46 protein-coding genes (1 of these 46 cut by a window edge) are annotated in these 52,924 nt (G+C 64.1%); 27 read left to right on the forward strand and 19 right to left on the reverse strand.

All coding sequences use genetic code 11. The features are described from left to right. A protein-coding gene (locus IVA88_RS27650; RefSeq protein WP_247500300.1) for a VCBS domain-containing protein crosses the window boundary here: on the reverse strand, positions 1-3,140 show its start. Its footprint begins 5,857 nt before the window's first position; the window shows 3,140 of its 8,997 coding nt (coding positions 1-3,140); its start codon is at positions 3,138-3,140; the stop codon falls past the left edge of the window. Here IVA88_RS27650 and IVA88_RS32600 point away from each other — a divergent pair. The 3 genes from IVA88_RS32600 to IVA88_RS27665 all read left to right on the forward strand — a co-directional run bounded on the left by IVA88_RS32600 (position 3,105) and on the right by IVA88_RS27665 (position 5,898). Beyond that, positions 3,105-3,371 (forward strand): hypothetical protein, encoded by a 267-nt coding sequence (locus IVA88_RS32600; protein ID WP_247500301.1) that lies wholly within the window; start codon positions 3,105-3,107, stop codon positions 3,369-3,371. The two genes, IVA88_RS27650 and IVA88_RS32600, sit on opposite strands and share 36 nt — an antisense overlap. 584 nt (positions 3,372-3,955) lie before the next feature. Then, positions 3,956-4,687, forward strand: a complete 732-nt coding sequence (locus tag IVA88_RS27660; protein WP_247500302.1) for a transglutaminase-like cysteine peptidase — start codon at positions 3,956-3,958, stop codon at positions 4,685-4,687. Between the two features lie 95 nt (positions 4,688-4,782). After that, positions 4,783-5,898 (forward strand): hypothetical protein, encoded by a 1,116-nt coding sequence (locus IVA88_RS27665; RefSeq protein ID WP_247500303.1) that lies wholly within the window; start codon positions 4,783-4,785, stop codon positions 5,896-5,898. Positions 5,899-5,947: 49 nt separating this feature from the next. Here the strand turns inward: IVA88_RS27665 and IVA88_RS27670 are convergent, their stop codons facing one another. The 6 genes from IVA88_RS27670 to IVA88_RS27695 form a co-directional block, all read right to left on the reverse strand. Next, entirely contained in the window at positions 5,948-7,147 is a 1,200-nt protein-coding gene (locus IVA88_RS27670; RefSeq protein ID WP_247500304.1) for an ABC transporter substrate-binding protein, read from the reverse strand. Between the two features lie 77 nt (positions 7,148-7,224). Further along, complete coding sequence (locus tag IVA88_RS27675) at positions 7,225-9,063, reverse strand: AMP-dependent synthetase/ligase (RefSeq protein ID WP_247500305.1); 1,839 nt, start codon at positions 9,061-9,063, stop codon at positions 7,225-7,227. A gap of 90 nt (positions 9,064-9,153) precedes the next feature. Next, complete coding sequence (locus IVA88_RS27680; RefSeq protein WP_247500427.1) at positions 9,154-9,942, reverse strand: ABC transporter ATP-binding protein; 789 nt, start codon at positions 9,940-9,942, stop codon at positions 9,154-9,156. A gap of 4 nt (positions 9,943-9,946) precedes the next feature. After that, positions 9,947-10,705: an ABC transporter ATP-binding protein gene (locus IVA88_RS27685; protein WP_247500306.1), complete on the reverse strand. Its 759-nt coding sequence runs from the start codon at positions 10,703-10,705 to the stop codon at positions 9,947-9,949. Further along, entirely contained in the window at positions 10,702-11,853 is a 1,152-nt protein-coding gene (locus tag IVA88_RS27690) for a branched-chain amino acid ABC transporter permease (protein ID WP_247500307.1), read from the reverse strand. The genes IVA88_RS27685 and IVA88_RS27690 overlap by 4 nt, the downstream gene beginning before the upstream one ends. A 5-nt stretch (positions 11,854-11,858) precedes the next feature. Next, positions 11,859-12,734: a branched-chain amino acid ABC transporter permease gene (locus IVA88_RS27695; protein WP_247500428.1), complete on the reverse strand. Its 876-nt coding sequence runs from the start codon at positions 12,732-12,734 to the stop codon at positions 11,859-11,861. Between the two features lie 237 nt (positions 12,735-12,971). Between IVA88_RS27695 and IVA88_RS27700 the strand changes: the two genes are divergently transcribed. The 7 genes from IVA88_RS27700 to IVA88_RS27730 all read left to right on the forward strand — a co-directional run bounded on the left by IVA88_RS27700 (position 12,972) and on the right by IVA88_RS27730 (position 18,653). After that, positions 12,972-13,760 carry an ABC transporter ATP-binding protein gene (locus tag IVA88_RS27700; protein WP_247500429.1) on the forward strand — a complete coding sequence of 263 codons (789 nt, stop codon included), beginning with the start codon at positions 12,972-12,974 and terminating at the stop codon, positions 13,758-13,760. Beyond that, complete coding sequence (locus IVA88_RS27705; RefSeq protein WP_247500308.1) at positions 13,757-15,283, forward strand: permease; 1,527 nt, start codon at positions 13,757-13,759, stop codon at positions 15,281-15,283. The genes IVA88_RS27700 and IVA88_RS27705 overlap by 4 nt, the downstream gene beginning before the upstream one ends. Positions 15,284-15,368: 85 nt before the next feature. Then, positions 15,369-15,623 (forward strand): AbrB/MazE/SpoVT family DNA-binding domain-containing protein, encoded by a 255-nt coding sequence (locus IVA88_RS27710; RefSeq protein ID WP_247500309.1) that lies wholly within the window; start codon positions 15,369-15,371, stop codon positions 15,621-15,623. After that, complete coding sequence (locus IVA88_RS27715; RefSeq protein ID WP_247500310.1) at positions 15,620-16,015, forward strand: type II toxin-antitoxin system VapC family toxin; 396 nt, start codon at positions 15,620-15,622, stop codon at positions 16,013-16,015. Before IVA88_RS27710 ends, IVA88_RS27715 begins: the two co-directional genes overlap by 4 nt. Before the next feature lie 71 nt (positions 16,016-16,086). Then, positions 16,087-16,899, forward strand: a complete 813-nt coding sequence (locus tag IVA88_RS27720; protein ID WP_247500311.1) for an MBL fold metallo-hydrolase — start codon at positions 16,087-16,089, stop codon at positions 16,897-16,899. A 65-nt stretch (positions 16,900-16,964) separates the two neighbouring features. Then, entirely contained in the window at positions 16,965-17,486 is a 522-nt protein-coding gene (locus tag IVA88_RS27725) for a hypothetical protein (protein WP_247500312.1), read from the forward strand. Between the two features lie 117 nt (positions 17,487-17,603). Continuing rightward, complete coding sequence (locus tag IVA88_RS27730; protein WP_247500313.1) at positions 17,604-18,653, forward strand: amidohydrolase family protein; 1,050 nt, start codon at positions 17,604-17,606, stop codon at positions 18,651-18,653. Between the two features lie 98 nt (positions 18,654-18,751). Here the strand turns inward: IVA88_RS27730 and IVA88_RS27735 are convergent, their stop codons facing one another. Beyond that, a complete protein-coding gene (locus IVA88_RS27735; protein ID WP_211394399.1) occupies positions 18,752-19,207 on the reverse strand; it encodes a cupin domain-containing protein in 456 nt (151 codons plus the stop codon). A 237-nt stretch (positions 19,208-19,444) separates the two neighbouring features. Between IVA88_RS27735 and IVA88_RS27740 the strand changes: the two genes are divergently transcribed. Continuing rightward, positions 19,445-19,999 (forward strand): hypothetical protein, encoded by a 555-nt coding sequence (locus tag IVA88_RS27740; RefSeq protein WP_247500314.1) that lies wholly within the window; start codon positions 19,445-19,447, stop codon positions 19,997-19,999. Between the two features lie 67 nt (positions 20,000-20,066). On the opposite strand, the gene IVA88_RS27745 is transcribed toward IVA88_RS27740, so the two are convergent. Together IVA88_RS27745 and pcaB are read right to left on the reverse strand one after the other, a co-directional pair. Beyond that, on the reverse strand, positions 20,067-21,323 hold the full coding sequence (locus tag IVA88_RS27745) for an aminopeptidase (protein WP_247500315.1): 1,257 nt from the start codon (positions 21,321-21,323) through the stop codon (positions 20,067-20,069). Positions 21,324-21,436: 113 nt separating this feature from the next. Next, positions 21,437-22,798: a 3-carboxy-cis,cis-muconate cycloisomerase gene (pcaB, locus tag IVA88_RS27750; RefSeq protein WP_247500316.1), complete on the reverse strand. Its 1,362-nt coding sequence runs from the start codon at positions 22,796-22,798 to the stop codon at positions 21,437-21,439. Between the two features lie 330 nt (positions 22,799-23,128). On the opposite strand from pcaB, the gene IVA88_RS27755 reads away from it, so the two are divergent. Next, entirely contained in the window at positions 23,129-24,688 is a 1,560-nt protein-coding gene (locus tag IVA88_RS27755) for a winged helix-turn-helix domain-containing protein (protein ID WP_247500317.1), read from the forward strand. A gap of 45 nt (positions 24,689-24,733) precedes the next feature. Here the strand turns inward: IVA88_RS27755 and IVA88_RS27760 are convergent, their stop codons facing one another. Continuing rightward, entirely contained in the window at positions 24,734-25,156 is a 423-nt protein-coding gene (locus IVA88_RS27760; RefSeq protein WP_247500318.1) for a GFA family protein, read from the reverse strand. 207 nt (positions 25,157-25,363) lie between these two features. Next, positions 25,364-26,149, reverse strand: a complete 786-nt coding sequence (gene mddA / locus IVA88_RS27765; protein WP_247500319.1) for a methanethiol S-methyltransferase — start codon at positions 26,147-26,149, stop codon at positions 25,364-25,366. Positions 26,150-26,283: 134 nt separating this feature from the next. On the opposite strand from mddA, the gene IVA88_RS27770 reads away from it, so the two are divergent. Continuing rightward, positions 26,284-27,834, forward strand: a complete 1,551-nt coding sequence (locus IVA88_RS27770) for a winged helix-turn-helix domain-containing tetratricopeptide repeat protein (protein ID WP_247500320.1) — start codon at positions 26,284-26,286, stop codon at positions 27,832-27,834. Positions 27,835-27,859: 25 nt separating this feature from the next. On the opposite strand, the gene IVA88_RS27775 is transcribed toward IVA88_RS27770, so the two are convergent. From IVA88_RS27775 to IVA88_RS27785, 3 genes are all read right to left on the reverse strand, one after another. Next, complete coding sequence (locus tag IVA88_RS27775) at positions 27,860-28,426, reverse strand: DUF2147 domain-containing protein (RefSeq protein WP_247500321.1); 567 nt, start codon at positions 28,424-28,426, stop codon at positions 27,860-27,862. 32 nt (positions 28,427-28,458) lie between these two features. Then, complete coding sequence (locus IVA88_RS27780) at positions 28,459-29,121, reverse strand: DUF3313 domain-containing protein (protein WP_247500322.1); 663 nt, start codon at positions 29,119-29,121, stop codon at positions 28,459-28,461. A 282-nt stretch (positions 29,122-29,403) separates the two neighbouring features. Continuing rightward, positions 29,404-30,054: a TetR/AcrR family transcriptional regulator gene (locus IVA88_RS27785; RefSeq protein WP_247500323.1), complete on the reverse strand. Its 651-nt coding sequence runs from the start codon at positions 30,052-30,054 to the stop codon at positions 29,404-29,406. A gap of 215 nt (positions 30,055-30,269) precedes the next feature. Between IVA88_RS27785 and IVA88_RS27790 the strand changes: the two genes are divergently transcribed. The 6 genes from IVA88_RS27790 (at position 30,270) to IVA88_RS27815 (ending at position 36,203) form a co-directional block, all read left to right on the forward strand. After that, the gene (locus tag IVA88_RS27790; protein WP_247500324.1) at positions 30,270-31,820 is read left to right on the forward strand and encodes an ABC transporter substrate-binding protein; all 1,551 of its coding nucleotides are present in this window, start codon (positions 30,270-30,272) and stop codon (positions 31,818-31,820) included. 199 nt (positions 31,821-32,019) lie between these two features. Beyond that, a complete protein-coding gene (locus IVA88_RS27795) occupies positions 32,020-32,991 on the forward strand; it encodes an ABC transporter permease (protein WP_247500325.1) in 972 nt (323 codons plus the stop codon). Further along, complete coding sequence (locus tag IVA88_RS27800) at positions 32,988-33,827, forward strand: ABC transporter permease (protein WP_247500326.1); 840 nt, start codon at positions 32,988-32,990, stop codon at positions 33,825-33,827. Before IVA88_RS27795 ends, IVA88_RS27800 begins: the two co-directional genes overlap by 4 nt. A gap of 2 nt (positions 33,828-33,829) precedes the next feature. Further along, positions 33,830-35,449: an ABC transporter ATP-binding protein gene (locus IVA88_RS27805; protein ID WP_247500327.1), complete on the forward strand. Its 1,620-nt coding sequence runs from the start codon at positions 33,830-33,832 to the stop codon at positions 35,447-35,449. Between the two features lie 371 nt (positions 35,450-35,820). Next, positions 35,821-35,997, forward strand: coding sequence for a hypothetical protein (locus IVA88_RS27810; RefSeq protein WP_247500328.1), 177 nt, complete (start codon positions 35,821-35,823; stop codon positions 35,995-35,997). Further along, entirely contained in the window at positions 35,994-36,203 is a 210-nt protein-coding gene (locus IVA88_RS27815; RefSeq protein ID WP_247500329.1) for a hypothetical protein, read from the forward strand. The genes IVA88_RS27810 and IVA88_RS27815 overlap by 4 nt, the downstream gene beginning before the upstream one ends. A gap of 137 nt (positions 36,204-36,340) precedes the next feature. Here the strand turns inward: IVA88_RS27815 and IVA88_RS27820 are convergent, their stop codons facing one another. Continuing rightward, positions 36,341-36,631, reverse strand: coding sequence for a hypothetical protein (locus IVA88_RS27820; protein ID WP_247500330.1), 291 nt, complete (start codon positions 36,629-36,631; stop codon positions 36,341-36,343). Between the two features lie 239 nt (positions 36,632-36,870). Here IVA88_RS27820 and IVA88_RS27825 point away from each other — a divergent pair, with 239 nt between their 5' ends. The 7 genes from IVA88_RS27825 to IVA88_RS27855 all read left to right on the forward strand — a co-directional run bounded on the left by IVA88_RS27825 (position 36,871) and on the right by IVA88_RS27855 (position 47,397). After that, entirely contained in the window at positions 36,871-37,191 is a 321-nt protein-coding gene (locus IVA88_RS27825; RefSeq protein ID WP_007599476.1) for a hypothetical protein, read from the forward strand. 224 nt (positions 37,192-37,415) lie between these two features. After that, positions 37,416-38,141, forward strand: coding sequence for an outer membrane protein (locus tag IVA88_RS27830; protein ID WP_247500331.1), 726 nt, complete (start codon positions 37,416-37,418; stop codon positions 38,139-38,141). 164 nt (positions 38,142-38,305) lie between these two features. Further along, the gene (locus tag IVA88_RS27835; protein WP_247500332.1) at positions 38,306-40,459 is read left to right on the forward strand and encodes a HAMP domain-containing methyl-accepting chemotaxis protein; all 2,154 of its coding nucleotides are present in this window, start codon (positions 38,306-38,308) and stop codon (positions 40,457-40,459) included. Positions 40,460-40,554: 95 nt separating this feature from the next. Beyond that, entirely contained in the window at positions 40,555-41,616 is a 1,062-nt protein-coding gene (locus IVA88_RS27840; RefSeq protein ID WP_247500333.1) for an MBL fold metallo-hydrolase, read from the forward strand. 14 nt (positions 41,617-41,630) lie between these two features. Then, entirely contained in the window at positions 41,631-42,248 is a 618-nt protein-coding gene (locus IVA88_RS27845) for a HEAT repeat domain-containing protein (protein ID WP_247500334.1), read from the forward strand. A 190-nt stretch (positions 42,249-42,438) separates the two neighbouring features. Next, the gene (hemA, locus tag IVA88_RS27850; protein WP_247500335.1) at positions 42,439-43,668 is read left to right on the forward strand and encodes a 5-aminolevulinate synthase; all 1,230 of its coding nucleotides are present in this window, start codon (positions 42,439-42,441) and stop codon (positions 43,666-43,668) included. Between the two features lie 222 nt (positions 43,669-43,890). After that, positions 43,891-47,397: a PAS domain-containing hybrid sensor histidine kinase/response regulator gene (locus tag IVA88_RS27855; RefSeq protein WP_247500336.1), complete on the forward strand. Its 3,507-nt coding sequence runs from the start codon at positions 43,891-43,893 to the stop codon at positions 47,395-47,397. Positions 47,398-47,407: 10 nt separating this feature from the next. Here IVA88_RS27855 and IVA88_RS27860 read toward each other — a convergent pair whose 3' ends face one another. From IVA88_RS27860 to IVA88_RS27870, 3 genes are all read right to left on the reverse strand, one after another. Then, positions 47,408-47,965 (reverse strand): cytochrome P460 family protein, encoded by a 558-nt coding sequence (locus tag IVA88_RS27860; protein WP_247500337.1) that lies wholly within the window; start codon positions 47,963-47,965, stop codon positions 47,408-47,410. 72 nt (positions 47,966-48,037) lie between these two features. Next, entirely contained in the window at positions 48,038-49,069 is a 1,032-nt protein-coding gene (locus IVA88_RS27865; protein ID WP_247500338.1) for an alpha/beta hydrolase, read from the reverse strand. A gap of 36 nt (positions 49,070-49,105) precedes the next feature. Next, a complete protein-coding gene (locus tag IVA88_RS27870; RefSeq protein WP_247500339.1) occupies positions 49,106-49,525 on the reverse strand; it encodes an organic hydroperoxide resistance protein in 420 nt (139 codons plus the stop codon). 197 nt (positions 49,526-49,722) lie between these two features. On the opposite strand from IVA88_RS27870, the gene IVA88_RS27875 reads away from it, so the two are divergent. Continuing rightward, positions 49,723-52,563 (forward strand): winged helix-turn-helix domain-containing protein, encoded by a 2,841-nt coding sequence (locus IVA88_RS27875; RefSeq protein ID WP_247500340.1) that lies wholly within the window; start codon positions 49,723-49,725, stop codon positions 52,561-52,563. The last annotated feature ends 361 nt before the right edge of the window (positions 52,564-52,924 follow it).

Here is a 52,924-nt window from a genome sequence, read left to right on the forward strand (position 1 = left end):
GAGATATCCTCACCGGAGACGTCGAGCACGCCGCCGTTCGCCTGGATCAGATTATGATTGGTGATGGCGTGGGTCGTAGCCGGGTCGATCGTCAGCGTGCCGCTGATAACGGTGATCGTGCCGGTATTGGTGATATCGGCATCGTCGATGGCGCTAGTCCCGACCGACTCCAGCGTGCCCGAAATGATGAGCGCGCCGCCGGTCAGGCTCGCACCGTTCAGGCTCAACTTCTTGCTGGCATCGATCTTGACGGTGCCATCGTTGGTAATGGTGGTGCCGGTGACGGTGGTGTCGTCCAGCGTCAGGGTGGTCAGGGCATCGACCGTGATGCCGCCGCCGCTGACCGCGGCGCTGTTGATCGCGCTGCTGCCGGCGACGTGGATGATGCCGGTGTCGGTGACCGTGCCGCCGGTCACCGTGGTGCCGCTCAGCGTCAGCGTCGTGCCGCCGTCCACCGTCAGCTGGTGGTTCGTGAAGTCGGAGTTGACCAGCGAGCTGTTGCCGGTGATCTCGACCGTGCCGAGATTGTTGACCGAGCCGCCCGTCAGCGTCACGCCGCTCAGGCTCAAGGCGCCGGCCGCGAATACCGTGATGATGCCCCCGCCATTGCCGACGGTCTCGTGGGCGAAATCCGCCGCGCCCTTGACGTTGACCGCCCCTGAATTGTTCAGCGTGCCGTCCTTGATGACGCTGGTGCCGTCGAGTTCGAGCGTGCCGACGATGGTGACCGTGCCACCGCTGATGGTGGCGGTGTCGACGATCAGCGTCGTGCCGGCGCCGGCCTTCAGCGTGCCGCCGGCATTGTGGATTCCGGCCAGCGTCTTCAGCGCGCTGCCGGACAGTTCGATCGTGCCGGAATTGGTGATCGTGGTGCCGCTGGTAAAATCGCCGCCGCCTGCAAGCGTCAGATAGCCCGCATTGGTGAGCACGCTGCTGTCCAGGAACTCGGCCTTGCCACCAACCGAGATCGTGCCTGCCGCAAAATTGGTGAGCTTTGAATCTGCCCTGAGGCTGATCTCGCCCGCAATCGTCAACGCGCTCTTGTTGATCACTTCCGGTGCCGTGTGGCTGACCGTGGTGTCGTAGTCGTTCATCGTCAGCGACTTGGCGTAGGCCGGCGCGTCGATCGTCACCGGATAGGACGGCGTCAGCCCGTGCAGCTGGTCGGTGATGACGATGACGTCGTCGTCAATGGTCGGGACAGTGCCGGTTTCCCAGTTCGCCGCGTCCTTCCAGAACCCGCCGGAGGGAGCGCCGGCATGCTCCGTTGCGATCCACACCACGGCGGGCGCATCGTGGCCCGTGATCGTGACGGTGATGGTCTGTTGCGAGATGGCGCCTTGCGAATCCGTGAGCGTCACGGTGTAGGTCAGCGTCAGCACCTCGCCCTTCGGAATGAAGTCGGCGAGGTAGACGGGAAGGTTGGCAAGCGACCAATTGATTGTGCCCGTGCCGTCCCCGGTGCTGTCGGCACCCGCCGCGATCGCGACCGACATCGCGCTCTGGAACGCGGCGAGCGGGCCCGGCGGCACCGTGCCGTCAGGCAGGGTCGCACTGGTGAGCGCCACCGACACCGTATGCTTGTCGGTGAGATCGACGTCGTCGAAGCTCAGCGTGCCCGTCGTCGGCACGTCGCTGGTGAGCGGGCCGCCCGGCACGCTGGTGCCGCCTTCGAAGGTAATGGTCGGAACGCTGGTGGTGATCACCGGCTTGTCGTTGGTGCCGGTGATCGTGATGGTGATCGGGATGTAGGTGGTTTCGTTGTTCGCGGCGAAATTGTTGTCGACGCGAACCCTGTAGATCAGCGTCAGCGTTTCACCGGCCGCAAGAAAGTCGAAGACGTGGTCGGGGAGGGTGTAAGTCCAGATCGCCGAGCCGTTGTTGTCGTTGCCGGCGGTGGGATCGACTGAGATATCGATCTGGGTCGCCGCGATGTCCTGCTTCTGCAGCGCCGTGAGCGATGCGGTGACATCGTGCAGGCCGGCGTCCTTGTAGCTGTAGTTGGGCGCCTCGGCGAGATCCACCTTCACCGTCGGCCTGTCGCCCTGGTTGAAGTCGAGGAAGGTGATCTTGCCACTGACCGTGTCGCGATCCGCGGTGTCGCCGGTCTTGTCGGCGCGCTCGGCCAGGGCGAATGCATCCTGCACGTTGCCGTTGAGGTCGAGGCTGCGCGCATTGGGCGGACCGGGGATGCGGTTGTTGGACGTCGTATGATCGACGGGCAACTGCGGCGCTACGCCCAACTGATTGAGATTGACGAAGGTCGGGATCGCGACATAGCCCGCGGCCGTCTTGATCACCAGACCATCGCTGGTCTGCGTGATCGAGTCGGTGAAGTTCGTGGTCAGCTTGGTGTTGCTGTTGTTGTCCGTGAACTTCAGCGTGAACACGTCCGTGATCAGCTTCTGAATGTCCGGCGACATCAGGGCATTGGAGATCGAGACGTTGCCGCCACTGATCTGGATCATCTGCCCGGCCTGATTGACTGTCGCAATCGGCAGCAGCGTGACCTTGTCGAACAGGATGTAGGAGCCCGTCGTGCCGTTCGGCTCGACCAGCACCTGGAAGCTCGCCTGCGGCTGCGGATCGCCGCCGCCGGCGGGAACGACGAAATTGATCTGGCTCAGCACCGCCGTGCCGCGGATGCCCATGGTGGCGACCGGCGTGTCGACCTTCATGTCGCCGTGCTTGGCTGTCTCGCCGGCAACGAAGGTGATGGTGCCCGCGACCAGACTGAGCAGTGAGGAATTGTTCGACCCGTTGGGGTCGTAGACCATTTCGTTCAGCACCATCCGCGCATTGGAGGACAGGCCGAACACCGTGCCGTCGATGAACGTGATGCCGAGCGTCGAGTCCCCGCCGGTCGAGACCACGTCGCCCTTCTCGACGTTGTCGCCGTTGTTCAGGATGACGGAGACGCCGTTGCGGATCGCGGTCGCGCTGCCGGAGAGCTTGGTGACGTGGCCGATGACCTGTGCGGCGGCAATGCCGGACACGGCCTGCGCATATTGCACATGGCCCGTAAGCGCGTTGACGATGTCGCCGGTAAGGTGCGCGCCATCCGGCGACGAGATCGCCGCGCGCTTCTCGCCCCTGAAATAATCGTGAACGACAAACTCGTGACCATCGTGGGACAGCACGAGATCGCTGCCTGCGCGCCTGAACTCGCCGTTGAAGATCAGATTCGGATCGGGAACGACGAACGCGCCCTCAGGGACGTGACCATGCGCCTTCGCGATAAAAGATTTCCCCGCGAAGGAATCGAGATGGGCATCGGCGGGCGAGTGGGAACCGCCGCCATCCAAGGAAATCGCGGCGTCAAATTTGCCGGCGTAATTCAATTGGGCACCAAAAAAAGGGTTAAAATCTAAGTAAGTATCGATGGCCTAAGCTTGCTTATCATTACCAAGTCCTTAGCGAAACCATCTATTGCTTGTGTGATTTCACATCACCAAGCGGCCGGCGCCCCTGCACGGCCACGCCCCTACGGAGGAAGCAGCGTATTTCCGGAAATGTCTGCAAGTAAATTTGCGCTTATCCGAGCCCATTTTGGTACCCCCGTGTATTCGTTTGTATAAATTGTACGCCGAATACTTGTGTCATCTTTCCTTCGTGGTGCCCCGCAACATACTGCGGCAAATACGGAGCCAAATCTGTGATCCAATTAACAGAACCCCTGAAATAGCGGTTCGTTAGCCGTGCGACGCGGAACCGGCGGCGGCACAACCGTTACCTGCAATGGGTTCCATTTCGCGGCAGGAGCCCTGCCTAACCCAGATGCGTAAAATTTTACGCAATTTGGGCAGGCCGGTTTCAGCCTGTTCCCCGATCTTGGAGCCCCAGCCCGGCGCGTTAAGCAGAACAAAACCGCCCGCCTCGCACTATCTGCGCGAAAGCAACAAAGCCTGGCACGTGCAGGTCGAGGGGACCTGGCGAAGCCGGAAGGGGATGTCAGATGGAGACCGCTGCTCGCTCGCGCGCCTGGCGCGCAATCCTTGTGCTGTGCGGATTGATCCTGCTCGGATCAACCGCCGAGCTTCGCGCTGGCACGCTGCTGTCGCCGGGAGCCGGCGTCCTCGTCCGCAAATCCGCCGAGCCGTTCGGGGTGTTCGCCTTCGCCATCTCTGCCGGCAGCCTGCAGCAGAAATGGCTCGCACTGAGGTCCAGGCTCGATGATGACCTGGTGCAGCTCGCGCTGTGCGACGGCGACCGGGAGAATTGCGCTTCGCCCGCTGCGCTGAAACTGCTCGCCATCGTCGACCAGGCCCGCAGCCGTGACGGCCGCGCTCTGCTGGGCGAAACTAATCGCGCCATTAACCTCGCTATCCGTGCCGCCAATGACGGTCCTGAGGACGTCTGGAGCTCGCCGCTTGCGACCTTCGCGCGCGGCGCCGGGGATTGCGAGGACTATGCCATTGCCAAGCTCGCCGCCCTGCGGCTCGCGGGCGTCGCCACCGAAGATCTCCGCATCGTCGTGGTGCGCGACACCCGCGCCGGCGAAGAGCATGCGGTTGCCGCTGCACGGCTCGACGGCCATTGGCTGATGCTCGACAACCGCCGCATGGCCATGGTCGAGGACGACGCTGCACGGGGCTACCAGCCGCTGTTCGTGCTCTACCAGTCGGCCGTGATGAAATATGTCGACGAACCCGTGCGGTTCTCGATGGTCGCCGCCGAGGCGCGTTGATCGTACCGGTCTGGTAGCCAACCGTCGGTCACAAAGCCATTTCGCCGCGCGATCCGGGACGCTAGCATGGCCGCGGATAGGCGGGGGCGACTGGAATGCGGTTGATCGTGCTGACTTTGCTTGCGCTGCTGGCCTTGCCGGCGGCTACAGCTTTCGCGCAATCCAGCCGCTCCGTCGCCGACAGGCTGCCGCTGTTCGCCAGGAACAACTGTCGGCAGATCCGCGATCCCGGCAATCAATTGTTCTGCGGTGATGCCGAGCTTGCCGCCGCCGCCGAGAAGCTGAGCACGGGAATCGAGGCGCGGCTTGCCCGGCTGCCCGATCGCCTGCCTGGAATCGAGGAGAACGCGATCTGGACCCGCCAGCGCAACCTCGGCTGCGGCATCGTCGGCCAGACCGCGATCCGCACCGACGATTTCGACCGGGTGAAGGCATGTCTCCTCAAGGTGACCGAGGAGCGCGCGGCGATCGTGCGCGATCCGGACTTCGACTGTCTCGCGGCCAACACCGCCGCGGGCGCGCTGATCTGCGCGGACCCGTCGCTGGCGCTTACCGAGAGCGAGTTGAACAGCCAGGTTCTCAGTCTGATCGGCAAGCTTGATCCGACCGCTGCACGCTTTGCCTTCGCCGAATATGGCCGGTGGACGCGAGAGCGCGATCGCAAATGCAATCTCGTCGGCAAGGAGAACGTGCCGCTCGGAGAGCTCGAGTCCGCGGAAGACTGTCTCGCCGGCTATCTGAAGCACAAAGCCGACGAGATTGGCGCTGCGAAAGGCGATCCGAAGAAGGTGTTCGGCCGGCAGGTCGCAGCCCGCTTGCCTGACAGCGATGCTGTCGACTTCTGCGCAGCGCGAATCCACGCGGCCAATTCCTGCGGCAACTTCCTCCGCATCAACCGCGTCTACGCGCTCGACAGCCAGGTGACCGAGCAGGACGCGCAGGTCACGGGCGAGATCGAGATGGCCGTGCTGGCGCCCTTCGCCATCTGTAGCAAGATCGCCACCACCTGCACGGGCACCTGCTGGGACGCCATAACGGGTCGTCCGCAGCCTGGCATCGGCAACAAGGAGCGCTCCGCAGACGCCTTCAACGTCACACGCCGCCTCAGGATCCAGCGCACTTTCGCGTTTGTGAAGGCCGCCGACGGCTGGCGCTGCCGGGAAGACGAGTTGGCCCCGGTGAATTCGGGCACCGCGGGTGGGGGATCATAGGCTGCCTCCTCTGCCTCTCCCCGCATTTACGGGGAGAGGTTAAGAGAGATCAGAACATCAGGTTGTCCTTCACCAGAACCCAGCGGCCGCCTTTGACCTGTTGCACCTGAGTAATGGTGCTGGCGAGATGGTCGGTCTTGGAGAACTTCGTCGGAGGCGAGTTGAAGATGTCGACGAACTTGTCTCCGGATTCCAACGCGTCCAGCATCTTCTGGCCGGTCAGGTCCTTGCCCGCCTTCTGCGCATAGAAGGCGAACGTCATCACCGCATTGTAGCCGATGATGGCCTGGGTGTTGGCGTCGGTACCGAACGTCTTCTTGTAGGTGGCGAGCCAGTCCTTGACCTTGCCCTTGGCCGTGTCCTCGTAAGGAATCTCGAAGAGGGCGGCTGCATAGAGGCCTTCCACCGCCTCCTTGCCGAGCATGGGCACCTCCATCACGTTGGTCGGCGTCGCGCCGAGGAAGGTGACGTCCCAGCCGAGCTTCTTGGCTTCCGTCATTGCGCCGATGGGCTCACGGAGCACGGCGCCGAGCACGACCAGGTCGCAGCTATCGGACTTCATCTTGGCGATCTGCGCGCTGAAGTCGGAGGCGCCGCGCTTGTAGCTCGTGATCGACGCCGGCTGCAGCTTCATCGCGGTGAGCTGCTGGTTGAAGCCGTCGAGCACGTTCTTCCCATACTCGTCGTCCTGGTACATGATGCACGGCTTCTGGAAATTCTTCCACTCCATCATGTATTTCAGCGCCGCCCGCGTGCTCTCGACATAGGGCAGCAGGTTGTTGAACTTCAGCCGCTCCTGCGGCTTGGCCGGATCGAACTTGAAGGTGAACTCGGCCGCGGTCAGCGGAAAGAGCTGAAGCACGCCGGCATCGAGCAGGATATCCTGTGCGGCGAGCACGGTCGGCGAGCCCATCGGTCCCACCATCGCGAAGATCTTGTCGCGCTCGATCAGCTTCTGCGATGCGAGCACGGCCTTTTTCGGATCGTAGCCGCTGTCCTCGACAACCAGCCGAATCTTTCGACCGTGGACGCCGCCGGCGGCGTTGATCTCCTCGACCGCCATCTTCATGCCGTTCGAGACCGGCACGCCCCAGCCCTTGATCGGCCCCGACAGATCCTGATGGGTGCCGATGACGATCTCGGAAGCCGAGATGCCTTCATTGGTGACCTTGGTTTGCGCGACGGCGGGCAGACAGGTGAGCATCACCGCGCCTGCCGCAAAGCCGAACGTTCGAAACGATCTCGACATTGACGTCTCCTCCTTGGGGCCCCTATGATGCGAAGGGTGGGGCCATCACTCCTTCGCTGTTATTCAAACAAGATTGTTCAAGCCACCGCCCGCGCCGGATACATCGCGTCGATCTCGACGGCATAGCGCTTGTTCACGAAGCCGCGCTTCAGCTTCATGGTCGGCGTCAGCTCCTCGTCCTCCGGAGTGAGCTGGCGTTCGATCAAATAGAATCTCTTGATGGTCTCGACGCGAGCGAAATTGGTATTGACCCCTTCGATCTCGCGCCAGATCAGGTCCTGGACCTCCGTCGCGCGGCACAGGCTGGCATAGTTGGTGAACGGGATGTCATGGTCCTGGGCGAATTTCTCGACATTTTCCTGGTCGATCATCACGAGGCAGGTGAGGTACGGCCGCTTGTCGCCGATCACCACGGCATCCGAGATGTAGGGCGAGAATTTCAGCTGATTCTCGATCTCGGATGGCGTGATGTTCTTGCCGCCGGAGGTGATGATGATGTCCTTCATCCGGTCGGTGATGCGGACGAAGCCCTCATTGTCGATCGTGCCGACGTCGCCGGTATGCAGCCAACCGCGATGGTCGATCGTCTCAGCTGTCCTCTCCGGCTGGTTCAGATAGCCCATGAACAGGAAGTCGCCCTTGATCAGGATTTCCCCCTCGGGCGACAGCGCCACTTCGCCCCAGGACACCGCCTTGCCGACGGAGCCGAGCTTGATCCGCTCCGCCGGCATCATGGTGGCAACGCCGCAATTCTCGGTCTGGCCGTAGACCTCGTGGATATCAATGCCGAGCGCGAGAAACCAGCGGATCAGCTCCGGTGCGATCGGCGCCGCGCCGGTGAAGGCGACGCGGCAGCGGTCGAGCCCGATCATGCGGCGAATGTTGCGGAAGGCTAGCCGGTAAGCGATGCCGTTGGCGATGCGCAACGACAGCGGCGGGTCCTTCCCTTCGATCCTGCAATCGACCATGCGATAGCCGATGCCGATGGCACGGCGGTAGACCCATTGCTGGAACGGCGTCGCATCCTTCAGCGCTATTGTGATGGCGGAATAGAATTTTTCCCAGATGCGCGGCACCGCGAGGAAGATGGTCGGCTGCACCTCGCGCAGATTGTCCGGCACGGTCTCCGGACTCTCCGCAAAATTCATCACCGAGCCGAGCGCGACCGAGATGTAATAGCCGCCGATCCGTTCGGCGACGTGGCAGAGCGGCAGGAAGATCAGCCGGTCCTCGTTCTCGCGCCCCGGAATGAAATCGTTGGCGTGCCGCATCTGGTGCGTGACGCTGCGGTTGGCGTGCATGGCGCCCTTGGGCGGCCCCGTCGTGCCGGATGTATAGACGAGGACCGCGAGATCGCTCGCGCTGCGGCTGCCGATCATCTCCTGCCACAGCGCTTCGCGGCCCGCCATGTGGTTGCGCCCAAGCGCGCGGAACTCGTCGAGCGACATCACCATATCGTCGGAGAAGCCGCTGAGGCCCTCCATGTCGAAGACGATGATCTTTTTCAGAGACGGACAGCGTGCGCGGCAGGCCAGGATCTTGTCGAGCTGCTCCTCGTCCTCGGCGAAGATCACTCCTGTCCGGGAATCGTTGACGAGATATTCGACCTGGGATGAGGCATCGGTCGGATAGATGCCGGAGGAAACGCCGCCGGCGCACAGAATGCCCATGTCGGCATGGACCCACTCCGGCACGGCGTTGGCGATGATGGAAGCGACGTCGCCGGGCCTGAAGCCGATGGCGTGCAGCGCGTAGGCGATCTCCCTCGAGATCGCCAGCCATTCGCGCCAGCTCGTCGGCTGCCAGATCCCGAACTTCTTCTCGCGTATAGCCGGCCTGTCGCCCCGCGTCTCCGCGGCGCGCAAAAAGCTTTTCGCGATCGTGTCAGCGACCGTCAGCACCGCCGGTCGGGCCATGCACGTCTCCTCCCTGTCGCGTTCCCCTCCGTTTGCCTGCCTTGGCGGCGGTCTATATGGGCGGATGGGCTCTGGCATTTAAGGCTTCCTCTAACGCCATGTCTTCTTCTTTTTCCAGCGCCGCTCGCCTCGTGCGCCCGCTTCCTTGGCGCCAAGGTAGAATTCCTGGATGTCCTGGGAATGCATCAAGCGGTCGCAGGTGTCGTTCATCACGATGCGGCCGATCTCCAGCACATAGCCGTAATGCGCCGTCTCCAGCGCCACCTTGGCGTTCTGCTCGACCAGCAGGATCGACATGCCCTGCTCCTCGTTGACCCGGCGGATGATGGTGAAAATCTCCTTCACCAGGATCGGCGACAGCCCCAGCGAGGGCTCGTCGAGCAGCAACAGCGTCGGGCGGTTCATCAGTGCGCGGCCGATTGCGAGCATCTGCTGCTCGCCGCCGGAGAGCTGTCCGGCCGGTTGGTTGATGCGCTCCTTCAGCCGCGGGAAATAGCCGTAGACGCGCTCCAGATCTTCCGCAACGCCGTCACGATCCTTGCGCGGATAGGCGCCCATCATCAGGTTCTCGCGCACGGAGAGAAATGGAAACACCTCGCGTCCCTCCGGCACGTGGCTGAGGCCGAGCCGCACGATTCTGTCCGCCTCCATGCGCTGGATCGACTTGCCCATGAACTCAATGGCGCCCTTCTGCGGATCGAGAATGCCCGAGATCGTCTTCAGCACCGTGGTCTTGCCGGCGCCGTTGGCACCCAGCAGCGTGACGATGCGGCCGCGCGGCACTTCGAGCGAAATGCCGCGGATCGCCATGATCGGCCCGTAATAGCTCTCGACATTGGAGAGTTTCAGGATGATGTCTGGTGTCACCACGGCATCCATCGTGTCAGGCTCCCAGATACGCGGCGACGACATCGGGGTGCTGCTGCACTTCGGCGGGCGAGCCCATCGCCAACACTCGGCCGTAGTTGAGCGCGATGACGCGGTCGGAGACCCGGTTGACCAGCGACATGTCGTGCTCGACCATGAGCACGGTGACGCCGAGCTCGCTCCTCAGGTCGCGGATCCAGAACGACATGTCGCCGGTCTCCTCCACGTTGAGGCCGGAGGACGGCTCGTCGAGCAGGATCAGCTTCGGCTCCGAGCACAGCGCACGCGCCAGCTCGATCACCTTGCGCACGCCGTAAGGCAGACCCGAGATCAGCTTGTCGCGGTAGGGCTCGAGATCGAGGAATTCGATGACCTGCTCGACCCTGCGGCGATGAACCTTCTCGCCGGCGCGTACGCTCGGCAGGAACAACAGCTCCTGCCAAAGCTGCGTGGTCGAATGTCGGTGGCGGCCGACCAACAGGTTCGACAGCACAGACGCATTCTCGAACAGCTCGATGTTCTGGAAAGTGCGGGCGATGCCGAGCCTTGCGATGTCATAGGGCGGCTGCTCCGTGATGTCCTGGTCCTCGAAGAAGATGCGACCCGAGGTCGGCCGGTAGATCCGCGAAATCAGGTTGAAAATCGAGCTCTTGCCGGCGCCGTTGGGCCCGATGATCGAGAGGATCTCGCCCTTTTCGACCGCGAACGACACCGCATCGACGGCCTTCAGCCCGCCGAAATGCAGCGACAAACTCTCGGCGCGAAAATAGCTCATCGGTTCCGCTCCGACTTCACGTAGATCTTCTGCCGCTTGAAGGTGGCACGCTTGTAGAGCGGGAACAGCTGGAAGAAGAGCTTTATCTTGAGCCAGCGGCCGTAAAGCCCGAGCGGCTCGAACAGCACGAACAATACGATGATGATGCCGTAGATCGCGCCTTTCAGGCCGTTGAGCGAGGCAAAGGTCGCGACCTTGGACTGGACATTGGCCGCGGCTTGCGTGCCCGCTCCGAACGTCGCGGCAATGCCGGCGATGATGCCGGGCATGTCGTCCTTGAGGTAAGTGAGGAAGGGATCGATCATCACGATGAAGATCGCTCCCAGCACCGCGCCGTGCAGGCTGAAGGCACCGCCGATCAGGATCACGATAATGAACTCGATCGAGAGCTGGAGCGTGAACATCTCCGGCGAGATGAAGGAGAGCTTGTGCGCGAACAAGACGCCGGCAAAGCCGGTGATCGCCGCGGAGATCGCAAACGATTTGACTTTGTAGAGTGCGACATTGACGCCCATGCTGCGCGCCGCAGTCTCGCTGTCGCGGATCGCGACGAAGGCGCGCCCGGTCGGCGAACGCAGTAAATTGAGCGTGCCGACGATGGTCAGCACCAGCACGGCGAGGCAGAGGAAATAGAAAGTCGGGCTGTCGCGCGAGACTGCGACCCCAAACAGCGACACCGCCTTGATCCGCATGCCCTCGTTGCCGTTGGTGACGCTCTCCCAACGCGCCAGGATCTCCTCGACGATGAAGGCGAAGGAGATGGTGGCGATGACGAGATAGATGCCTTGCAGCCGCAGCGCGGGGAAGCCGACCAGCGCACCGATCAGCCCGGTCAGGAGCCCGGCGGCGAGAAAGTAGACCGGGAACGGCACACCATATTTCTGCAGATAGGCCGCCGTATACGCGCCGATCGCGAGAAACGCCGCATGCCCGAGCGAGGCCTGCCCGGTGAAGCCTGTCAAGATCAGCAGCGCCACGCCGACGGTCGCATAGATGCAGACGAAGACGAGCTGGCTCATCACATAGCTGGAGAGCACATAGGGCGCGATCAGCAGCACGGCCAGCAGAAGACCGTACGAGACGAAATAGCCCGAATGCGGAAACAGCCTGATGTCGTCTTCATAGTCGGTCTTGAACAGGAAGCGCATGGCGTTCAAACCTTCTTGCGGACGTGAAGGCCGAACAGGCCTTCGGGCTTGAGCAAGAGCACGGCGAGCAGCACGATGTATGGCGCGACGTCCTTCCAGCCCTCGGCCAGATAGAAGCCGGCCATGCTCTCGATGACGCCGATCAGGACGCCGCCAACGACGGCACCGGGGATCGAGCCGAAGCCGCCGAGCACGGCGGCCGGAAACGCCTTCAGGCCAAGCACCAGACCGACATTGGAATGGATGAAGGTGATCGGTGCCAGCAGCACGCCGGCGCAGGTCGCAACCGCCGCGCTGATCGCCCAGACGATCGACACGACGCGCTTGACCGGGATGCCCATGTAATAGGCCGCCAGCATGTTCTCGGAACTGGCGCGCATCGCGGTGCCGAGCGTGGTCTTGTTGAAGAACAGCCAGAGCAGCGTGCAGAGGATGGCCGTCGCCGCGATCACCGAGAGCTTGTCATCGGCGAGCACCAGCGAACCAATACGCAGCACGCCCTGGCTGAACGGCGTGTCGATCTTGAAATCGTCGGTGCCCCAAATCATGCCGGAGACCGAGCGCAGGAAATAGCCCAGGCCGATGGTGGCCATGATGATGGAGAACTGCGGATAGCCGAGGATCGGCCGCACCACCACGCGCTCGGCCAGCATGCCGAACAGCGCCATCGCCGCCACCGCGCCGGCAAAGCCGATCCAGTAGTTCAGGCCCATCATGCCGATGAAGGTGAAGGCGAAGAAGCCGCCCAGCATCATCAAATCGCCCTGGGCGAAATTGACGACCTCGGTGGCCTTGTAGACGAGCACGAAGCCGAGCGCGATCAGGCCGTAGACGCAGCCGAGCGCAACACCGCTGACCAGCTGCTGAACGAAATCCAGCATCGCCGCGAACTCCTCCTGATACAGCCGGTGGTTCTTCTGACCGCCTTGCCGCATCTTGTGTTCAGTCGCTACGCAGTCGTGTCGCTGCGTTCGCGCCATTCGTCCCGTCGCCAATTCAGCCTGAACCGCCAAGCGCTGTCAACAAACGGTGACTTGTAAGGGTGACTTGCCTTTAGTCCAATCCGGATGACGGAATTTGCGGCAGCGCGATTCACGGTGCCGAAACATCTTCGGGTCATGGTCGCGAGCGATGCAAAACCGCAAGGTGTGGCCGTCATGAAGCCGAACGACTGGGCGCTCGAAGTCCTGGGGTTAACGAAGCGTTTTGACCGTCTGGCGGTCGATCGCCTCGATCTCACCATCCATGCCGGCGAATTCTATGCGCTGGTCGGCCCTAACGGCGCCGGCAAGACCACCACTTTGCGCATGGTTGCAGGCCTTTTGCGGCCCGATGCCGGCGCGGTCTCGATCTTCGGCACCGATGCGCTCCAAAACCCCGTCGCCGCCAAGCAGGTGATGGCGTGGGTCTCCGACGAGCCCATGATCTATGACAAGCTCACGCCGCTCGAATATCTCGAATTCGTCGCCGGCCTGTGGGGTATCACACCATCGGTCTCGGAACCGGTCGCTGCGGGGCTCCTGAACTCGCTCGGGCTCGAGCCGCACCGGCACGAACGCTGCGAGGGCTTTTCCAAGGGCATGCGCCAGAAGGTCGCTCTCGCCGGCGCACTGGTGCACGATCCCCGCCTCATCATTCTGGACGAACCGCTGACCGGACTGGACGCCGTCTCCGCCCGCCACGTGAAGGGATTGCTGAGCGATCGCGTCCGCGCCGGCTGCACCGTCATCATGACCACGCATATCCTCGAGGTCGCCGAACGCATGGCCGACCGCATCGGCGTGATCGCAGCCGGGCGCCTGGTTGCCGAGGGCACGCTGACCGAGCTGCGCCAGCAGAACGGCCATGCCGACACCAGCCTTGAAGATCTCTTCATCGCGCTAGTGACGCTTCCGGAAGCCGCATGAGCTCGGCCACCGCGCTCTCCTGGTTCGCCCGCCACGAACTCCGGCTCGCCTGGCGCGAATGGCTCGCCATGATGACCGGCGGGCGGCGCAAACGGGCGCGGACGGCAGTCGTCGGCCTGCTGTTCTTCGCAGCGCTGCTGCACGTGCCGGCCTGGGCGGTGATCGGCCGCTTCGCCGACCTGCAATTGCCGCTCGACAAATCCTCGCTGATCGTGATCTCGGCGACGATTTTTCTCGCCTGGACGTTGATGCTGTCGCAGGCGATCGAATCGGTGACGCGGGTATTTTACGCACGCGCCGATCTCGATCTCATCATGTCCTCGCCCGCGACGCTGGCCAATCTGTTCTCAGTGCGCATCGCCGCAATCGCGCTCACCGTCACGGTGATGGCGCTGTTGTTCTCGACGCCCTTCATCGACGTGCTGGTGTTCGGGGGCGGCGCGCGCTGGCTTGCAGCGTTCGGGGTCGTCGTCGCCATGGGCCCGTCGGCCGCAGCGATCGCGATCGGCGTCACCATCCTGCTGTTCCGCCTGATCGGCCCGGCGAGGACACGGTTCGTCGCCCAGATCCTCGCCGCGATCATCGGCGCCGGCTTCGTGATCGCGCTCCAGGTCGCGGCGATCATGTCCTACGGCACGCTGTCGCGCTTCACCATCCTGACCTCGGGCACCTTGGCCGCCTACGCGCCCGATACCGACAGCATCTGGTGGTGGCCGGCGCGGGCGACGATGGGGGACGCCGAAGCGCTGCTGCTGTTTCTGGCGCTCGGGCTCGTGCTGCTCGGAAGCGTCATGGCGATCTTCTCGGGCCGCTTTGCAGACACCGCGATCGATGCCGCCGCCTATGCCGCGTCCGGCCGCCGAAGGGCGATGCAGCGCCCGTTCCGCGGCGGATCGCGGCAGCGGGCGCTGCGGCGCAAGGAATTTTCGCTGCTCTGGCGCGATCCCTGGCTGATCTCGCAGACGCTGATGCAGCTGCTCTATCTTGTGCCGCCGGCGCTGCTGCTCTGGCGCAACTTTGCCGACAGCTCCGCGGCGCTGACGCTGATCACGCCGGTCATCGTCATGGCCGCGGGACAACTCGCCGGCGGGCTTGCCTGGCTGACGATCTCGGGCGAGGACGCGCCCGATCTGGTTGCGACCGCGCCGCTGACTCCGTCCAGCGTCACCCGCGCAAAAATCGAGGTGGTGCTGATCGCGATTGCCGTCATCTTCTGCCCGCTGATCGCAGCGCTCGCTTTCGCCTCGCCGCTCCAGGCCGCGGTCAGCGCAGGTGCGGTCATCGTCAGCGCGGCCTCCGCGACCGCGATCCAGCTCTGGTTCCGAGTGCAGGCCCGGCGCAGCCAATTCCGCCGCCGGCAGACCTCGTCGCGGCTTGCGACCTTCGCCGAGGCGTTCTCCTCGATCGGCTGGGCTGCCAGCGCCGCGCTGGTGCTCACGCTGCCCATCGTCGGCCTCATCAGCGGCCTGATCACCGCGGGCCTTGTGGCCGTGACCTGGAAGTTCAGCCCAAGGCGCGAGTAATAGAAGGCGTAAGTGAAGGCTGCCTCCCTTGTAAGTAAGGATAAATTGCCTTACCTATCAAAGATCTCAAGAATTGAGGGAACCCATGAGCACGCTCACCGTCACGGCAAAGGGGCAGGTTACGCTGCGGAAAGACCTCCTGGAGCACCTTGGTGTGCATCCGGGCGACAAGATCTCGATAGAAAAGCTTCCCGGGGGGCGAGTTGAGGTGAAAGCAGTTCGGCCCACCGGAAAGATTTCGGATGCCTTCGGCTTCCTGAAAGGAAAAACGAACGGTCGATCGCTGTCGGTCGAAGAGATGAACGAGATCATAGCTGACGGCTGGGCCGGCAAGCGATGAAGATAACACCCGACACCAATGTCCTGGTACGGGTTCTGGTCGGGGATGATGCCGAACAAAGCAAAGCGGCCGCAGCCGTTCTCAAGAAAGCAGACGTAGTAGCCATCTCGATCTCCGCACTGTGCGAGCTGGCCTGGGTCCTCTCACGAGGCTACAAAACATCTGCTGAGAATATCGCGGCGTCCATCCGGCACTTCATCAATGCCTCCAATGTGGTCGTCAACCGGCCTTTAGCGGAGGCTGGGTTGGCACTCCTCGATGCTGGCGGCGATTTTGCCGATGGTGTCATTGCTCATGAGGGTTATTGGCTCGGCGCCGAGACCTTCGTTTCATTCGATAAAAAGGCCGTGAAGCTAGTAGAGGCAAGCGGCGGAATGGCGCGGCTGCCGTAGCGACGCATGACGTCGTGCAAATTCGACGATACACTCTTCGGATCGCCGGATGTGCAACGGATGATCGCGTTATGCCTCGACTGGTCCTGACGATCTTTGCCTTCTTCGGCTTGTTCCTCTCAACTGCCCTCGCCCAGCAGCCCCAGCGCAGCGAGTGCCTGGCGATGGCGAATGCGGCGCCGCGCGCCACGCCGGTTGCCTTCCGGCAAGCGGCGGCTGCGGCCGAGGTCGAGATCACCTATGCCGGCCACTCCACCTATTTCATCGACACGCCCGGCGGCTTGCGCATCGCCACCGACTATAGTGGCGCCTATCAGGTGGGCCGGCTGGCCGATGTCGTCACCATGAACCGGGCCCACAGCACGCATTATTCTCTGTATCCCGACAAGCGCATTCCTCGTGTGCTGCATGGCTGGGGGGAGGACGGCAAGCCGGCGCTGGTCTCGGAGCGCATCGGCGACACCTTCATTCGCAACGTCACGACCGACATCCGTCGCTATTTCGGCGACGATTCCGGCGCCGACATGATCCGCGACGGCAATTCGATCTTCATCTTCGAGGTCGCGGGCCTCTGCATCGGCCATCTCGGCCATCTTCACCACAAGCTCGACGACAGCCACTTTGCCCAGATCGGGCGGCTCGACATCGTGATGGTGCCGATTGACGGCACCTACACCATGTCGCTCGACGGCGTCTCCGAGATCACCAAGCGGCTGCGCGCCTCGGTGGTTCTGCCGATGCACCGCTTCGCCACCCCGCTCGACGATTTCATGCAACGCATCGGCCAGCAGTTCGAGATCGACAGGCGCATGGAGCGAAGTTTCCGGATGTCCCGGGATGCGCTGCCGTCGAAACCGACGGTGATCATCCTCGACGGGGTGTGACGCGCAATTTTCTCCAAGTCGGCTGCCGGTCGGTCGTGCTGATCTCCTGGCAACAGGAGATCGACATGGCCGATTTTGCCAGATTATTGCACGCGGACGGACCGAACCCCGAGCACGCGGCGGCGCTTCAGCTTTACGGCCGTTTCGTCGGCGATTGGGACGCCGAGATCACCGCCCATGGACCCGATGGAACGAAACACACCGCACCCGGCGAAATCCACTTCGGCTGGGTGCTCGAGGGCCGCGCCGTGCAGGACGTCTGGATCATTCCGCGCCCGGCAGGCAGCCCGGCCCTGCCGATCGCAGGCAATTGGTACGGCACGACGCTGCGGGTTTACGATCCGACCATCGACGCATGGCGGATTTCCTGGTTCGATCCCGGCCGCAGCATATTCCGCCAGCAGATCGGCCGTCTGCGCGGCGCCGACATCGTGCAGGAAGGCACGACCGAGGCCGGCGACCTGACGCGCTGGAGTTTTACAGAGATCACCGAGGATTTCTTCCACTGGCTCGGCGAGGTCAAGCCGGCTACCGCAACCGATTGGCGGCTGGTGGTCGACGTGAGGGCGAAGCGGCGCAAGGGTTGACGCCAGCGCCGCTGTGCCGGCGACGACGGGTGCGGCTGCGCAACGCGCGCTGCTGCGCGCGAGAACGAGATGCTAAGCTCCCGGCACAAGAAGCATACATAAAGGGAGCGAACGCCGATGGCTGCAAGCGGTCTGCCAGCCAACACGAGCGGGCTATTCGTCGAGCCGCGCGAGGACTGGCTCGCGCTGCATCAGGAGGAGATCATCGATCCCTTACGGCCGATCGTCGATCCCCATCACCATCTCTGGAATCGCGGGCATCGCTATCTGATCGAGGAGATGGCGGCTGATGTCGCCTCCGGCCACAACATCACCGCCACCGTGTATGTCGACTGCCGCTCGATGTATCGTGCGCACGGGCCCGAAGCATTCCGGCCCGTCGGCGAGGTCGAGTTCGCCAACGGCGTCGCCGCGATGAGCGCCAGCGGCGGCTACGGCAAGGCCGCGATCTGCGCCGGCATCGTCAGCCACGTCAACCTGCTGCTCGGCGATGCCGCGAAACCGGTGCTGGAGGCCGAGATTGCGGCGGGCAACGGTCGCTTCCGGGGTATCCGGCATTCCTCGGCCTGGGACCAGGATCCGGCTGTCGCCGGCATGTATGCGAACCGGCCGAAGGGATTGTTGCAGGACCCGAACTTCCGCGCAGGCTTTGCCTGCCTCGCGCCGCTGAACCTGAGCTTCGATGCCTGGCTGTTCCATCCGCAGATCGGGGAGCTGACCGAACTCGCCCGCGCATTTCCCGACACCAGGATCGTGCTCGACCATTGCGGCGGCCCGGCCGGAATCGGCCGCTTTGCCGAGCGGCGCGAGGAGGTTTTTCCGCAATGGCGCGCCTCGATCCAGGAGATCGCCAAATGCGAGAACGTGGTGGTGAAGCTCGGCGGGCTCGCGATGTGCCTGCTCGGCTACGACTTCCATTCGCGCGAGAGGCCGCCGTCATCCGAGGAACTTGCCGCGGCCTGGCGGCCTTACGTCGAGACCTGCATCGAGGCGTTTGGACCCAGGCGCGCGATGTTCGAGAGCAATTTTCCGCCGGACAAGGGCCAGTGCAGCTACCAAGTGATCTTCAACGCCTTCAAGCGTATCGCGGCGCCCTTGAGCGAGACCGAGAAGACGGGGCTGTTCTCGCAGACCGCGAGTGACGTCTACCGGCTCGACTTGCCTTAGAAAGGTTTGCCGTCATGACGAGAAGAGGGGCCGGGATGTTGATCCCGACCCCTCTTCTGTCGTGGCCGCTGGGAAGCGTCCTTGAAACTGTTTGAAGTCTAACCGGCCCCCATCAGCGAGGCCGGGCGGCGCTCGCCGGCGGAGACGAACATCCGCTTGAGCCTGTTGACGACGCGGATCAGGAAGCCGATCATCACGGGATTGGTCTTGCGGCAGAAGGCGATCTTCTTGACGTGGCCTTCGACATGCCATTTGGCATGCGCGCCGTCGCGGAAGAAAATGACGTCGCCTGGGCCGTAGCGCTTCGGCGGCATGCCATCGCTTTCAAGCACGATCGATCCTTCCATGATCATGATCGTCTCGTCGATATCGTAGTACCAGTTGAAGCGGCCCTCGGTGCAGGCCCAGATGATGGTCGAAGCGGTGCCGTCGGCGCTGGTGGACAGGATGTGCGAGCGCGACACCGGATTGCCCTCGATAATCCAGGACGGCTCGATCGGCCGCAGCTCGAGATCCACATTGCAACTACTGATTTCAATCAATGTGCGCGACATCTGTTTCCCCAAGGGATAAAATATGACCGGCCGGGTCTCGGCCCGGATTGTTTCGAAAGATGGCGGGAACGCTAGTAGCCGGTTTTTAATTCTTTCTTACGCAGAGCCCGACAATCAGCCGTAAGTTGCAGACGCGAAGCGGTTAACGCTGCGATTTCCCTGCAATTTCGCGCACATGAACCGTTCTTTTCCAGGGTGCGACAAAGTGCGCGAAGCTATCTGAAAGGAGCCATGCCGATGCCCCTCACCCCGGAGGTTCTGATAGCCCAAGGCGAGGTCGTCGCCTGGATCGGCAGCCTCGATGTCTCCTTCGCAACGGACGAGGAGCTCTGGTTCACCGTCGACGGCATCGAAAACCCCCGGCAGATCGGCAGTGACGGCTCCGGCGGCGCGTTCGTGCTGCTGCCATCTCAGAATGTGCTCTACGCCTCATCGGAAGGCCGCGCTGGAATTATCGCGGAGAGTTTCGAGGCTTTCGTCCGGCTCGTCGTGGCGCGCCCCTATTGGCTCGACATCCTGAAATTTTCAGCCGGCGGTGACCTCCATGAGATGCGGCGCGCGGCGGATGCACTGGAGGCGACACTCGACAATGAGGACGATGTCAACGAGGCTCGCGAGGAAATCCGCAGGGGCCTCGACCTGCCCGAGGCGAATGACCCGGTCGGCGCGCTCTACGACGCGGTGGCGGCCTCCGATGCCATCGTGCGGGCCACCGACGGCAGCCCGTTCACGACGCTGTTCAACCGTTTCAGCATCGAGAACAGCCCGATGCTGCGCGACGCGGCGGCCTAAGTGGAAGTCTTACGTTTGCGCATGATCTAACCGAAAACCGGTTCCCACTTTTCGGGATCATGCGCGCTTACTTCGCCCATTCGCCCTTGCGGAACACCGGCACCTTGCTGCCGTCGGCCAGAATGCCGTCGATATCGGTCTCGGCCGAGCCGATCATCCAGTCGATATGGATCAGGCTCTGGTTGCCGCCTTGCGCGGCGATCTGCTGCGGCGTGAGCTGCGCGCCATTGACGAAGCACTTCGAATAGCACTGGCCGAGCGCGATGTGCGAGGCCGCATTCTCGTCGAACAGCGTGTTGTAGAACAACAACCCGCTCTGCGAGATCGGCGAGGAATGCGGCACCAAAGCGACTTCGCCGAGACGCCGCGCGCCCTCGTCGGTGTCCAGCACCTTGTTCAGCACCTCCGCCCCGCGCGAGGCCTTGGCGTCGACGATCCTGCCGTCCTCGAAGCGCACCGCGATGTTGTCGATCAGCGTGCCCTGGTAGGATAGCGGCTTCGAGCTCACGACATGGCCGTAGACCCGCCGGCAATGCGGCGTGGTGAAAACCTCTTCGGTCGGAATGTTGGCGTTGCAGCTGATGCCGTTCTTGGACAGCGAGGCGCCGCCTTCCCACTCGTGTCCGTCGGCAAGCCCGATGGTGAGGTCGATGCCGGGACCTGAGTATTGCAGTGCGCGAAATTGCTGGCCGTTGAGCCAGTTGGTGCGCTCGCGCAGCACCGCATTGTGGCTCGCCCAATTGCCCATCGCGTCGTCGCGGTCGACGCGCGAGGCGGCGAAGATCGCATCGGCGAGCTTGCCGATCGCAACGTCTTCCGGATCGTTCGGAAACACCTGCTTCGCCCAGGACGTGCTGGGATAGGCGATGATGTTCCAGTTGGTGTCGAAATTGACGATTTTCTCCAGCGCCGGCTGATAGGCCATCGAATTGGCCTTGCTGGCGCGCGCCACCTTGGACGGATCTTCGCCCGACAGCAGCATCGGATTGTCGCCGACGATGGCCAGTCGCGCCGTGTTGTCGGAGAAAGCCTTGGCCATGCCCTCGTAGAGCCAGTTGGCGGCGCGATCGAAGCTGCCGTCGTGGCCATGGCGATAGCGCGCCAGCGTCATCTCTTCATCGGAGAGAATAGGCGTCACGATGCCGGCGCCGGCCTTGTAGGCATGCACGGCGATCCGCCGCACCAGCGGCAACGCGATCGCCGGCGCCGTCAGGAGCAGGTCCTGGCCCGGCCGCAAGCCCAGGCCCACCTTCACCGCCACCTCGGCCAGCCGGTCGAGCTTCACGGGATCGATAGGAGTGGAGGTGATGCGTTGATCAGTCATGCCGGATCCTCTGCCGAACGTCTCTCGCTCAATCTAAGTCTAGCATCGCGAGAGACAAGTGCGCGAGTGCCTTGCGACACCCCAAAGATACGCGGTTTCGCGCATTTTGGTTTTCAACGCGTTGCCGATTTCAGCACCCTGTCGACCATGGCGGGAGCAAGGCCGAGGTAATTTTTCGGCGATGTCAGCGCCTCGATCGTGGCACGGTCGATTCTGACGGAGACGCGGGCGTCGGACGAGAGCGCGTCCGCCAGTGTCAGGCCGTTCTCATTGGCGAGCCGGCAGGCGTCATAGACAACGTCGTGCGCCTCCTGCCGCCCAATCTGCGGCGCGAGCCCCATCATGACGGCTTCGGCCACGATCAGACCGCGGCTGACGGCCAGATTCTCGTTCATCTTGCTTTCGTCCACGACGAGGCCGGCGAGCGCGAACTTCGCCTGGTGCAAGGCGCCGGCGGTCAGCACGAAGCTCTCGGGGATCGCCATCCACTCGGCGTGCCAGGGCCCGGTGGCGCGCTCGAAATCCTGCACCATGGCATCCAGCATGAGACCGGCGTGCTGGCGCACCGCCTTGGACGCCGCGAGCATCAGTTCCGAGGAGATCGGGTTGCGCTTCTGAGGCATGGTCGAGGAAGCGCCGCGCCCCTTGACGAAGGGCTCGTAGAGCTCGGCGAATTCGGTCGAGGCCATGATCATGATGTCGAGCGCAATCTTGCCGAGCGAGCCGGTGACGAGCGCCAGGAAATTAACGGCCTCGGCAAAACCGTCGCGTGCGACATGCCATGTGGAGGCGGGAACGCCGAGCTTCAGTTCGGCGCAGAGGGCTTCCTGCACCTCGAACCCCTTGTCGCCGAGCGAGGCCAGCGTGCCGGCGGCGCCGGCGAACTGGCCGACCAGAACGCGCGGCTTCAATTCACTGATACGCTCGGCGTGCCGGTCGAACATCGCGAGCCAGATCGCGGTCTTATAGCCGAAGGTGACCGGCAGCGCCTGCTGGAGATGGGTGCGGCCCGCCATCGGCGTGTCGCGGTAGCGCTTGGAGAGGTCGGCGAGGATCTTGCGCAGCGCGGCGATGTCCTGTTCGACGATCTCGAGCCCGGCGCGCAGTTGCAGCACCACGGCGGTGTCCATGATGTCCTGCGTGGTCGCACCCCAATGCACATAGCGGCCGGCCTCGCCGCATTGCTTCACCATCTGATGCACCAGGGGCAGGATCGGATAGCCGACGACATCGGTCTCCTGCCGCAACAGATCGAAATCGAGCGCGGCAACATCGGTGCGCGCCGCGATCTGATCGGCAGCATCCTGCGGAATCACACCGCATTTCGCTTCCGCCTTCGCCAGTGCCACCTCGACCTCGGCATAGCGCGCGACGGTCGCGATATCGGAAAACACCTCCCGCATCTGCGGAGTGCCGAAGGCATCGCGGAACAGCATGGAATCGAGCACGGTGGTCGAGGCATGAAAAGCGGGCATGGGCGTTTCTTCGTGGTTGATGTCTTGTGTGAGGGCAGCTTACGCACACGGAACTGTTCGGCAAAGGACATTCACTTTTCGTCACACACTCGATGCCGTCGCGGCGAAGGCCAGAACAACGTGTGAGGAGAAATGTCCGGAGACCGCGACAATCCGGCCGAAACCGCCGTATTCTCTAATCCAGGTTGCATTCCTCCCGGCAAATCGCATGGCTGCCATCACGCGATCGTGGTGAACCGGGCAGGCCCCTCGGCGGACTCACAGACTTCAGTCGAAATCCGCTTTGATTTCATCACTGCCCAATGTCGTCGTGAGGTATGAGTTTTCGAGGTGCAGTTTCTGTTCCGGGATCATCTGCTCGATACCGACTTGCGCGAGCTGAGCCGCGAGCAGGTTCCCGTAGCCGTGGAGCCGCAGGTCTTCGATCTCGTCGTCCACCTCATGGAGAACCGCGACCGGGTGGTCAGCAAGGACGAGCTCATCGACAAGATCTGGCACGGGCGCAGCGTCTCCGAATCCACTCTGACCAGCCGGATCAATGCAGCACGCAGGGCGATCGGCGACAGCGGCGCGAGCCAGGCGCTGATCCGCACCATCTCGCGCAAGGGCTTCAGATTCGTCGGCGATGTCGAGACCAAGCGCGGAGCGGCTGCGCCGGAACTTCGTTTCGGCGCCAGGATTCTTCAGGCTTCGCTCGCACTGCCGGACCGGCCGGCGATCGCGGTGCTGCCCTTCACCAACATGAGCGGCGACCGCGAGCAGGATTACTTCTCCGACGGGATCAGCGAGGACATCATCACCGCGCTGTCGAAGCTGCGCTGGTTCTTCGTCATCGCGCGCAACTCCTCTTTCGTCTACAAGGGCCGCGCCGTGCACATGCACGAGGTCGCGCGCGAGCTCGGCGTGCGCTACGTGCTCGAAGGCAGCGTGCGGCGGAGCGGCGATCGCGTGCGCATCTCCGCGCAGCTCAATGACGCCTCGACCGGCAGCCATCTCTGGGCCGAACGATACGACCGCGAGCTTGCCGACATCTTCGCCGTGCAGGACGAGATCACCGAGGCGATCGTCGCCGCGATCGAGCCGCAGCTCTATACCGCCGAGAGCTTTCGCGCCCAGCAGAAGCCGCCGGGAAGCCTGGATGCCTGGGACCTCGTGATGCGCGCATTGTCGCATTACTGGCGCATTACCCGCGAGGATAATGCCGCCGCGCAAGGACTGCTCGAAAAGGCCGTCGCGCTCGATCCGGCCTATGGCAAGGCGCTCGGCCTGCTCGCGACCAGCCACATCTTCGGCGCCCATATGGGCTGGGCCGACATGGCCGCGACCGTGCCGGTCGCCGAGCGCGCGGCGCTCGCGGCGGTGGAGGCCGATCGTGAGGATGCCTGGGCCCATCACGGCCTCGCTTATACTTATCTATTCCGCCGCCGCTTCGACGACGCGCTGGCGGAATTCGAGCTGGCGCTGAACCTCAATCCGAACTTTGCGATGGCGCACGCCTTCTACGGCGTGACGCTGTGCTATGCAGGACGATGGCAGAACGGCGACGTCGCCGCGCGCCGCGCGCTGCGGCTGAGCCCGCGCGACCCGCTCGCGGCGATCTATTGCGGCGTTGCGGCCTATGCCCGGTTCATCGGCCGCGATTACGAAGGAGCCGCACAGATGGCGCGGGAGTCGATGCGGCAGCGCGCCGATTTCGTCGGCGCGCATCGCGTGCTGACGGCCGCCGCCGGAATGTCAGGGGATCCCCCGCTCTCGGCTTCCGCCCTGGAAGGCTTGCGCCGCGCCCAGCCCGGCATCTCGCTCGCCTGGATCACGCGCGAGTTGCCGATGCTGCGGGAAGAGGATCGCGAGCATTACCTCGAGGGATTACGGCGGGCGGGGCTGAGGTGACGGATCTCTCCTCTCCCGCTCGCGGGCAGAGGAGAAGGGGCGCGGCTACTCCTGCATCATCTCCCCGCTGCCGCCCAACTCGGCCGGGAAGTCCTTGAGCTTGGGCAGGCCATCGCGCATCGGCAGCACCGTCTCGGAATAGTTGACATGGACGCCGGGCGTGAAGGCGAGCGTGGGGATGGTGGCGGTGAAGACGTCGACCAGGTCGAGCGGCGGATGGTTGGTCATGAGATGACCGCCGCACTTCTTGCAATATTTGCGCTGGCTGAGCGGCGTCTTGGCAAAGGTCTCGACGTTCTCTGCACCTTCGGTGATGCGCACGGCTTCGGGCTTCCACAGGCTGAAGGCGTTCACCGGACCGCCCGACCACGAGCGGCACGAGCGGCAATGGCAATAGCCCATCGCCTCCGGCGCGCCTGTGACCTCGATCGTGACCGCGCCACAGAAGCAGTTTCCGACATGTTTCATTGGTCGTCTCCGTTGATGAGGGTTTGAATTCCTCTCCCCGCTCCTGTTTGCCGATAACTCGGCAAAAGCGGATGCGGGGAGAGGCGTTGGGGTGAGGGGGATTCACCCCCGAGAAACGCAAAAGGCTGGCTCCCGGCAAGATCCGTTACGCGTCTTAGCGCCGCCGTGCGTCCTCCTTTCGGCGGACGCGACGGACAGACGCGCAAGCTATACCGACTTGCGCCAGGGAATAAGCATCGACACCCGCTGTTTGTACTGCCGGTACTCGTCGCCAAAGAGATCGATGAGGTCGTGCTCCTCCAGCGCGATGCCGACGAAAATGTAGAGCGTGGTCACGGCGGCGAACAGCAGATGGCCCGCGGTCATGACCGGCGCCGCCCAGAAGGCGATGATGAAGCCGAGATAGATCGGATGACGAACGAACTTGTAGAGCAGCGGCGTCTTGAAGCGCGGCGGCGATGCCTCCCTGCCGACGAGATGATTGGTCACCTGATGCAATCCGAACAACTCGAAATGATTGATGATGAAGGTCGAGGTGAACACCAGCACCCAGCCCACCAGCGCCAGCGTGACGATCGTCACAGCGATATCCGGGTTCGCGACGTCCCATATGACCGTGGGCAACGGACGCCACTGCCAGAACAGGAGGAGCAGCGACAGGCTCGCGAACAGCACATAGGTCGAGCGCTCGACTGGCTTGGGGACGTACTGGGTCCACCATGCCTTGAATTGCCGGCGCGCCATCACGCTGTGCTGGACCGCGAACAGGGCCATCAGGAGCAGATTGATGATGACGGCCTCGGCCGCTGGCGTATCGGTCCCGGTGTCGATGGTCTTCGGCACCACCAGCCCCATGACGAAGCCGATGGCGTAGAGAATAGTGACGAAAAACACGAGATACGCCGCAATTCCGTACAGAAAGGCGATGAACTTGAAAATGCGTGAGCCCGCATCCGGGCCGATGGGATGAACCTGATGATCAATTTGGGTCATAAACAGCTCCGTTGTGCCAAAACGCCGGCACTTCATTGGTCGCTGCACCATGCCGCATCGGAGGTCTCAAGACTTTCGCAGACGGTTGATTTTCGCCTGAGACGACTTTGATTTTTGCTTGAGACGATAAAAACGTGCGATTTCGCTTTGAAAACAACGTGCTCGACGGCGACCTGCGGGAACTCACCTGCAGCGGAGCCGCCGTGCCGTTGCAGCCGCAGGTGTTCGATCTCCTGCTCTATCTGGTGGCGCAGCGCACCCGTGTGGTCAGCAAGGATGACCTGATCAGCGAGATCTGGAGCGATCGGATCATCTCGGATTCCGCCCTGAACAGCCGGATCAATGCCGCGCGCAAGGCGCTCGGCGACGACGGTGCGAGCCAGCGGCTGATCAAGACCATTCCGCGCAAGGGCTTTCGTTTCGTTGGCGAAGTCCGGGAAGAAGTGGCAGCCTCGCCTGCCTCCGCTGAACCCGTCCCTGCCCTGCCGCGCGCCCTGGCGGACCGTCCGGCGGTCGCGGTACTCGCTTTCGAGAACATGAGCGGCGATCCCGCACAGGACTATTTTGGCGACGGGATCAGCGAGGACATCCTCACCGCGCTGTCGAAGCAGCGCTGGTTCATGGTGATCGCCCGCAACTCGTCCTTCACTTACAAGGGGCGCGCGGTCCACATCCGGCGGATCGCCGAGGAACTCGGGGTCCGCTACATCGTCGAAGGCAGCGTGCGCAAGGCGGACAACCGGGTGCGCATTACCGCACAGCTCAACGACGCCACATCGGGCAGCCATCTCTGGGCCGAGCGCTACGACCGCGAGCTGGTCGACGTGTTCGCCGTGCAGGACGAGATCACCAACGCGATCGCCGCGGCGATCGAGCCGCAGATCCATGCGGCGGAAAGTTTTCGCACCCATCGCAAGCCCCCTGCGAGCCTGGATGCCTGGGATCTGCTGATGCGGGCGCTGTCGCATTACTGGCGGGTGACGCGGCGGGATCACGAGACCGCGCGGGTTCTGCTGGAACGCGCGGTCGGCATCGACCCGAACTACGGCCAGGCGCTGTCGGTGCTCGCGGCGAACCACATGTTCGGCGTACATCTCGGCTGGGCCGAGCTTACGGTGGTGGCGCCTGTGGCGGAAGCCGCCGCGCTCACCGCGGTGCGCTGCGACCATGAGGACGCTTGGGCGCACGCCGCCCTGGGCAGCGTCTACTTCTCGACGCGAAGGCTTGCGGACGCGCTGTCCGAGTTCGAGCAGGCACTCGCGCTCAATCCGAACTTCTCGCTGGCGCAGGGCTATTACGCACTGGCGCTGTCCTATGCCGGGCGTCCGAAGGATTCGTTCGAGGCCGCGCAGAAGGCCGTTCGGCTCTCGCCGCGCGATCCATCCCTGGCGATCTATCACGGCATCGCCGGCTATGCCCGCTTCACCGAGCGGCGCTATGGCGAGGCCATTGCGCTCGCGCGCGAGGCGATCCGCCACCGCGGCGACCTCACCGGCGCCTACCGCGTGCTCGCGGTTTCTGCCGGCATGACCGGCGACGGCGTGCTTGCGGAGATGGCGCTGGGCGAGCTCCGCCGCACCCAGCCCAACATCTCGCTGCACTGGATCGCGACGCAATTGCCGTGGGCCAATGAGGCCGATCGCGAGCACTATCTGGAAGGATTCCGGCGTGCGGGCCTGCGCTAAAGCCCCCTCCCCCCTGACAAGAAGGCTACTTCCCCTTTGCTTGGATCGCCTTCGGGGCCGGCACGGCCGCCCATTCCTTGTCCGCGCGGGGGCCGTTGAGATCGCCGGTCAGGCCGACGAGCTGACCGGGCTGGACGTCGAGCGTCTGCTGCCAGGTCTGGGTCTGGCACAGGAACTTGATCAGGCAGCCCTTGAGCTCGAGACGATCGGGAGATTCGCGCCACAGCGAGACCGAGTAGAACTTGCCGTCCTCGGCATTGTAGATGTCGCCGGCAAACCGCCCCTCAGGCGTCACCTGCAAGCCCATGATGAGCTGATGGCCGAGCAGCGTCCGAGCGCGCTTGTCTGAATCGGGATTTTCCTTGTCGCGATATGGCTGGCCGCGCTTGTCGGCCGGCTCCTTCATCCAGACGATGAAGCCGCAGATGCGCTCGCGCGACGGCCCGCAGCGCTCGAGCCGGATGCGGGCGCGGCCGTCCTCGACCAGCCAGGTCCCGCTCGGATCGAGCGGCGCGGCGCCGGCTTGGCCGCCAAGCGCCATCATCACGATGGTGATCGCGATGCGCAGCAGGAAGCGAAGGAAGAAGTTCATCAGCAGCACCTTTCGTTGGGTGGGTTGCGGCGTCAGTTCAGTTGCGCCATCAGCGCGGCGGCGCCCTTGTCGAGGCCGGCGGTGGCGGCGGCGAGCGAGCCGGCGGTAGCCTTGATGTCGTAGGCGCCCGGGTATTGCTTGGTGACGTAGGCAGAGAGCAGGCGCGAGGTCTGGGCGTCGAAGATCTCGACGCCGTAGATGACCGAGCCGGTCAGCGTGCCCTCGCCATCGCGCGCAGCCTGCACGCCGTTGTAGACCGCGCCGGCGACGTCGAAGCGCGAGAGCGTGCCGAGCACCGGGGTGTTGGTGACGGCGCCGGTGAGCGTCAGCCTGATCCGCAGCGTGTTCGGCCCGCGCTCGCGCACCGATGCGAAGCGGCTGCGCAGCCGCTCGACAAAACAGGTCTGCATGTAGGCGGCCAGCGTCGCCTTGTCCCTGTCCGACATGTCGCCGAACTGGTGATCTCTGCCACGGTAGATGACGAGGGGATCAAGGGTCACTTTGTTATAGGCGCGCCAGTCGACCTGGGTGGAATAGCGGTACGGCACGCGGCCGGAGGCGTCAGACTTGTCCGGGGCCATGTAGGCCGAGGACGCCATGTCCGAATAGGGCACGGGCGCGATAGTGGCGCAGCCGGTCGCGGCTGCGCAAAGCAGCAGCGTTCCCAGACCGCGCAGGGCGATCGAGCGATCCATTCCAGACTCCTCTAGCGGCTTTTAAGGGAAGGCCATCCTTGGGAAGGCCTTTGTCGAAGGCGGTGGAAACCGCAGCCGCGTATGGGACCAGACGCGGCTGCGGCGCTCACCATCGCCGGCCCAAGGCATCGTCCGGGGCCATGTCAGAGGCCTCGGGCCGTCTCAGTGTCTCCACTTATAAAACCGACCAGTTGGTTTGTAAAGTGGAGAAATGACGGCCTGACGCATTTGGCCGCAGGCGCGGCTTTGTGCAGCTCAGAGCTGGATTTCGTTAACGATGAATCAGGCGCGCTTGCGCCGGGTTGCGGCCTTTGCCGGCGACACCGCGCTCGATTTGGCGGCGCGCGGCCTGGTTGGCTTTTCGGCGGGCTTTTCCAGCGGGCGCCACTTCTCGTCATCGAGCAGACGCGTGAACAGCCGCTGGTGCTCGTCATTGCCAAGCGGCGACATGCCGAACAGCGAGCTCAGCAATAATCCGCGTGCGGCTGCCCAGCGCAACAAAGCGAGCTCGGGATCGACGGCCTCCGCCTTGATGGCCTCCACCCTCTTCATCTCCCGCTCGCGCGGCAGCGCCATCAGCCCGGGATTCTCGACCATGGCCGCGACCAGTGCCAGCGCGGTAGAATTCGGCGATGTCGCCGCTTCCCGTACGGTGGCAAGCTGGGTTGCCAGATTTGGGTTCGCCGAGGTCTCGCTGACCTTCGCCATGTAACGGGTCGAGAACTCCTCGAAATGCTCCATCTGCCGCTCCAGCAGCGCCTTGAGCACAGCTTCCTTGGTGCGGAACTGGTGCATGACGCCGCCCTTGCTGAGACCGCTCTCGCGCGCGATGGCATCAAGCGTCAGCCGGCCGGGCCCGTCGCGCGCGATGATTCTCGTCGCCGCCTCGAGCGCAGCCTTGCGGGATCGTTCGGAGCGTGTGGCGTTATCCATGGCCGACTTGTCTCCATCACAGGGTAATGAATCAAGTGAAAACAGGACGCGCTGTACATTTTTTGTGCGAACACTGTCGAGACTTTCATCTTGCGGCGCCGAATGAGACTATGTGAGCCTCGATACCGGATGGGGACTGGGATGGGCCGGCCGTAGCTTTGCGCGCCACGACGTGCGAAGCGTTTACGGCTGGTCTCGCTTGAGAAAGATACGACATGTCAAAACGAGTGTTGCTTGGTGTCCTCCTGGCCTGCGGCCTCACAGCTCCGGCGCTGGCGCAAGAGCCGAAAACGGGGGGTGCAATCAATGCCGTGATTCAGCCCGAGCCGCCCGGCCTGATGCTGGCGATGGTCCAGAACGGACCGGTGCAGATGGTGTCGGGCAACATTTTCGAAGGCCTGCTTCGCTACAGCCCCAAGCTCGAACCGCAGCCGGAGCTCGCCGAGAGCTGGAGCGTCAGCGAGGACGCAAAAACCTACACATTCAAGCTCAGGAAGGGCGTGACCTGGCACGACGGCAAGCCCTTCACCGCCGCCGACGTGCTGTTCTCGCTCGATATGCTGAAGCAGACGCATGCGCGCGCCCGCAACAACCTCGCGCAGGTCGAGAAGGTCGAGGCGCCCGACGATTACACGGTGGTGTTCACGCTGAAACAGCCGTTCGGTCCGTTCCTCGGCATCTTCGAGGTCGGCTCGATGCCCATGGTGCCGAAGCATCTTTATGAAGGCACCGACTGGAAGACCAATCCCTACAACAACGCCCCCGTCGGCACCGGCCCCTTCATGTTCAAGGAATGGCAGAAGGGCTCTTTCATCCGCCTGGTCAAGAACCCGAATTATTACGAGAAGGGCAAGCCCTATCTCGACGAGATCTACTGGCAGATCATTCCCGATGCCGCGGCGCGCTCGGTGGCCTATGAGACCGGCAAGGTCGACGTGCTGCCCGGCGGCTCGGTGGAGAATTTCGACGTGCCCCGGCTCTCCAAGCTGAAGGACACCTGCGTCACCGGCGCCGGTTGGGAGTTCTTCTCGCCGCTGGCCTGGCTGTGGCTCAACAACCGCCAGGGTCCGCTCGCCGACAAGCGGGTGCGGCAGGCGATCATGTTCGCGATCGACCGCGACTTCGCCAAGGATGTGATCTGGAACGGGCTCGGCAAGGTCGCGACCGGCCCGTCGGCCTCGACCATCAAATACTACACCGACGACGTGCCGAAGTACCCTTACGATCCCGCCAAGGCGAAGGCGCTGCTGAAGGAAGCCGGCTACAAGGGCGAGAAGATCCGCCTTCTGCCGCTCGCCTATGGCGAGACCTGGCAGCGCTGGGGTGAGGCCGTGAAGCAGAACCTCCAGGGCGTCGGGATGAACATCGAGACCATCGCCACCGACGTTGCCGGCGGCAACCAGAAGATCGGCGACTGGGACTACGACATCGCCTTCACCTATCTTTACCAATATGGCGATCCCGCGCTCGGCGTCGGCCGCAACTACGTCTCAAGCGCCATCGCCAAGGGCCAGGTGTTCAACAACGTCGAGGGCTACTCCAACCCGGAAATCGACAAGCTGTTCGCCGACGGCGCGGTGGCGACGCCCGATTCCAAGCGCAAGGAGATCTACGAGAAGGCGCAGAAGATCCTGGTCGAGGACGTGCCGGTGGCCTGGATGCTCGAGCTGCAATTCCCGACCATCATGCGCTGCAAGGTCAAGAACCTGATCACCACGGGCATCGGCGTCAATGACGGCTTCAAGGACGCATGGCTCGACAAGTGATGTCTGCCGCTCCGAACCCGCCTTACCTCTCCCGCTTGCGGGAGAGGTCGCTGCGCTCGAAGAGCGTAGCGGGTGAGGGTTTTCTCCACTCGGTGTCCTCTCTGCGGAAACACCCTCTCCCCTACCCTCTCCCGCAAGCGGGAGAGGGAGCGCACCGCGATCGCCGCTGCGTTCAACCTGATCTGATCGTCATCTAACAATGCTCTCCTTCGTCGCTCAGCGTGTCGTGAAGGGCGTGATCGTCCTGCTCGCGATCGTCGTCCTCAACTTCTTCCTGATCCGGCTTGCGCCCGGCGACCCCGCGGTCGTGATGGCGGGCGAGGCCGGCGCCGGTGACCAGATCTTCGTCCAGCAGCTCAGGGAGAAGTTCGGCCTGGACAAGCCGCTGCCCGAGCAGCTCTTCATCTACGTCAAGGGCGTCGTGACGCTCGACCTCGGCTTCTCCTTCCGCCAGCAGGCGCCGGTATCGAAGCTGATCCTGGAACGGTTGCCGGCGACGCTGCTGCTGACGCTGACGGCGTTCGCGATCTCGCTGATGCTCGGCGTGCTGTTCGGCACCTTCGCGGCGCGCTTCGCGGGGACATGGCTCGATACCGCTATCACGATCTTCGCTCTGATCTTCTACGCCATGCCGATTTTCTGGGTGGCGCTGATGGGGATCCTGCTGTTCTCGGTCACCATGGATTGGCTGCCGAGCTTCGGCTACGAGACGGTCGGCGCCAATCTCACCGGCCTTGCCCATGTGGTCGACGTCGCAAAGCACCTGATCATGCCGGCGATGACGCTCGGCCTGTTCTTCATGGCGACCTACACCCGGATGACGCGCGCCTCGATGCTTGAGGTGAAGCGGCTCGACTTCGTCAAGACGGCGCGGGCGAAAGGCCTCTCCGATGCCGTGATCCAGCGCCGCCACGTGCTGCGCAACGCGCTGCTGCCCGTCGTGACGCTCGCCGGCGTCCACTCCGGCACGCTGATCGGCGGCGCCGTCATCACCGAGACCGTGTTCGCCTGGCCCGGCATCGGACGCCTGATGTACGACGCCCTGCTCCAGCGCGACTACAATCTGCTGCTCGGGGTTTTCGTGATCTGCTCCGCCATGGTCTTGACCTTCAACCTCATCACCGACCTGGTCTATCGCCTGGTCGACCCGCGCATCGAATTCACCACATGAAACAGTTCTGGAAATCGATGCTGAGGAGCCCGAGCGGCGTCATCGGGCTCATCATCCTGCTCCTTGCGATCTCAGTCGCGGTGTTCGGTCCGATGCTGTTCCCGAACTCGCCCTGGCGCATGGTGCAGCGGCCGTTCCTGCCGCCATTCACGCTCGCGACGGTGCCGCTCGGCACCGATGCGCTCGGCCGCGACGTGTTCGCCGGCATGATCTTTGGCGCGCGCGTCTCGCTGCTCGTCGGCATGGTCTCCACATTGGTGGCGCTGGTCGTCGGCGTGCCGATCGGCGCCATGGCCGGCTATTTCGGCGGCAGGGTCGACGACGCCCTGATGCGCTTCACCGAGTTCTTCCAGACCATTCCGAGCTTCGCGCTTGCGATCGTGCTGGTCGCGATCCTGCAGCCCTCGATCTACTCGATCGTCGCCTCGATCGCGGTGGTGAGCTGGCCGCCGGTCGCGCGCCTCGTTCGCGGCGAGGTACTGTCGCTGCGCACGCGGGAGTACGTCCAGGCCGCCGTGGTCACGGGCCAGAGCAACACCTGGATCATCCTGCGCGAAATCCTGCCGAACACGCTGTCGCCGGTGATCGTGCTGGCCTCGCTGATGGTGGCGACCGCGATCCTGCTGGAATCCTCGCTGGCCTTCCTCGGCCTCGGCGATCCCAATCTGATCTCCTGGGGCTACATGGTCGGCGCCGGCCGCACCGTGATCCGGCAGGCTTGGTGGATCACCGTATTTCCCGGCGTCGCGATCCTGATTTCGGTGCTCGGGCTCAATTTGATCGGCGAAGGCCTCAACGACGCGCTCAATCCGCGCCTGTCGCGCGAGGGACGCTGATCATGACTGCCCCCGCGACCGTCTCCATCAAGAACCTGCGCATCGCGCTGCCCAAGAGCGCCGAGCGGCCGTTCGCCGTCGACGGCATCTCGCTCGACCTGAGGGCCGGCAAGATCGTCTGCGTCGTCGGCGAATCCGGCTCCGGCAAGTCGATGTGCGCGCACGCGCTGATGGGTTTGCTACCGGACACGGTCACCGTCACCTCCGGCGAGATCCAGTTCGAGGGCCGCGACCTGCTCAAGCTCGACGAGGACGGCTGGCGCGATCTGCGCGGCCGCCGGCTCGCGATGATCTTCCAGGAGCCGATGACCGCGCTCAATCCGTTGATGCGCATCGGCGACCAGATGGCGGAGATGTTCGAGGCGCACGGCCTGCTCACGCCGAAGGAGCGGCGCGCCAAGGCGCTGTCGCTGGCGCGCGAGGTCGGCCTGCCCGATCCCGAGCGCATCGTGCGCGCCTATCCGCACCAGCTCTCCGGCGGCCAGCGCCAGCGCGCCATGATCGCGATGGCGCTCGCGCTCGAGCCGGCGGTGCTGGTTGCGGACGAGCCGACCACCGCGCTCGACGTCACCACGCAGGCGCAGATCCTGAAGCTCATCCGCAACCTCCAGCGCAATCGCAACATGGCGGTGATGTTCATCACCCATGATTTCGGCGTCGTCGCCGACATCGCCGACCAGGTCGTCGTATTGCGGCATGGCAAGATCGTGGAGGAAGGTCCCGCCGCAACCGTTTTCAACTCGCCGCAGCACGACTACACCAAAGCGCTACTCGCCGCCGTGCCCTCGATGGACCCGCCCGCCCGCAGCCCCCTCGACGACCAAGCCAAGGCGGTCGAGGTCATCGGACTGGACAAGACCTACGTTACCTCGGGCGGCTGGTTTCGCGAGGACCGCCGCGTCGACGCCGCACGCGAGGTCAATTTCAACATCCTCAAAGGCGAGACGCTCGGCCTCGTCGGCGAGTCCGGCTCTGGCAAATCGTCCGTGGCCCGCCTTGTGATGCGGCTGATCGAAGCCGACCGCGGCACCGTGCGGATCGGCGAGACCGATCTCACGCAGCTTTCGGGCAGGGCGTTGCGCGCCGAGCGCCATCGCATTCAGATGATCTTCCAGGATCCGTTCGCTTCGCTGAATCCGCGCCGCAAGGTCGGTCACATCATCGCCGACGGTCCGATCGCGGCCGGCATCGAGCCGACAGTGGCCTTCGACCGCGCCCGCGATCTCCTCAAGTTGGTCGGCCTCGATGCCGGCGCGCTCGAGCGCTATCCGCATGAATTCTCCGGCGGCCAGCGCCAGCGCATCGGCATTGCGCGCGCGCTCGCGCTCGAGCCCGAGATCATCGTCGCCGACGAAGCCGTCTCCGCGCTCGACGTCTCCGTGCAGGCGCAGGTGCTGCGACTGCTCGAAGACCTCAAGGCGCGGCTCGGCCTCTCGATGCTGTTCATCACCCACGATCTGCGCGTCGCAGCGCAAATCTGCGACCGCATCGCCGTTATGCAGCGCGGCGCCATCGTCGAGCTGAAGCCGACCGCGCAGCTGTTCGCAGCGCCCGAGCACGCCTACACGCGCGAGCTGCTCGCGGCGGTGCCGGGGCGGAAGGATCGCGCGCCGGCGGCGTGAGACGAGCGGCCGTGGCGGGGCGCCGGGCTGGATATGGTTCCAAAACTTGTACGCGGAACGAAGAGAAACCTATTTGATCTTGCGGCATTTGCTTTGCGAGACCGTTTTTGTCGGCAAGGGCAAGGGTAGGCTGACACCATCATGCTTCGCTCGATGGCTGAAGCCGCGCAACGGACATGAGGCGGTGAACAGCTTCACCAACGAGCGCGAGAGAACGCCGCGGTCGTTGGGAATGCCGGAGCCAGGTCACGAGGTTTTTATCCTGTCGTGACCAGCAGCACCGTTTCAAAGCCAAGGTCGGCATCATAGATGAGGATTGCATGATCGACATCATCTCATGACGGACTTGTTAACTGATATTCGGAGCCAACATGGGCGAAGTTATTCGGTTTGTATCAAAATCCGAGCGCGAGCGAGCGCGCCTCATTCAGGAGGCTCGAGCGATTTACGACAGCATCTTCCCACCGGCCGATGCGGCCGGTGAGGAGCAGTCCAAGGGAACGATTGGCCGCACCTTCATCGGCGGCGACAGGGGCGACCTGTCGTGATCAAGATCATCGCCGTGCTCTGTAGTCTCGCCTCACCAGGAAATTGCCACGAGCAGATCGTCACCACATCTGACTTTGCTCAGGTCTCGGTGCAGTCGTGCCTGATGGGCGCGCCGCAGCTGGCCGAATGGATGAACCAGCATCCGGCCGAGCGCTTGGCGGCGTGGCGCTGCGTGATCGGTCAACAGAGCGGCCGGGGAATTTAGGATCCGGGGACCGCTGTCCCGGAACGATTCGAGAGGCCTAGTCCTCACCGCCATGACCATTACTGGTCGCGCTCTATCTTCTCTTCGGCCTTGCGACCGGCACAGGGTGACCGGCATCGGCTCGCCGTACAGACGCGCTACCTGACGGGCGGGTTGGTGTTACTCCAGGTGGGGACTGCGTTGGTCACGCCGACCGACGGCCAATTATACGTTCCGACCGATGGCGCCGTGACCGTCCCCACGGACTGTCCGGACGACCCGTAGATCCTGGGCTGCGCTACCTGAGATCCAGCGCTCCCATAGTTCGGAGCCAACATGCCGGTACTGTAAGATCGGCTTGACCGGTGCTTTTTGGCTTCGGCCGCGAACGGCGCGGCAAGCAACCCGATGGTGACAAGTGCGGCAATGGCGGGTTTGATGCTTGTCATGGCAGATCCCTTTTCGCTGCGGCCCCTTGCCATCTGTTCATTCAGTGGAGGATTTCCATAGGCAGCCGTTCATAACTCCGTGCGCAGACGAAGGTGCCGGAGCGCGGTCGCACGGCATGATCGGCGCCACCGTGGGCGAGACTAGCAGGCCCCACCGCCCGCTACGCGCGCCTCGCCTTCGGATGGACCCGAATCAGCGCTAGTGCATTCACCTCATCGACTTGGCGTATTGAGGCGACATGACCGGTCCCGAACTGAAGCAACTCCGCAACGACCTCTCAGACGTCCTCGAGCGCAAGCTCACCGCGGCCGATATGGCCCGGCTTTGCGGACTGCCGGAGAAGGGCGGCGCCGACACCATCCGGCGCTGGGAAGTGAGCGGCCCGACACCGTCGGCGACCAAGGTGCTGCGCGTGCTCGCGATGGCGAGCGAGCGCTATCCGATTCTGGAGAAGTTCGACGTCTTCGATCGTCATGACGTGCGCGAGGAGGACCGGCCCGCGAAGCGCGCGGCATTCCGCGAACAGATGCGCGATGAGGCGCGGCGCCGTCTTGGTTAACGAGATAGCAGGCGCAAGTTACCGGAACAGCGCCGGGTTAAGCCTTCCTTCAGCACTTCTTAAGCCGACATTAAGCACGAAATTCATTTACAGCCCAATAAGTTAGGTTGGCTGCCGCTGTGCCATGCATGTGACAGCATTTTCGTCAAAAGCGAGCTATCTGCAAAACCAACGCCGGCGCGGAAAGCGCGCCTGCCGGGGACCTAAGTGTTGGAGTTTGGACTATGAAGAAGATTCTGTTTGCGACCGTGGCGCTGCTCGTGGTGGGTGCTGCTGCGCCGGCGCTCGGTGCCGATCTCGGTAACCGCAACTACTACAAGGCGCCCGCGCCCGCCTATGCCGCGCCGATCTACAACTGGACCGGTTTCTACATTGGCGGCCATGTCGGCGGCGCGTTCTCCAGCGACAACAATTTCAGCGGCCTCTCCACCGGCAACAACGGCAACGGCCGTTTCCTCGGCGGCGTGCAGGCCGGTGCAGACTGGCAGTTCAACCCGAACTTCGTGGTCGGCGTCGAAGGCCAGTATTCCTGGCTCTCCGGCAGCGTCGGCGCGGTGTTCCCGGGCGGCATCGCCTACACCAACGACCAGCGCGGTCTCGGCTCGATTACCGGCCGCGTCGGCTACACCTGGGGGCCGGGCCTGCTCTACGTGAAGGGCGGCTATGCCTATTCGGATAACAACGAGAAGGTGACCGTCGGCGGCGTGCCGGCTGGCTTCATCATCAGCGGCGACCACCGCAACGGCTACACCGTCGGCGCCGGCCTCGAATACATGTTCGCGCCGAACTGGTCGGCCAAGGCCGAGTACCAGTACTACAATTTCGGCGACGCGCACTTCACCGCGGGCCCGCTGGCGGGCACCGGCAACTTCACCACCGACGACCACACGATCAAGGCGGGCGTCAACTACCGCTTCAATTGGGCCAACTCGGCGGTCGCGCGCTACTGAACAGTTATCAAGACTTATCGTGATGAAGGGCCGGCATTGTTGCCGGCCCTCCTTTTTTCGCTGTGCGGAACGCAGGCAACCGATTGAGAAACTTGCGATCTTTTAACCCGTCCCGAAGATACTCCGCGGCGAAAAATATAAAGATCACACGTGGGGGAATTTCGATGGCGATCCGTCTGGGCCTTGGCCGTTTGCTTGGTCGTATCCGGCCTCGTTTCAAGATGCCGACATGGGGCGTGCGCGGCAGCCTGTTCACGGCCTTCGCTGTGATCGCAGGCATGGGCCTCGTGATTGCGGCCGGTGCCGGCTTCGTCTTCAACCATCTCGGCAACACCATGATGGACCTGAGCGGCCGCGACATCCCGCGCCTCTCCGCCAGCCTTCAACTCGCATCGCAAAGCGCAACCCTCGCGGCACAGGGGCCGGGCCTCCTGGCGTCGCCGTCCGACGAGGCGCTGAACGAGCGCACCAAGAAGGTGCAGGAGATCCAGCAGCTCGCCATGACCAAGCTTGGCGAGATCATCGAGCTCGGCGCCGACAAGCAGATCGCAACCGCGTTGCGCGACACCGCCAAGAGCATCGACGAGGCGACCCAGAGCCTGGTGTCGGCCGCGCGCGAACGGCTCGATACCGGCGCGCTGCATGACAAGCAGTATGAAGCGCTCCGCAAGGCGCAGCTCACCTTCGTCGGCGCGGCCGGTCCTGCCATGCTGGACGCGCAAACGCGCCTGAACGCGATTCTCGGCGCGGCGGAAGTTTCCGCCGATGATGCCACCGAAGCTGCCCGCACCGTCTCCCAGGTCGCGACCATCTCCGCCAACGGCAATCTGATGGCCGCCGACATGATGGCGGCGCTGTCGGCCAACAACAGCGATACGCTGGAGGCGATCGAGAAGGAGTTCAAGGCGACGCGCGACCGCGTCAAGTCGAATCTCGAGGACCTGCCGAACATGGCCTCCATGCAAGCGGTGCGCGACTCCGTGCAAAAACTGTTCGCCTTCGGTGAGGGCAAGACCGGCGTGTTCAAGATCCGCCAGAAGGAGCTCGACGCCATCGACTACGGCCAGACCATTCTGGACGAGACCCGCAAGCTCAATGTCGGCCTCGGCATCAGCGTGCAGCAGCTCGTCGAGGGCGTGCAGAAGGAGACCAACGCGTCGACCTTCCAGGCACGGCAGGAGATTTCGCTGGCGACGACCGCGATGTTGGCCCTCGGCGCACTGACGCTGGTCGGCTCGGCGCTGTTCGTCTGGCTCTATGTCGGCCGCAACATTCTGCGCCGGATCACCGGCCTGCAGCGCGCCATGCAGTTGCTCTCGGCCGGCGATCTCGACACCGAGATCGCGCGCGCCAAGCGCAATGACGAGATCGGCGCGATGACAAACACGCTGACCGTTTTCCGCGACAGCATGATCGAAGCCCGGACGCTCGCCGGCGAGCAGGACAAGGACCGGCTCGCCAAGGCCGAGCGTGCCGCGCGCATGGAAGCGAAGATCGCCGAATTCGAAGGCACCGTACGCTCCGCGCTCGACAACCTCGCGCAGTCGGCCAATTCGATGCAGACGACCGCGCAGAGCATGTCCACCACCGCCGACCAGTCCAACGCGCTGGTGAACGCGGTGGCGTCGGCCGCGGAGGAAACCTCGGTCAACGTGCAGACCGTGTCATCAGGCACCGAACAGGTGTCGTCCTCGATCCAGGAGATCAGCAAGCAGGTGGTCACCTCCGCCGAGATCGCCAGGAGGGCTGTCGACGAAGCCGGTTCTACGGACGCCACCGTGCAGAGCCTTGCGGACAGCGCGAGCCGCATCAGCGTCGTGGTCGACCTGATCCAGACCATCGCCTCGCAGACCAACCTGCTGGCGCTCAACGCCACCATCGAGGCGGCGCGCGCGGGCGAGGCCGGCCGCGGCTTCGCGGTGGTCGCCTCCGAGGTGAAGAGCCTGGCGAGCCAGACCGCCAAGGCGACCGAAGAGATCCGCAGCCAGATCGCCAGCATGCAGTCAGTCACCACCTCCGCAGTCGGCGCCATTCAGGGCATCGGCCGGATCATCGGCGAAATCAACGACGTCACCACGACGATCGCCGCCGCGGTCGAGGAACAGGGCGCGGCGACCCGCGAGATCGCCCGCAACATCCAGCATGCGGCCGGCGGCACCAGCGAGGTCTCCAGCAACATCGTCGGCGTCTCCACGGCTTCGGCGGAAGCCGGCGCAGCGGCGAACGAAGTGCTTGGCGCCTCCGACGCGCTCCGCCGCGAAGCCGACATGCTGCGCGGAGAGATCGACGCGTTCCTCAACAATATGCGGGCGGCGTAGCCCGCCGTTCCGTCGCCCGGAATGACCGCTATGCGAGCCCCGCTCGCGTCCTTTTTCGGCTGGCGCGGCGGGAGCGGTGGGTTTAAGCCGGTAGAATGAACGCAAAAACCGACGCCGTGCAGTCCTCCGCCGAAGCCCTGCGCTATCCCTGGGAACAGCATCCCGGCCCCGAAGAGGTCGTCGAGGTGAAGCCGGGGGTGTTGTGGGCGCGGCTGAAGCTGCCGTTCCGACTCAATCATGTGAACATCTACCTGCTCGCCGACGGCGATGGCTACGCCATGATCGATGCCGGCTTCGGCAATGAGGAAACCATCGAGGCCTGGACGAAGCTGTTCGACGGGCCGCTGAAGGGTGTCAACATCACGCGCCTGATCGTGACCCATTCCCATCCCGATCATGTCGGTCTGGCCGGGTGGATCGTCGAGCGATTCAACTGCCCGCTGGTGATGTCGCAGGTCGAATATCTGCAATCGGTCTATCACCAGAACCGCGGCACCGAGGAGCGGCAGGAGGCGCAGCGGCTGTTCTTCCGCCGCCACGGCATGGACGAGTCGCTCACCGAAAAACTGCTCGGCCGCGGCCAGGACTATCTCAAGCGCGTCTCGGTGCTGCCGCCGTCCTACCGCCGCATCTCGCATGGCGAGGACGTCGTGATTGGCACGCGTCGCTTCAAGGTGATCACCGGCGGCGGTCACGCGCTCGATCAGGTGATGCTGTATTGTGCCGATGACAAGCTGTTCCTCTCGGCCGACCAGGTGCTGAGCAAGATCTCGCCGAACGTCAGCGTGTGGGCGGTCGAACCCGACCAGAACTCGCTCGGCGAATATCTGGCCTCGCTCGCCAGCCTCACCACGACGCTGCCCTATGACGTGCTGGTGCTGCCCGGCCACGGCGTGCCGTTCTACGGGCTGAAGACCCGCATCAAGCAGCTCGCCGATCACCACGAGGAGCGCTGCCGTCTGATCGCGGAAGCTTGCCGCGAGGTGCCGCAGACCTCGCGCGCCTTGGTGCCGGTCGTGTTCAACAAGCACGTCCTGGACGAACACCAAATGGGTTTCGCCGCCGGCGAGCTGGTCGCCCACGTCAACTACATGATCGTCGAGGGCCGGCTGACGGCGGAGACGAAAGACGGCGTGCTTCAGTTCAGGACGACGTGAGAACTGAGCCACCGATGTCCCATGAGGCCATCCGCAGCCTGGTTTCGCGCGACGACGACGAGGTGCTGAACGAGCTTCGGACTCTGGCGGCATCGAGCGATGCTTTCGTGCGGCGGACCGCAATCGAGATCATTGGACAGCACAAGCGGGGGCCCGAACTCCGCACGATCGTTGTTGCTGCCTTTTCGGATCCGTCGGATTACGTCAGGCGCACCGCCTGCGGCATCGTCGAGCATTGGAAGCTTGCCGAAGCTCATGATCTCGTGCTGCCCTTTCTAAGGGCGCCCGAAGCATCGACGCGGGAGTGCGCGCTTCGCGCCCTTGCGAATATCTGGCATGAGGCGGATTTCCATTCGATCTTTAATCTCTACAGGCGCGATCCGGAAATCGGAGTTCGGAAGGAAGCCGCGTGGACCTTGCGGCGAGGCGCCGCTGCGAGCAATTGGCGGCTGCTGTTCGATGCTTTTTCCAGGGATGAGCTTCCTCGGCATCGATTGTGGGCCTGCGAGATCGCCGAGACTTTCGGCGATCCGGACGTCCTGCCCGCGCTGACCCCGCTGCTGAACGACGGCGATGGACATGTGCGCAAGTCCGCCGCGCACGCCCATCAGGCGATCGGGGCGCGCAGTTAGCCCGGGCGCAATGGTGCAGAGCAACATTGCGCCTCGCGCGAACTTGATCCGGATCAAGTTTCAAATCGCACGATAGGGCATTTTGCCCAAATGCCCCGCAGGTCCAAATGTGGGATAGCGCATAGACATTAGAGCTGGAATAGCTCTAAGAATACGGGGCCCTTTGGTCAGTTCCGTTGCAGGTTTGACGATGGATTACAGCCAGTTTTTCACTTCCGCCCTTGATCGTCTCCACTCGGAGCGGCGCTACCGCGTGTTCGCCGATCTCGAGCGCATCGCCGGCCGGTTCCCGCATGCGCTCTGGCACTCGCCCAAGGGCAAGCGCGACGTCGTGATCTGGTGCTCCAACGATTATCTCGGCATGGGTCAACACCCGAAGGTGGTCGGCGCCATGGTCGAGACCGCGACCCGCGTCGGCACTGGCGCCGGCGGCACCCGCAACATCGCCGGCACGCACCATCCGCTGGTGCAGCTCGAGGCCGAGCTCGCCGATCTCCACGGCAAGGAAGCCTCGCTGCTCTTCACGTCCGGCTACGTCTCGAACCAGACCGGCATCGCGACCATCGCAAAGCTCATTCCGAACTGCCTGATCCTGTCGGACGAGCTCAACCACAATTCGATGATCGAGGGCATCCGCCAGTCCGGTTGCGAGCGGGTCGTGTTCCGCCACAACGACCTCGCCGATCTCGAAGCGCTGTTGAAGGCTGCGGGTCCGAGCCGGCCCAAGCTGATCGCCTGCGAGAGCCTTTATTCGATGGACGGCGACATCGCCCCGCTCGCCAGGATCTGCGACCTTGCCGAGAAGTACGGTGCGATGACCTATGTCGACGAGGTCCACGCCGTCGGCATGTACGGCCCCCGCGGCGGCGGCATCGCCGAGCGCGACGGCGTGATGCATCGCATCGACATTCTCGAAGGCACGCTCGCCAAGGCGTTCGGCTGCCTCGGCGGCTACATCGCCGCCAACGGCCAGATCATCGACGCCGTGCGCTCCTATGCGCCGGGCTTCATCTTCACCACCGCACTGCCGCCGGCGATCTGCTCGGCCGCGACCGCCGCGATCAAGCATCTGAAGACGTCAAGCTGGGAGCGTGAGCGCCACCAGGACCGCGCCGCCCGCGTCAAGGCGATCCTCAACGCCGCCGGCCTGCCGGTGATGTCGAGCGACACCCACATCGTCCCGCTGTTCATCGGCGATGCCGAGAAGTGCAAGCAGGCCTCCGACCTCTTGCTCGAACAGCACGGCATCTACATCCAGCCGATCAACTATCCGACAGTCGCCAAGGGCACCGAACGCCTGCGCATCACGCCCTCGCCCTATCACGATGACGGCCTGATCGATCGGCTCGCTGAAGCCCTGCTGCAGGTGTGGGACCGCCTCGGCCTGCCGCTCCGCGAGAAATCGCTGGCGGCGGAGTAGCTCCCGGTCGTCCTGGCGAAAGCCAAGACCCATTACCCCAGCTATGAATTGTTGCGGCTCTCTGGCCTTCGCCAGGGCGACGTTGGGGTTGGCACCTTAACGACAACCCCAGTTCCCGCGCTCGCACGGCATTTCGCTGTCGCTTGCGACCGTCCAACGCGCTAGATTTACAGGGAAAACGAGAGCGGGCGCTGCCAGCGCCCCGGGAGAAGCACGCTCGCCATGCTGCACGATTGGGGCGTGATCGCCGCCGCCTTCGGCTATATCGGCTTTCTGTTCCTGGTGGCGAGCCATGGCGACCGCCGCTCGCCGGCTGGTCGCGGCCGCGCCTCCGGGCTGATCTATCCGCTGTCGCTGGCGATCTATTGCACCTCCTGGACCTTCTTCGGCTCGGTCGGCTTCGCCACCCGCACCTCCACCGACTTCCTCGCCATCTATGTCGGCCCGATCCTGATGATCGGGCTCGGAGCCGGCGTGCTCCGCCGCGTGATCCAGCTTGCGAAAGCCCACAACATCACCTCGATCGCCGACTTCATCGGCGCGCGCTACGGCAAGAGCCAGGCAGTGGCGGCCACCGTCGCGCTGATCGCGATCATCGGCTCGGTGCCCTACATCGCGCTCCAGCTCAAGGCGGTCGCCTCCTCGCTCGAAACCATCCTGAGCGAAGACCAGGCCTTCTCCCACATCCCGATCGTCGGCGACGTGGCGCTGATCGTGACGCTGGCGATGGCGGCCTTCGCGGTGCTGTTCGGCACGCGGCAGACGGACGCCACCGAGCATCAGCACGGCCTGATGCTGGCGGTCGCGACCGAATCCATCATCAAGCTGGTCGCTTTCCTTGCCGCCGGCATCTTCGTCACCTTCTGGATGTTCTCGCCGCACGAGCTGATCGAGCGCGCGATGAAGACACCAGAGGCGGTGCGCGCCATCAACTATTCGCCCTCGATCGGCAACTTCCTGACCATGACGCTGCTGTCGCTGTGCGCGATCATGCTGCTGCCGCGTCAGTTTCACGTCAGCGTGGTGGAGAATTCCTCGGATGCGGAGGTCGGTCGCGCGCGCTGGCTGTTTCCGCTCTACCTCGTCGCCATCAATCTGTTCGTGATCCCGATCGCGCTCGCCGGCCTCGTCAGCTTTCCGTTCGGCGCCGCCGACCCTGATATGTACGTGCTGGCGCTGCCGATGGAGGGCGGTGCGGAGTTGCTCAGCGTCGCCATTTTCGTCGGCGGCCTGTCGGCGGCGACTGCGATGGTGATCGTCGAATGCGTCGCGCTCTCCATCATGGTCTCGAACGACCTCGTAGTGCCCCTGGTGCTGCAACGACGGCCCGAGGGACGCACCGGCGGCGCCGATTTCAGCGACTTCCTGCTGCGCTCGCGCCGGCTCGCGATCTTCGCCATCATGGTGATGGCCTATTTCTACTACCGCGCGCTCGGCAATACCCAGCTCGCCGCGATCGGCCTGCTCTCCTTTGCCGCCATCGCCCAGCTTGCACCAAGCTTCTTCGGCGGGCTGCTGTGGCGGCGCGCGACCGCGCGCGGCGCGATCGGCGGCATGCTGGTCGGCTTCGCGGTGTGGCTCTACACGCTGTTCATCCCGAGCTTTATGGACTCGACTTCGGGCATCCTGCTGCTCCAGCACGGCCCGTTCGGGATCGAGGCGCTGCGGCCGCAGGCGCTGTTCGGCGCCGACCTGCCGCCGCTGATGCACGGCGTCATCTGGTCACTGTCGCTCAACATCCTCACTTATGTGCTGCTGTCGCTTGCGCGCCGGCCGTCTTCGATCGAACTGGTGCAGGCCGATCTGTTCGTGCCCAACACGCTCGCGCCGATCTCCCCGAACTTCCGCCGCTGGCGCACCACCGTCACGGTGCAGGACATCCAGACCACGGTGGCGCAATATCTCGGGCCGGACCGCGCGCGGCATTCGTTCGAGGCATTCTCCGCGCGGCGCAATGTGCGGCTGGAGTCCGGGGCACCCGCCGATTTCGAGCTGCTGCAGCACGCCGAGCACCTGATCGCCTCCTCGATCGGTGCGGCCTCCTCGCGTCTCGTGATGTCGCTGCTGCTGCGCAAGCGGACAGTCTCCGCCAAGGCTGCGCTCAAACTGCTCGACGATTCCCACGCGGCGCTGCATTTCAACCGCGAGATCCTCCAGACCGCGCTCAACCATGTCCGCCAGGGCATCGCGGTATTCGATTCCGATCTGCAACTGATCTGCTCCAACCGGCAGTTCGGCGATCTGCTCAATGTTCCCCCGCATTTCATCCAGTTCGGCACGCCGTTGCGTGAGATCCTGGAATTCATGGGCGTGAGCGAGCCGGATGACCCGGTCGAGCGCGAGGCCATGCTGGAGCGCCGGCTCGCGGCTTACACCACAGACAGCGAGCCTTATCTGGAGCGCCTGCCCGACCGCCACATGGTGATCGAGATTTTGACCAACCGCATGCCCGGCGGCGGCTTCGTCATCACCTTCACCGACGTCACGCCCACATTCGAAGCGGCCGAAGCGCTGGAGCGCGCCAATGCGACGCTGGAAAAGCGGGTGCGGGACCGCACCGAAGAGCTGACCCGGCTGAATTCCGAGCTGGCACAGGCCAAGAGCGCGGCCGAAGACGCCAGCATCTCGAAGACGCGTTTCCTCGCCGCCGCCAGCCACGACATTCTCCAGCCGCTGAACGCGGCCAGGCTCTATGTCACGAGCCTGGTCGAGCGCCAGCACAGCGGCGAGGAGACGCGACTGGTCGAGAACATCGACGAATCGCTCCAGGCGATCGAGGAGATCCTCGGTGCGCTGCTCGACATCTCCCGGCTCGACGCCGGCGCGATGACGACCTCGATCTCGAGCTTCAAGATGGCCGACCTGATGCGCTCGCTGGAGATCGAGTTCGCGCCGGTCGCACGCGCCAAGAATCTCGAGCTCGCCTTCGTGCCCTGCTCGCTGCCGGTCGAATCGGACCGCTTGCTGCTGCGGCGCCTGCTGCAGAACCTGATCTCCAACGCGATCAAGTATACGCCGCGCGGCCGTGTGCTGGTCGGCTGCCGCCGCCGCGGCGCCTCGCTCAAGATCTGCGTCTATGACACCGGCGTCGGTATTCCCACGGTCAAGCGCGGCGAGATCTTCAAGGAATTCCACCGCCTCGAGCAGGGCGCCCGGATCGCCCGCGGCCTCGGCCTTGGACTGTCGATCGTCGAGCGGCTGGCGCGCGTGCTCAACCATGGCATCGCCATCGATTCCAATGTCGGCGGCGGCTCGGTGTTTTCCGTGACGGTGCCGACGGCGGAGGCGATCACCCACACCGCGGCCGTGACCAGCGCGACGCCGCTCGCGCGCACGCCGATCTCGGGCACCCTGATCGTCTGCATCGAGAACGACGCCGCGATCCTCGACGGCATGCGCACGCTGCTGAAGGCCTGGGACGCCGAAGTGATCGCGGTCGCAGATCCCGAGGGCGCGATCGCCGCGATCGAAACTGCCGGCCGCCGCGTGACCGGCCTGCTAGTCGACTACCATCTCGACCGCGGCAACGGCATCGCCGCGATCCGCGATATCCGTCGCCGCTTCGGCGACGGCATCCCGGCGATCCTGATCACCGCCGACCGCAGCCCCGCCGTGCAAATGGCTGCGCGCGAGGAAAATGTCGCGGTGCTCAACAAGCCGGTCAAGCCGGCTTCGCTCCGCGCCCTGCTCGGCCAGTGGCGCGCGCAGCAGATGGTGGCGGCGGAGTGAACCTCCGCACTCAAGGCGCAAGCTTCGTAAACACATAGTCGCGGCTCTTCACGCGGGCTTCGTGGCAGGCGAAGCAGGTGCGATGCTGGGCCTCGTCGACCGGCTTGCCGTTGACGAAGCGGCCAAACCCCCAGCCGCCGGTGGCCGCATATTTTCTGGCATCCTTGACCATCACCTGGACGGTGGTGGCCTCACCGGGAATCGTCGCGGACGCAAATTCGGGCGACTGCTTCCGCTTCCAGGCGCGCTTGACCAGAATGGCGCCGTCCGGGAACGGAAGCTTTCCTGCCTGATAGGCGTCGAGCGCGGTCTGGTTGCCGATGACAGCGCGGAGCTCGTCGAGTGGGGCTGCCTCCTCGGCCGGCGCGATCAACTCCCACTGCTTGTAGCCGGGCGGAATTGTGACGCCGTAGATCGGCGAGGCATCGGCTGTCGCGGGATCTTCCGCAAGCGCGATCGTGACAAGATACGGCACGCAGGTCAGGACAACGGCGAGGAGGAGCACGGTCAGCACGATCATCGTCGCAGGGGATGGAAATTTTGACTTTTCAGATTTCATTGTGGTCATGAGGCTTCATTGAGCTGAGATCGCATGTAGACCTCGGTCCAGCCTTGCCGGACCGAGGTCTTGCCAAAATCCTCAGGCGCCGCCGTCGGCGTCGATGACGGCCTTGGCAAAGGCTTGCGGCGCTTCCTGAGGCAGATTGTGGCCGACGCCACCGGTGATCAGGCGATAGTCGTACCGGCCCGAGAACTTCTTGGCATAGGCGCTTGGGTCGGGATGCGGCGCGCCATTGACATCGCCTTCCATCGTGATCGCCGGCACCTCGATGACAGGTGCCGCCGCGAGCTTCTTTTCGAGATGCTCGTACTTAGCTTCGCCTTGGGCGAGCCCGAGCCGCCAGCGGTAATTGTGGATCGTGATCGCGACATGATCCTTGTTGTCCAGCGCCGCCGCGCTGCGGGCGAAGGTGGCGTCGTCGAACTTCCACTGCGGCGAAGCAAGCTTCCAGATCAGTTTTGCGAAATCATGCGTGTACTTCTCGTATCCGGCGCGGCCGCGCTCGGTCGCAAAATAGAACTGGTACCACCATTGCAGCTCGGCCGACGGCGGCAGCGGCGCGTTGCCGGCGGCCTGGCTGGAGATCAGATAGCCGCTGACCGACACCAGTGCGCGGCAGCGCTCCGGCCACAGCGCGGCGATGATGTCGGCGGTGCGCGCGCCCCAATCGAAACCGGCGATCACCGCCTTCTTGATCTCGAGCTTGTCCATCAGGGCGATGATGTCGGTGGCCATCGCTGCCGGCTCGCCGTTGCGCGGCGTCTCGGCGGAGAGGAAGTGCGTCGAACCGTAACCGCGGAGATAGGGGATGATGACGCGATAGCCGGCCTTTGCCAGGATCGGCGCGACATCGACGAAGGCGTGAATGTCGTAGGGCCAGCCGTGCAGCAGGATCGCGACGGGACCGTTCGCAGGGCCGGCCTCCGCGTAGCCGACGTTGAGGACGCCGGCATCGATCTGCTTGATCGCGCCGAACGACGCATTCGTCGCGGAGGAGCGCGGCGCCTCCGATTCGGCACGGGCGAGGCCGATCACGCCGAGGCCGGCTGCGACGGTTCCCGCGGCGAGGCCGAAAAACTGGCGGCGGTGCTGGTCAATGATCTGTTTCATGGCGTTGCTACCTTGTTGATGGTTGGTGGTGGTACGTCAGATCAGCGCGACCGTGACGTCGATGTTGCCGCGGACGGCTTTGGAATAGGGGCAAGTCTGGTGCGCCTCATCGATGAGGCCGCGCGCGATCTCGCGGTCGAGACCGGGCAGGCTGACATCGAGGCGCGCCCTGAGCGAATAGGCGCCCTCGTCGAGCACGAGGTCGATCTCCGCATCGATTGCGCATTTCCTGGGGAGCTCGATCTTCCGCTTGCGGGCGGCGATCTCCATCGCGCCTTCGAAGCAGGCCGACCAACCGGCCGCGAACAATTGCTCGGGATTGGTGCCGATGCCGGTGTCGCCCGGCGGCGACAGCTTGACATCCAGGCGGCCGTCGGAACTGCGCGATATGCCGTCCTGTCGCCCGCCGCTGGTGCGGGTCCGGGCCGTGTAGAGCAATTTTGCCGCTTGGGTCATGAAGGTCTCCTTGCCGTCGCACACTGACTAGCAGCGGCTGCCGCGAGACACCCGTTTGGACTTGTGAGAAGTTGTGAGGTCTCGGCTCGCTCGCCTCACAAGGTCTGAATCCGCGGTCTGATCGCGGCGCAGTCGACGGCCTTGCCGGATCGCGATCATCTGGCTATCCGGTCTTTTCGAAGGATCAGGATTCCGCCATGACCGAGCCGGCCGGCACCGCAACGGGAACCCTCTCGTTTGGGCCATTCACCGTGACGCCACATGAAAGACTCGTGACCCGCGATGGCGCCGCGCTGCCGCTCGGCGCAAAGGCCTTCGACACGCTGCTCGCGCTGATGTCACGGCCGAACCAGGTCATCAGCAAGTTTGATCTGATGGCGCTGGTGTGGCCCGGCATGACAGTCGAGGACGCCAATCTGCGCTTTCACATCGCAGCGCTTCGCAAGATCCTTGGCGACGGCCAGGATGGTGCCCGCTACATCACCACACTCTCCGGCCGCGGCTATTGCTTCGTGGCGCCGATCTCGCAGGTGAATATCCCGGCACAGCCGCACACCGCACCGCGAACGGAATTGCCGCCCGTCAAACTGCCGAACCGGCTGCAACGGATGGTCGGGCGCGACGATGCGATCGCCGCCGTTTCCGACAGGCTCATCGGCTCGCGCTTCATCACGATCGCCGGCCCGGGCGGTGTCGGCAAGACCGCCGTCGCCGTTGCCATCGCTCACGACCTGCTCGAGACATTCTCCGACGCCGCACATTTCATCGACCTTGCCGCGCTGAGCGATCCCGATCTCGTGATCACCTCGATCCTGCTGATGCTCGGCTTGCCGGCCCAGACCGACGATCCCCTGCCCGCGCTGCTCACGCATCTCCGGGACAAGCGGATGCTGCTGATCCTCGACAATTGCGAGCACGTCATCACAGCCGCGGCGCCGCTGGCCGCCGAGATCTTCCACGCCGCACCGCATGTCCATATCCTGGCGACGAGCCGCGAAGCCCTGCGGGTCGAGGGCGAGCAGGTCTATCGATTGGCGCCGCTCGCCGTTCCGCCCGACAATCCCGGGCTGACGGCGGCCGCGGCGCAGACCTATCCCGCGCTTCAACTCTTCCTCGAACGTGCCACGGCCGGCGGCGCGCAGATCGCGCTCGACGATGCCAATGCCGCGATCGTCGCCGGCATCTGCCGCAAGCTCGACGGCATGGCGCTGGCGATCGAACTGGCCGCCGGCCGGGTCGAAGCCTATGGCCTGGTGCAGACCGCAACGCTGCTCGACGAGCGGCTCAATTTGCTGTGGCAGGGCCGGCGCACGGCGCCGCCGCGACAGAAGACCTTGCAGGCGACGCTGGACTGGAGCTACGGGCTCCTATCCGACATCGAGCGCCTCGTGCTGCGCAGACTCGCGATCTTCGCCGGCCACTTCACCATCGACGCCGCGCTCGAGATCGTGCCGGACGAACGCGTCGACCGCTCCCGCCTGTTCGATGCCATCGACGGCCTCGTCGCCAAGTCGATGGTCGCGCCGCGGCCGATCGGCGCCATGATGCGCTACCGTCTGCTCGACACGACGCGGGCCTATCTGCTCGAGATCGAGCCTGATGACGCGGCGCTCGCCGACCGCCACGCGACCTATTACCGGCAATGGCTGCAGCAGGCCGGCACGACATGGGCCACGGTGCCGAGCGCCGACGAACGCGCGATCCACTTCTCCGCGCTTCACAACGTGCGCGCCGCACTGGACTGGTGCTTCGGTGCGAACGGCGATTCCGGCATCGGCATTGCACTTGCTGCTGCGGCGGCTCCGGTCTTTCTCGCCATGTCGCTGCTGATCGAATGCCGGCGCTGGTCCGAACGGGCTCTGCTTGCGATCGATTCGCCCTCGCGCGGCAGCGCCGAGGAAATGCACATCCAGGCCGCGCTCGGACTGACCTTGATGTTCACGCGCGGCGGCAGCGAAGCGGCGCGTGCCGCCTTGAGCCGGAGCCTTGCGATCGCCGAGGCGCGCGACGACGCGCCAAACCAGCTCCAGCTGCTCGGCCGCATGCATATCTTCCACGAGCGGATGGGACAGTTCGACGCTGCGCTCCGCTATGCGCAGCAGAGCCTGGCGGTCGCCGGGACACTCGGCGATGCCGCCTCTCTCGCCCTCGCCCGTTCGCTGCTCGGCGTGTCGCTGCATCTTGCCGGCGAGCATCGAGACGCTGTGAAAATGCTGACGGCCGCCTGGCAGGGGCCGGGCACGGAACGGATCAGCACCGTCTATGGCTTCGATCACCGCAACCGGGCGGGCATCTCGCTCGCGCGAGAGCTTTGGTTGCAGGGCCGCCCCGCGGATGCACTGCAATTGGCCCGGCAGACAGTCATCGAGGCCGCGCAGATGGACCATCCGATCACGCTCTGCATTGCGTTGATCTGGGCGGTCTCGATCGATCTCTGGAGCGGAGACCTCGATGGCGCCGAAGAGAACATCGACCGCTTCATCGCCCATGCCAAATCGCGCTCCATGGGCCCCTACCTTGCGGTCGGCCGCGGCGTCAAAGGCGAGCTGGCGATCCGGCGCGGCCATGCCGCCGATGGCGTCGAGACGATCGGGGCGTGCCTGCGTGAGCTCCACGATGCCGGCTACGAGCTGCTCACCACGACGTTCAACATCGCGCTTGTTCAGGGTTTGATGGCGCTTGGGCAGCTCGAGCGGAGTGCGGGCCTGATCGACGACGCGATCCGCCTCGTCGAGCAAGGCGGCGATCATCTGTACATGCCCGAGCTGCTGCGCATGAAAGGCAGGGTTCTCTTGGCGGGGCCGCAGCCCATGACTGATCAAGCAGAGGCCCATTTCGTGCAATCGCTGGAGTTGAGTCGTCGCAAAGGCGCCAAAGCCTGGGAGCTGCGGGCAGCGATCGATCTCGCCGGATTGCTTGCCGAACGCGACCGGCGCGAGGAAGCGAAACGGTGGCTTCAATCCGCGTACGAAGGCTTCGCCGAAGGCTCGGAGACAGCGGATATCAGGGCCGCCGACAAGTTGTTGCAGACATTATAGGGCGCACCCTATCGTCCTTGCGAGCGCAGCGAAGCAATCCGGAATCCCTCCGCGGAAAGACTCTGGATTGCTTCGCTGCGCTCGCAATGACGGAGTAAGAGGCGGCAGCGTCGCTCTTCCAGCTTGCATTTGACTCGCAGACACACCTTCGCATTCTCGCGGCGCATTTCGCCCGAGTTTTGCTTCGTCGCTCACCCTCTTTTTGTCCAAGAAGGCGCAGGGAAGGCCGGGTGCCGGCTGGCACCCGCGGTCCGCTGCGCGAAAAGCACACGCAGGAAAACCGCACAGCAGCATACAGGTGTAGCCAATCACTCGGCCTTCCCTGCGCAGTGGCTTTACGGCTTATGCCGTGCTCTCCCGG

The organism is Bradyrhizobium sp. 149 (genome assembly GCF_023073915.1).
Taxonomy (GTDB): Bacteria; Pseudomonadota; Alphaproteobacteria; order Rhizobiales; family Xanthobacteraceae; genus Bradyrhizobium.

Bases quoted from the DNA above. Each gene is read 5' to 3' on its own strand.
- IVA88_RS27660 (WP_247500302.1), top strand. From the start codon at position 3,956: ATGGAGACCGCTGCTCGCTCGCGCGCCTGGCGCGCAATCCTTGTGCTG.
- IVA88_RS27665 (WP_247500303.1), top strand. From the start codon at position 4,783: ATGCGGTTGATCGTGCTGACTTTGCTTGCGCTGCTGGCCTTGCCGGCG.
- IVA88_RS27670 (WP_247500304.1), bottom strand. From the start codon at position 7,147: ATGTCGAGATCGTTTCGAACGTTCGGCTTTGCGGCAGGCGCGGTGATG.
- IVA88_RS27675 (WP_247500305.1), bottom strand. From the start codon at position 9,063: ATGGCCCGACCGGCGGTGCTGACGGTCGCTGACACGATCGCGAAAAGC.
- IVA88_RS27680 (WP_247500427.1), bottom strand. From the start codon at position 9,942: ATGGATGCCGTGGTGACACCAGACATCATCCTGAAACTCTCCAATGTC.
- IVA88_RS27685 (WP_247500306.1), bottom strand. From the start codon at position 10,705: ATGAGCTATTTTCGCGCCGAGAGTTTGTCGCTGCATTTCGGCGGGCTG.
- IVA88_RS27690 (WP_247500307.1), bottom strand. From the start codon at position 11,853: ATGCGCTTCCTGTTCAAGACCGACTATGAAGACGACATCAGGCTGTTT.
- IVA88_RS27695 (WP_247500428.1), bottom strand. From the start codon at position 12,734: ATGCTGGATTTCGTTCAGCAGCTGGTCAGCGGTGTTGCGCTCGGCTGC.
- IVA88_RS27700 (WP_247500429.1), top strand. From the start codon at position 12,972: ATGGTCGCGAGCGATGCAAAACCGCAAGGTGTGGCCGTCATGAAGCCG.
- IVA88_RS27705 (WP_247500308.1), top strand. From the start codon at position 13,757: ATGAGCTCGGCCACCGCGCTCTCCTGGTTCGCCCGCCACGAACTCCGG.
- IVA88_RS27710 (WP_247500309.1), top strand. From the start codon at position 15,369: ATGAGCACGCTCACCGTCACGGCAAAGGGGCAGGTTACGCTGCGGAAA.
- IVA88_RS27715 (WP_247500310.1), top strand. From the start codon at position 15,620: ATGAAGATAACACCCGACACCAATGTCCTGGTACGGGTTCTGGTCGGG.
- IVA88_RS27720 (WP_247500311.1), top strand. From the start codon at position 16,087: ATGCCTCGACTGGTCCTGACGATCTTTGCCTTCTTCGGCTTGTTCCTC.
- IVA88_RS27725 (WP_247500312.1), top strand. From the start codon at position 16,965: ATGGCCGATTTTGCCAGATTATTGCACGCGGACGGACCGAACCCCGAG.
- IVA88_RS27730 (WP_247500313.1), top strand. From the start codon at position 17,604: ATGGCTGCAAGCGGTCTGCCAGCCAACACGAGCGGGCTATTCGTCGAG.
- IVA88_RS27735 (WP_211394399.1), bottom strand. From the start codon at position 19,207: ATGTCGCGCACATTGATTGAAATCAGTAGTTGCAATGTGGATCTCGAG.
- IVA88_RS27740 (WP_247500314.1), top strand. From the start codon at position 19,445: ATGCCCCTCACCCCGGAGGTTCTGATAGCCCAAGGCGAGGTCGTCGCC.
- IVA88_RS27745 (WP_247500315.1), bottom strand. From the start codon at position 21,323: ATGACTGATCAACGCATCACCTCCACTCCTATCGATCCCGTGAAGCTC.
- pcaB (WP_247500316.1), bottom strand. From the start codon at position 22,798: ATGCCCGCTTTTCATGCCTCGACCACCGTGCTCGATTCCATGCTGTTC.
- IVA88_RS27760 (WP_247500318.1), bottom strand. From the start codon at position 25,156: ATGAAACATGTCGGAAACTGCTTCTGTGGCGCGGTCACGATCGAGGTC.
- mddA (WP_247500319.1), bottom strand. From the start codon at position 26,149: ATGACCCAAATTGATCATCAGGTTCATCCCATCGGCCCGGATGCGGGC.
- IVA88_RS27775 (WP_247500321.1), bottom strand. From the start codon at position 28,426: ATGAACTTCTTCCTTCGCTTCCTGCTGCGCATCGCGATCACCATCGTG.
- IVA88_RS27780 (WP_247500322.1), bottom strand. From the start codon at position 29,121: ATGGATCGCTCGATCGCCCTGCGCGGTCTGGGAACGCTGCTGCTTTGC.
- IVA88_RS27785 (WP_247500323.1), bottom strand. From the start codon at position 30,054: ATGGATAACGCCACACGCTCCGAACGATCCCGCAAGGCTGCGCTCGAG.
- IVA88_RS27790 (WP_247500324.1), top strand. From the start codon at position 30,270: ATGTCAAAACGAGTGTTGCTTGGTGTCCTCCTGGCCTGCGGCCTCACA.
- IVA88_RS27795 (WP_247500325.1), top strand. From the start codon at position 32,020: ATGCTCTCCTTCGTCGCTCAGCGTGTCGTGAAGGGCGTGATCGTCCTG.
- IVA88_RS27800 (WP_247500326.1), top strand. From the start codon at position 32,988: ATGAAACAGTTCTGGAAATCGATGCTGAGGAGCCCGAGCGGCGTCATC.
- IVA88_RS27805 (WP_247500327.1), top strand. From the start codon at position 33,830: ATGACTGCCCCCGCGACCGTCTCCATCAAGAACCTGCGCATCGCGCTG.
- IVA88_RS27810 (WP_247500328.1), top strand. From the start codon at position 35,821: ATGGGCGAAGTTATTCGGTTTGTATCAAAATCCGAGCGCGAGCGAGCG.
- IVA88_RS27820 (WP_247500330.1), bottom strand. From the start codon at position 36,631: ATGACAAGCATCAAACCCGCCATTGCCGCACTTGTCACCATCGGGTTG.
- IVA88_RS27825 (WP_007599476.1), top strand. From the start codon at position 36,871: ATGACCGGTCCCGAACTGAAGCAACTCCGCAACGACCTCTCAGACGTC.
- IVA88_RS27830 (WP_247500331.1), top strand. From the start codon at position 37,416: ATGAAGAAGATTCTGTTTGCGACCGTGGCGCTGCTCGTGGTGGGTGCT.
- IVA88_RS27835 (WP_247500332.1), top strand. From the start codon at position 38,306: ATGGCGATCCGTCTGGGCCTTGGCCGTTTGCTTGGTCGTATCCGGCCT.
- IVA88_RS27840 (WP_247500333.1), top strand. From the start codon at position 40,555: ATGAACGCAAAAACCGACGCCGTGCAGTCCTCCGCCGAAGCCCTGCGC.
- IVA88_RS27845 (WP_247500334.1), top strand. From the start codon at position 41,631: ATGTCCCATGAGGCCATCCGCAGCCTGGTTTCGCGCGACGACGACGAG.
- hemA (WP_247500335.1), top strand. From the start codon at position 42,439: ATGGATTACAGCCAGTTTTTCACTTCCGCCCTTGATCGTCTCCACTCG.
- IVA88_RS27855 (WP_247500336.1), top strand. From the start codon at position 43,891: ATGCTGCACGATTGGGGCGTGATCGCCGCCGCCTTCGGCTATATCGGC.
- IVA88_RS27860 (WP_247500337.1), bottom strand. From the start codon at position 47,965: ATGACCACAATGAAATCTGAAAAGTCAAAATTTCCATCCCCTGCGACG.
- IVA88_RS27865 (WP_247500338.1), bottom strand. From the start codon at position 49,069: ATGAAACAGATCATTGACCAGCACCGCCGCCAGTTTTTCGGCCTCGCC.
- IVA88_RS27870 (WP_247500339.1), bottom strand. From the start codon at position 49,525: ATGACCCAAGCGGCAAAATTGCTCTACACGGCCCGGACCCGCACCAGC.
- IVA88_RS27875 (WP_247500340.1), top strand. From the start codon at position 49,723: ATGACCGAGCCGGCCGGCACCGCAACGGGAACCCTCTCGTTTGGGCCA.